This is a genomic window from Xenorhabdus bharatensis (genome assembly GCF_037996705.1).
In the GTDB taxonomy this organism is placed as follows: domain Bacteria; phylum Pseudomonadota; class Gammaproteobacteria; order Enterobacterales; family Enterobacteriaceae; genus Xenorhabdus; species Xenorhabdus bharatensis.
Genome location: NZ_JBBMXG010000010.1, coordinates 115,343 through 172,708 on the forward strand (window position 1 = coordinate 115,343; position 57,366 = coordinate 172,708).

General features: G+C 48.8%; 53 protein-coding genes, 1 tRNA gene and 5 pseudogenes (2 of these 59 only partly in view). 39 read left to right on the forward strand and 20 right to left on the reverse strand.

The features are described from left to right. Window positions 1–175, forward strand: the final stretch of a protein-coding gene (rpoD, locus tag AAC855_RS11375) for an RNA polymerase sigma factor RpoD (RefSeq protein ID WP_099109706.1). It extends 1,673 nt beyond the left edge of the window; 175 of the gene's 1,848 nt are visible here — the last part of the coding sequence; its start codon lies off the left edge, out of view; the stop codon is at window positions 173–175. 69 nt (window positions 176–244) lie between these two features. Here rpoD and AAC855_RS11380 read toward each other — a convergent pair whose 3' ends face one another. Continuing rightward, window positions 245–1,027, reverse strand: a complete 783-nt coding sequence (locus AAC855_RS11380) for a GNAT family N-acetyltransferase (protein WP_340609700.1) — start codon at window positions 1,025–1,027, stop codon at window positions 245–247. A gap of 291 nt (window positions 1,028–1,318) precedes the next feature. On the opposite strand from AAC855_RS11380, the gene AAC855_RS11385 reads away from it, so the two are divergent. Further along, a tRNA-Ile gene (locus AAC855_RS11385) sits at window positions 1,319–1,394 on the forward strand. Window positions 1,395–1,656: 262 nt separating this feature from the next. On the opposite strand, the gene AAC855_RS11390 is transcribed toward AAC855_RS11385, so the two are convergent. The 3 genes from AAC855_RS11390 to AAC855_RS11400 form a co-directional block, all read right to left on the reverse strand. Continuing rightward, window positions 1,657–1,920 (reverse strand): helix-turn-helix domain-containing protein, encoded by a 264-nt coding sequence (locus AAC855_RS11390; RefSeq protein WP_340609701.1) that lies wholly within the window; start codon window positions 1,918–1,920, stop codon window positions 1,657–1,659. A gap of 505 nt (window positions 1,921–2,425) precedes the next feature. Then, complete coding sequence (locus tag AAC855_RS11395) at window positions 2,426–2,911, reverse strand: hypothetical protein (protein ID WP_340609703.1); 486 nt, start codon at window positions 2,909–2,911, stop codon at window positions 2,426–2,428. A gap of 429 nt (window positions 2,912–3,340) precedes the next feature. Then, window positions 3,341–4,282, reverse strand: coding sequence for an IS110 family RNA-guided transposase (locus AAC855_RS11400; protein ID WP_340609705.1), 942 nt, complete (start codon window positions 4,280–4,282; stop codon window positions 3,341–3,343). Between the two features lie 174 nt (window positions 4,283–4,456). Here AAC855_RS11400 and AAC855_RS21620 point away from each other — a divergent pair. The 6 genes and pseudogenes from AAC855_RS21620 to AAC855_RS11430 form a co-directional block, all read left to right on the forward strand. Then, window positions 4,457–4,876 (forward strand): annotated as a pseudogene (locus tag AAC855_RS21620) (transposase); the annotation flags it as partial. Window positions 4,877–5,994: 1,118 nt separating this feature from the next. Next, a complete protein-coding gene (locus AAC855_RS11410) occupies window positions 5,995–7,752 on the forward strand; it encodes a type VI secretion system baseplate subunit TssF (RefSeq protein ID WP_340609708.1) in 1,758 nt (585 codons plus the stop codon). A 44-nt stretch (window positions 7,753–7,796) separates the two neighbouring features. Continuing rightward, on the forward strand, window positions 7,797–9,833 hold the full coding sequence (locus AAC855_RS11415; RefSeq protein WP_340609709.1) for a type VI secretion system Vgr family protein: 2,037 nt from the start codon (window positions 7,797–7,799) through the stop codon (window positions 9,831–9,833). Then, window positions 9,830–10,612 (forward strand): DUF4123 domain-containing protein, encoded by a 783-nt coding sequence (locus tag AAC855_RS11420; protein WP_340609710.1) that lies wholly within the window; start codon window positions 9,830–9,832, stop codon window positions 10,610–10,612. Before AAC855_RS11415 ends, AAC855_RS11420 begins: the two co-directional genes overlap by 4 nt. A 21-nt stretch (window positions 10,613–10,633) precedes the next feature. Beyond that, window positions 10,634–12,583, forward strand: coding sequence for a phospholipase effector Tle1 domain-containing protein (locus tag AAC855_RS11425; RefSeq protein ID WP_340609711.1), 1,950 nt, complete (start codon window positions 10,634–10,636; stop codon window positions 12,581–12,583). Continuing rightward, the gene (locus tag AAC855_RS11430) at window positions 12,583–13,287 is read left to right on the forward strand and encodes a DUF2931 family protein (RefSeq protein ID WP_340609712.1); all 705 of its coding nucleotides are present in this window, start codon (window positions 12,583–12,585) and stop codon (window positions 13,285–13,287) included. Before AAC855_RS11425 ends, AAC855_RS11430 begins: the two co-directional genes overlap by 1 nt. 421 nt (window positions 13,288–13,708) lie before the next feature. Here AAC855_RS11430 and AAC855_RS11435 read toward each other — a convergent pair whose 3' ends face one another. The 4 genes and pseudogenes from AAC855_RS11435 to AAC855_RS11445 form a co-directional block, all read right to left on the reverse strand. Continuing rightward, complete coding sequence (locus AAC855_RS11435; RefSeq protein ID WP_422824376.1) at window positions 13,709–15,388, reverse strand: AAA family ATPase; 1,680 nt, start codon at window positions 15,386–15,388, stop codon at window positions 13,709–13,711. 159 nt (window positions 15,389–15,547) lie between these two features. Continuing rightward, window positions 15,548–15,817, reverse strand: a pseudogene (locus AAC855_RS21625) (primase-helicase zinc-binding domain-containing protein); the annotation flags it as partial. Window positions 15,818–15,922: 105 nt separating this feature from the next. Further along, window positions 15,923–16,126: pseudogene (locus tag AAC855_RS11440) on the reverse strand (helix-turn-helix transcriptional regulator). A gap of 139 nt (window positions 16,127–16,265) precedes the next feature. Further along, window positions 16,266–17,539: pseudogene (locus AAC855_RS11445) on the reverse strand (tyrosine-type recombinase/integrase). A 286-nt stretch (window positions 17,540–17,825) separates the two neighbouring features. Between AAC855_RS11445 and AAC855_RS11450 the strand changes: the two are divergent. From AAC855_RS11450 to AAC855_RS11480, 7 genes and pseudogenes are all read left to right on the forward strand, one after another. Beyond that, window positions 17,826–18,713 carry a ParA family protein gene (locus AAC855_RS11450; protein WP_340609713.1) on the forward strand — a complete coding sequence of 296 codons (888 nt, stop codon included), beginning with the start codon at window positions 17,826–17,828 and terminating at the stop codon, window positions 18,711–18,713. Beyond that, window positions 18,710–19,102: a hypothetical protein gene (locus AAC855_RS11455; protein WP_099123359.1), complete on the forward strand. Its 393-nt coding sequence runs from the start codon at window positions 18,710–18,712 to the stop codon at window positions 19,100–19,102. The genes AAC855_RS11450 and AAC855_RS11455 overlap by 4 nt, the downstream gene beginning before the upstream one ends. Beyond that, window positions 19,089–20,450, forward strand: coding sequence for an SPI-7-type island replicative DNA helicase (gene dnaB-PI / locus AAC855_RS11460; RefSeq protein WP_422824374.1), 1,362 nt, complete (start codon window positions 19,089–19,091; stop codon window positions 20,448–20,450). Before AAC855_RS11455 ends, dnaB-PI begins: the two co-directional genes overlap by 14 nt. Before the next feature lie 3 nt (window positions 20,451–20,453). After that, window positions 20,454–22,048: pseudogene (locus AAC855_RS11465) on the forward strand (ParB family protein). A 75-nt stretch (window positions 22,049–22,123) separates the two neighbouring features. Further along, window positions 22,124–22,714 carry a DUF2857 domain-containing protein gene (locus AAC855_RS11470; protein WP_340609715.1) on the forward strand — a complete coding sequence of 197 codons (591 nt, stop codon included), beginning with the start codon at window positions 22,124–22,126 and terminating at the stop codon, window positions 22,712–22,714. A 21-nt stretch (window positions 22,715–22,735) separates the two neighbouring features. Further along, the gene (locus AAC855_RS11475) at window positions 22,736–22,990 is read left to right on the forward strand and encodes a ParE family toxin-like protein (RefSeq protein WP_099136949.1); all 255 of its coding nucleotides are present in this window, start codon (window positions 22,736–22,738) and stop codon (window positions 22,988–22,990) included. A 108-nt stretch (window positions 22,991–23,098) separates the two neighbouring features. After that, window positions 23,099–24,307, forward strand: a complete 1,209-nt coding sequence (locus AAC855_RS11480; RefSeq protein WP_340609717.1) for an STY4528 family pathogenicity island replication protein — start codon at window positions 23,099–23,101, stop codon at window positions 24,305–24,307. 122 nt (window positions 24,308–24,429) lie between these two features. Here the strand turns inward: AAC855_RS11480 and AAC855_RS11485 are convergent, their stop codons facing one another. Further along, complete coding sequence (locus AAC855_RS11485; protein ID WP_340609719.1) at window positions 24,430–25,032, reverse strand: cysteine hydrolase family protein; 603 nt, start codon at window positions 25,030–25,032, stop codon at window positions 24,430–24,432. 191 nt (window positions 25,033–25,223) lie between these two features. Here AAC855_RS11485 and AAC855_RS11490 point away from each other — a divergent pair, with 191 nt between their 5' ends. The 7 genes from AAC855_RS11490 (at window position 25,224) to ssb (ending at window position 32,150) form a co-directional block, all read left to right on the forward strand. Continuing rightward, a complete protein-coding gene (locus AAC855_RS11490; protein WP_340609721.1) occupies window positions 25,224–26,078 on the forward strand; it encodes a LysR family transcriptional regulator in 855 nt (284 codons plus the stop codon). A gap of 348 nt (window positions 26,079–26,426) precedes the next feature. Continuing rightward, complete coding sequence (locus AAC855_RS11495) at window positions 26,427–27,575, forward strand: DUF1266 domain-containing protein (RefSeq protein WP_340609722.1); 1,149 nt, start codon at window positions 26,427–26,429, stop codon at window positions 27,573–27,575. A 256-nt stretch (window positions 27,576–27,831) separates the two neighbouring features. Then, window positions 27,832–28,545 carry a PFL_4669 family integrating conjugative element protein gene (locus tag AAC855_RS11500; RefSeq protein ID WP_340609724.1) on the forward strand — a complete coding sequence of 238 codons (714 nt, stop codon included), beginning with the start codon at window positions 27,832–27,834 and terminating at the stop codon, window positions 28,543–28,545. A 13-nt stretch (window positions 28,546–28,558) separates the two neighbouring features. After that, window positions 28,559–30,559, forward strand: coding sequence for a DNA topoisomerase III (locus tag AAC855_RS11505; protein WP_340609725.1), 2,001 nt, complete (start codon window positions 28,559–28,561; stop codon window positions 30,557–30,559). Between the two features lie 311 nt (window positions 30,560–30,870). Continuing rightward, complete coding sequence (locus AAC855_RS11510) at window positions 30,871–31,335, forward strand: STY4534 family ICE replication protein (RefSeq protein ID WP_340609806.1); 465 nt, start codon at window positions 30,871–30,873, stop codon at window positions 31,333–31,335. Further along, a complete protein-coding gene (locus AAC855_RS11515; protein ID WP_422824375.1) occupies window positions 31,316–31,621 on the forward strand; it encodes a hypothetical protein in 306 nt (101 codons plus the stop codon). Before AAC855_RS11510 ends, AAC855_RS11515 begins: the two co-directional genes overlap by 20 nt. A 16-nt stretch (window positions 31,622–31,637) precedes the next feature. Beyond that, a complete protein-coding gene (gene ssb / locus AAC855_RS11520) occupies window positions 31,638–32,150 on the forward strand; it encodes a single-stranded DNA-binding protein (protein WP_340609726.1) in 513 nt (170 codons plus the stop codon). A gap of 68 nt (window positions 32,151–32,218) precedes the next feature. On the opposite strand, the gene AAC855_RS11525 is transcribed toward ssb, so the two are convergent. Together AAC855_RS11525 and AAC855_RS11530 are read right to left on the reverse strand one after the other, a co-directional pair. Then, the gene (locus AAC855_RS11525; protein ID WP_340609728.1) at window positions 32,219–32,908 is read right to left on the reverse strand and encodes a DUF4276 family protein; all 690 of its coding nucleotides are present in this window, start codon (window positions 32,906–32,908) and stop codon (window positions 32,219–32,221) included. After that, the gene (locus AAC855_RS11530; RefSeq protein ID WP_340609729.1) at window positions 32,869–33,960 is read right to left on the reverse strand and encodes an AAA family ATPase; all 1,092 of its coding nucleotides are present in this window, start codon (window positions 33,958–33,960) and stop codon (window positions 32,869–32,871) included. Before AAC855_RS11530 ends, AAC855_RS11525 begins: the two co-directional genes overlap by 40 nt. A 450-nt stretch (window positions 33,961–34,410) precedes the next feature. Here AAC855_RS11530 and AAC855_RS11535 point away from each other — a divergent pair, with 450 nt between their 5' ends. From AAC855_RS11535 to AAC855_RS11565, 7 genes are all read left to right on the forward strand, one after another. Continuing rightward, window positions 34,411–34,692 (forward strand): helix-turn-helix domain-containing protein, encoded by a 282-nt coding sequence (locus AAC855_RS11535; RefSeq protein WP_340609731.1) that lies wholly within the window; start codon window positions 34,411–34,413, stop codon window positions 34,690–34,692. Window positions 34,693–34,842: 150 nt separating this feature from the next. Further along, a complete protein-coding gene (gene pilL2 / locus AAC855_RS11540; protein WP_340609733.1) occupies window positions 34,843–35,388 on the forward strand; it encodes a PFGI-1 class ICE element type IV pilus protein PilL2 in 546 nt (181 codons plus the stop codon). After that, window positions 35,388–36,086: a TIGR03759 family integrating conjugative element protein gene (locus AAC855_RS11545; RefSeq protein WP_340609735.1), complete on the forward strand. Its 699-nt coding sequence runs from the start codon at window positions 35,388–35,390 to the stop codon at window positions 36,084–36,086. The genes pilL2 and AAC855_RS11545 overlap by 1 nt, the downstream gene beginning before the upstream one ends. Next, complete coding sequence (locus tag AAC855_RS11550) at window positions 36,062–36,601, forward strand: integrating conjugative element protein (protein WP_340609737.1); 540 nt, start codon at window positions 36,062–36,064, stop codon at window positions 36,599–36,601. Before AAC855_RS11545 ends, AAC855_RS11550 begins: the two co-directional genes overlap by 25 nt. Next, window positions 36,598–38,661 carry a type IV conjugative transfer system coupling protein TraD gene (gene traD, locus AAC855_RS11555; protein WP_340609739.1) on the forward strand — a complete coding sequence of 688 codons (2,064 nt, stop codon included), beginning with the start codon at window positions 36,598–36,600 and terminating at the stop codon, window positions 38,659–38,661. Before AAC855_RS11550 ends, traD begins: the two co-directional genes overlap by 4 nt. Before the next feature lie 9 nt (window positions 38,662–38,670). Beyond that, a complete protein-coding gene (locus tag AAC855_RS11560; protein ID WP_340609741.1) occupies window positions 38,671–39,429 on the forward strand; it encodes a TIGR03747 family integrating conjugative element membrane protein in 759 nt (252 codons plus the stop codon). A gap of 127 nt (window positions 39,430–39,556) precedes the next feature. Continuing rightward, entirely contained in the window at window positions 39,557–40,375 is an 819-nt protein-coding gene (locus tag AAC855_RS11565; RefSeq protein ID WP_228860274.1) for a S1 family peptidase, read from the forward strand. A 108-nt stretch (window positions 40,376–40,483) separates the two neighbouring features. Here the strand turns inward: AAC855_RS11565 and AAC855_RS11570 are convergent, their stop codons facing one another. After that, window positions 40,484–41,176, reverse strand: a complete 693-nt coding sequence (locus AAC855_RS11570) for a DUF5710 domain-containing protein (protein ID WP_340609743.1) — start codon at window positions 41,174–41,176, stop codon at window positions 40,484–40,486. 146 nt (window positions 41,177–41,322) lie between these two features. Here AAC855_RS11570 and AAC855_RS11575 point away from each other — a divergent pair, with 146 nt between their 5' ends. From AAC855_RS11575 to AAC855_RS11620, 10 genes are all read left to right on the forward strand, one after another. After that, the gene (locus tag AAC855_RS11575) at window positions 41,323–41,652 is read left to right on the forward strand and encodes an integrative conjugative element protein, RAQPRD family (RefSeq protein ID WP_228860276.1); all 330 of its coding nucleotides are present in this window, start codon (window positions 41,323–41,325) and stop codon (window positions 41,650–41,652) included. Then, entirely contained in the window at window positions 41,649–41,885 is a 237-nt protein-coding gene (locus tag AAC855_RS11580) for a TIGR03758 family integrating conjugative element protein (protein WP_340609745.1), read from the forward strand. The genes AAC855_RS11575 and AAC855_RS11580 overlap by 4 nt, the downstream gene beginning before the upstream one ends. 79 nt (window positions 41,886–41,964) lie before the next feature. Continuing rightward, window positions 41,965–42,297, forward strand: coding sequence for a TIGR03745 family integrating conjugative element membrane protein (locus AAC855_RS11585; RefSeq protein ID WP_340609810.1), 333 nt, complete (start codon window positions 41,965–41,967; stop codon window positions 42,295–42,297). 10 nt (window positions 42,298–42,307) lie between these two features. Then, window positions 42,308–42,682, forward strand: a complete 375-nt coding sequence (locus tag AAC855_RS11590; RefSeq protein ID WP_340609747.1) for a TIGR03750 family conjugal transfer protein — start codon at window positions 42,308–42,310, stop codon at window positions 42,680–42,682. Beyond that, window positions 42,682–43,338, forward strand: coding sequence for a PFL_4703 family integrating conjugative element protein (locus tag AAC855_RS11595; RefSeq protein WP_340609749.1), 657 nt, complete (start codon window positions 42,682–42,684; stop codon window positions 43,336–43,338). The genes AAC855_RS11590 and AAC855_RS11595 overlap by 1 nt, the downstream gene beginning before the upstream one ends. After that, window positions 43,335–44,168 carry a TIGR03749 family integrating conjugative element protein gene (locus tag AAC855_RS11600; RefSeq protein WP_340609750.1) on the forward strand — a complete coding sequence of 278 codons (834 nt, stop codon included), beginning with the start codon at window positions 43,335–43,337 and terminating at the stop codon, window positions 44,166–44,168. Before AAC855_RS11595 ends, AAC855_RS11600 begins: the two co-directional genes overlap by 4 nt. After that, the gene (locus tag AAC855_RS11605; RefSeq protein WP_340609752.1) at window positions 44,158–45,570 is read left to right on the forward strand and encodes a TIGR03752 family integrating conjugative element protein; all 1,413 of its coding nucleotides are present in this window, start codon (window positions 44,158–44,160) and stop codon (window positions 45,568–45,570) included. Before AAC855_RS11600 ends, AAC855_RS11605 begins: the two co-directional genes overlap by 11 nt. Then, window positions 45,570–45,920, forward strand: coding sequence for a hypothetical protein (locus tag AAC855_RS11610; RefSeq protein WP_340609754.1), 351 nt, complete (start codon window positions 45,570–45,572; stop codon window positions 45,918–45,920). The genes AAC855_RS11605 and AAC855_RS11610 overlap by 1 nt, the downstream gene beginning before the upstream one ends. Further along, on the forward strand, window positions 45,908–46,309 hold the full coding sequence (locus tag AAC855_RS11615) for a TIGR03751 family conjugal transfer lipoprotein (RefSeq protein ID WP_340609755.1): 402 nt from the start codon (window positions 45,908–45,910) through the stop codon (window positions 46,307–46,309). Before AAC855_RS11610 ends, AAC855_RS11615 begins: the two co-directional genes overlap by 13 nt. Beyond that, entirely contained in the window at window positions 46,309–49,071 is a 2,763-nt protein-coding gene (locus tag AAC855_RS11620; protein WP_340609757.1) for a conjugative transfer ATPase, read from the forward strand. The genes AAC855_RS11615 and AAC855_RS11620 overlap by 1 nt, the downstream gene beginning before the upstream one ends. 62 nt (window positions 49,072–49,133) lie before the next feature. Here AAC855_RS11620 and AAC855_RS11625 read toward each other — a convergent pair whose 3' ends face one another. From AAC855_RS11625 to AAC855_RS11660, 8 genes are all read right to left on the reverse strand, one after another. Continuing rightward, window positions 49,134–49,922, reverse strand: a complete 789-nt coding sequence (locus AAC855_RS11625) for a hypothetical protein (RefSeq protein ID WP_340609759.1) — start codon at window positions 49,920–49,922, stop codon at window positions 49,134–49,136. 152 nt (window positions 49,923–50,074) lie between these two features. After that, window positions 50,075–50,428 (reverse strand): hypothetical protein, encoded by a 354-nt coding sequence (locus AAC855_RS11630; protein ID WP_340609761.1) that lies wholly within the window; start codon window positions 50,426–50,428, stop codon window positions 50,075–50,077. 106 nt (window positions 50,429–50,534) lie between these two features. After that, window positions 50,535–51,161, reverse strand: a complete 627-nt coding sequence (locus AAC855_RS11635) for an RHS repeat domain-containing protein (RefSeq protein WP_340609762.1) — start codon at window positions 51,159–51,161, stop codon at window positions 50,535–50,537. Between the two features lie 193 nt (window positions 51,162–51,354). Beyond that, entirely contained in the window at window positions 51,355–51,705 is a 351-nt protein-coding gene (locus AAC855_RS11640; protein WP_340609764.1) for an RHS repeat domain-containing protein, read from the reverse strand. A gap of 6 nt (window positions 51,706–51,711) precedes the next feature. After that, window positions 51,712–52,044, reverse strand: coding sequence for a hypothetical protein (locus tag AAC855_RS11645; protein WP_340609766.1), 333 nt, complete (start codon window positions 52,042–52,044; stop codon window positions 51,712–51,714). Window positions 52,045–52,218: 174 nt separating this feature from the next. Beyond that, window positions 52,219–52,599 (reverse strand): SMI1/KNR4 family protein, encoded by a 381-nt coding sequence (locus tag AAC855_RS11650; RefSeq protein ID WP_340609768.1) that lies wholly within the window; start codon window positions 52,597–52,599, stop codon window positions 52,219–52,221. Window positions 52,600–52,620: 21 nt separating this feature from the next. Further along, window positions 52,621–57,021, reverse strand: coding sequence for an RHS repeat-associated core domain-containing protein (locus AAC855_RS11655; protein ID WP_340609770.1), 4,401 nt, complete (start codon window positions 57,019–57,021; stop codon window positions 52,621–52,623). Between the two features lie 12 nt (window positions 57,022–57,033). Then, on the reverse strand, window positions 57,034–57,366 hold the 3' portion of the coding sequence (locus AAC855_RS11660) for a DUF1795 domain-containing protein (protein WP_340609772.1). Its footprint extends 87 nt past the window's final position; the window shows 333 of its 420 coding nt (coding positions 88–420); the start codon falls outside the window, past its right edge — the gene reads right to left on this strand; the stop codon is at window positions 57,034–57,036.

A 57,366-nucleotide genomic window follows, 5' to 3' on the forward strand; every position in this document is an offset into this window, starting at 1 on the left:
GAAAGTCCTGCGTATGCGTTTTGGTATCGATATGAACACCGACCATACACTGGAAGAAGTGGGTAAACAGTTTGACGTAACCCGCGAGCGTATCCGTCAGATCGAGGCGAAGGCTCTGCGCAAACTGCGTCATCCAAGCCGTTCGGAAGTATTACGTAGCTTCCTTGATGACTAATCAAGATATTGACTGATAAGTCTGAAAAGCGCCTGTTTCGACAGGCGTTTTTTATTTGTCACGAGCTTTTTAGCTTTCACGGACAAAAGCCTGACATTCAAATAATGGTTCAAACCCAATACGACGATACACGCCATTACCCTCGTGGGAAGCTTCCAGATAGCATGCTGTTGCGCCTTTTTTCCTAGCGTCATTCAATACATAGATAATTAATGCTGAAGCATACCCTTGTCCCATTTTTTCCCTTACTGTGCTGATATCATCAAGACGGATAATATTATCAAGCCTTGATAGGGTTAAAGCACAAACTGGTTTTTCATCAATATAGAGGACGTAATGTTGCAAGCATTTTCCGGCAATTAATGCAGCCTGATGACATTTCATATACTGCCCGGAGATCGAATCACCAGTCTCAAATGCACTTTTAACCGGGATCATCCAATCAGACAAACGATGATCAACACTCCTGATTTCATATTCAGCGTAACACTCAACCTTCATCTGCCAATTGATTAAATCAAGCTCCATAACCGTTGTGATACTATCAGGATCAAATACAAACCCGGCCTGCTCAATAACCGCTAAAACCTGACGACTGGGCTGCATAGCAACAATCAGAAAAGGCACATTAGATTGCTCTCCAATTAACTGAATCCCTGTTTTCAGCTCCTCTGCTATCTGATCATTTTCATCAACCACCTGTAAAAAATTTAATGCATCAGTTTCAACACCGGTTACATAAACCCGAATACCCGTACCAATATGCCGATATATTTTGCTGATTGATGAAAAAAAGTAATCTTCCAGTTTACGATGGGACAAAACTGAAGTTGATAAGTTATATAGGCTCATATTGTTGAGTCACAAAAATATTTTTATAGGAAAATACAGATATGTTCTCAGATTACAGAAAGAGCAGAACATGCCCGACAAAATTTCAATGTTCAAACATTAATCAAAAACCAGTAAATAACCAGAGAAATTAATCAAAAAGACAATCGACATCACTAAAAAATAGTTGATAGCACTTGAAAATAGTTTAAATCAGTTAAAAGATACTTGTTTTTGTATATAAAATGCGCATATGAATTTTCGGGGCTAGACCTAATGCCACACAGTACCGTATAATCCCCCCACTTCACTGGCCCCTTAGCTCAGTGGTTAGAGCAGGCGACTCATAATCGCTTGGTCGCTGGTTCAAGTCCAGCAGGGGCCACCAGAATTATCAAGGGGTTGCATCAAAAGTGCGACCCCTTAGTTTTTTCTAGGATACCCATAGGATACCTTCTGGCAGTAGCGCGAGGTATAACCAACTAACACCGCTACGGTAATAAGCCGTTGTCGTATTTCTCTCTGTGACATTTATCACATCACTTGAAAATACGATGTTTGCCTTTCTTCTTCCCTAATCGCTACTTGAAATGCAAAACGCCATGATTTCTAAAAATGGCTAAGTTTGAATCTCAATAACTGATGAGTAATTATTCCAGTGGTTTACTGCGAGCATGACGCTCAATTAACTGACCATAAGAATCAAAATAGCGACTCGGCCAGATTTCTGAGGGATGTATTTCGAGATAGTTAGCAATGATCCATTCGCCTTTCGGCCAGGGTCTGCTAAGAGTATTTGCTAGTGTAGATGAACTGAGGCCAGCTTCACGAGAAACAGCCGCTAAGGTTGTACCGCGCTTACGTAATGCAGCAATAATATCGGCTTGATGCCAGTCTTTTGTAACATTGAACATTCCTGCTACCCCTTCCATTAATTGAGAAAATTGATGGTGGCGATTCAGACAGGGTTTGCAATACCGGGAGCTATCGTCCGGCGAGGCCGAAGCCTCCCCCCACCTGAACCGCCATAGAAAATGCGAGCGCAGGCACACTGGTAGAAACATCCTACCAGTGGATAGCTCTTTGCAAGGGTGCTAATCCTTGACCACTAGATTTTGCTAATGGCGGGGCTACTTTAACTGATTGGTTTATCGGACTCAATAAGCGAATCAGTATAAATACTTAACTTTTTGCGTTATATGCTATTAAACAACCTATGCAAGCTGGCACTCTGCTACTCTGGATTCAAGCAAATATAACAGCTAGTTTAGTGCCAGAAGCGGACATAACACACGTCAAGATGTATTTTTAAATAGTGAGCAGATCAACTGTAACTGTTATGCAGTGGAACAAACGTGATACGCAATCACTCCAAGAAAGTGGTTGTACTTTATTTACTACTTTTTAACAATTAGCTATTTAATCTTGCTCAAATATTTTTTCAAGAACGCTTGGGTCATAACCTTTACATGTTGTACAGGGGTTACAGTTAATATAAGATTCGCCGTACAAAAATCGTTCACGATTGGGGGCGTTAGCCAGCATATCAAGGATTTGTTTTTTTGAATATTGTATTTCAAGTATGCGAGCAAATACAAACTCCGGATCTTTGACTAAATCAAATGTGATCAGTTTTAGCTCTGAAACGACCTTGATAGTTTTAACATTATCATATGGTTCACCTATAGAATGATCGCATTTTTCTATATCTCCACAACAAATGTTACATCTTCCATCAAAACTTTCACACTTAATATCATTATATTGCTGTCCGGTTCTGTGGTCGCAGTCGACGGGATCTTCGTTACATATGGAACAACTATATTTTTCAAATCCTCTCAAGCTGAAACCAAAATCCTTATGTAACAGCATATTGGGGCAATCGGTATAATAGTATCCATTCATGAATTTCAGTTCGCACTGATAGTTTTGCTCTAAATACCTGCCTAACCTGAGCTTTGTATATGGTCTTCCCCTGTATTGCAAGAGAGCTTTTCAGACAAAAGAACAAGGTAGCTTACGTATATCCGGCCTACTGGTGAAGTGGCATGACTTCTGGCCTTGATGAGGCATTCGCACGCTCCGTCCTTAACGCTTAAACGGCTTTTATCGCCTAAAAGCTCAACAGGTTTTCGGGGCGTCGGTTTGACCTGTTTTTTATCATCTTCGCTTTCTTAACAATGCATGACTTTTGGGAATATCTTCAATTTCTATAACACTAATCGTATGTAACTTTGCATTAACCGTTTTCCAGACTAACCCCCTTAGGGATATAGGTTTCTTGCCGGGAAATAATGGCCCAAGCAATCCGTGTCAACTTATTGGCCAGTGCAACTACAGTACGGTTAAACCCTCTTTTTTTCGCAGTCGATTAATCCAAAGACTCAGCGTATCTGTTTTATTGGCAGCCCGGCTAACCACGGACCGTGCTCCCTGAATTAGCATGGCTCTGATATAACCGTTACCACATTTTGTAATACCCAGCAATATCTGTCGGCCTCCCGTGCTAAATTGCCGGGGAACCAGTCCCAGGGCCGCTGATGCATCGCGTCCCCGTCTAAATTGTTGTCCATCCCCCATCCAAACTTTGAATAACTGACTCACTAGGGGACCAAATCCGGGAATAGTTTGGAGCCGTTGACAAACCGCATTTTTCTTTACCTGTATTCTCAATTCACTGTCATACCAGGTTATCTCTTGTTCTAAGGTCACTAAACGTGCATATTGACGCTGCATCAGTATTTTTAACTTTAGCGTCATAGCAGGATCACCGTCTTCCAACAAGCTCGGTAAAAGATGATGCAGAGCAGAGGCACCTTGTTTCAAAATAATGCCATATTCAGCCAGCAATCCGCGGATGTGATTGATCAGCTGCGTCTTCTCTTCTACCACCCCTCGCCGCATTTTCAGAAAAGTTTGCTCATCTTGCTGTTCAAGGCTTTTTACTCTCACCGGACGGATCGTACCATGCTGGAAGGCTTCAGCAATTGCCTGAGCATCATTATAGTCATTCTTTTGCTTACGCTGATAAGCTTTAACATGCTGAGCAGGGAGAATTAGCACCTGGTGTCCGAGTACCTGGATTTCCCTTGCCCAATGGTGAGCCGAGCCACAGGCTTCCAACGCGACGATGGCCACGGTTTGCTGAGCCAACCATCTCAGCAGTTCCCCACGGGATAATCGTTTCTTCCCTGCCGGGTGGCCTTCCTTATCAAGAGTAAAAAGATAAAAATGTGTTTTTGCCAGATCGATTCCAATGATTTTTCCTTTGTTCATGATCTTGCCCTCTTTAATGAAGTTAAGCAGGAAAATAGGCGCTCTTATTCTGGCTCAGAGCGCTATTGTTGAGGAGGGGAAGACCATCTCATCGCTTAAGAGAAGGGAACTAAAGTGCCTGAGGCACGATCAAAGTTTTTGCTAAAGAAAACAAAATCGTGGAGATCCTCAGGCATGTCTAATTTAGAAGAACTTTACTGCTGCGTCGATGACTTTTGCCAAAAATTTATCCCTTTCTGGCATCAACAATTTACCGAGAATGGATTACGCCAACGTAAGCGCTCCTCTTCCCTTTCTCTCAGCGAGGTCATAACGATTCTCATTTTATTTCATATGAGCCATTACCGGAATTTTAAATGCTTTTATATTGAGCATGTTACCCTTTATCCGCACAAGGAATTCCCGAGGTTAGTCAGTTATACCTGAAGGCTTACGTTGAAAAAAAGAGCACTGATTCCCCTGTACACATTCCTGTCATTACGTAAAAGCCAAACCGCAGGCATTGAGTTTATTGACTCAAGCAAAATAGAGGTCTGCCATAACCTGCGTATTCCCCTAAACTGGGTCTTTGACGGTGTAGCCCGCCGGGAAAAACCAGTACCGCATACAAAATAATTCAAATTTGTTTTATTTGGGTATTAATTGAGAGCAAAAAATACTCATGTATTAGCTCTGGGAGAATACGGACGGCTAAATCAATCTTTGTTGTTTATTCTCGTTCGTGATTGCTTCGCTATCCGTATTTCCCCTGTGATTTTCAGACTCATTTTACTCATTTAGAAACATTTTTCCTGCGTGTCGGTTAGGTTCACCGTTCCGTGGTGCGTCAGATAATGTGTAGCAGAGAGAGCATTGTGTTTAGTTTTTGCAGGAGTTCGCTGCGTGCTCAGCACGGCGATGGTTTACTCCCCGTTCAGCGCCTGATTCAATCAGGATGAACGCCGCATTATTCGTGACGTGTGATATCTCCTTTCTTTACTGCATCGGCCTGTTACAAGGCATGGGTGAAAAACAAACGAAATAAGTGAATTAAGGCAGAAAATGCCAATGAAAAGTTAGTGACACTGAGTAAAACGGGGTTCAAATAGGTCGTAAAGCCAGACCGAACGTGCTCTGGACGTTGACGCTTGGCGGCGTCACTTGGTAATCGCTTCGCTTTAACGCAAGTGACGCCGCGAAGTTTTCGGAACGTTTTTCGTGCGTAAATCAAAGCGTGGGTAAAGATCGTGCAAGGTAAAATGGTTAAGGTGAACGTGGCAAGGTTACTGCCCTATGTGTGTGATAAGCCGGTGCATAAAGAAACCGGGAAACTTTCATCGTCGATACTTTGGTTATTTATTCGACGATATCTACTTCCAAAAGTGCGCAGATGTACCGCAATGCTTGCTCTCCCTTTCAGGCTACAGGAGTTTTGTTTCGCCACCCGAAGGCGATCCTGACAGGCGATGGATCTTCTTTGGAAGCAAAGATATTAACGGTTAGCCAGAAGGGAGTCAAACGACCGTTTTTCCTGTCATCCTGACTTTTGTCTGAATTCCCGTACAAATTCCGCCAATCTCCCCATATTCGGCCAAAATCATACAAAAATTGGATTTAATTGGTTAATTAATTTTATTGGTGAATGTGTACAATAAATCACCTTTACAGACTGGATGCCTATTTAAATTCAGCACAGAACCGCTCCCTGACAGATAAAACATAAGTGAAATTCAATGAACAACAACAAGGAATCACTGTACCTGAGAGAACGTGCCTATCTGCGGGAACTGGCGCAACGTGTGGCGAAAGACTCACCGCATTTGGCCGATTTTCTGATTGCCTCCCATGATCCCGATATTACGCGTCTTTTTGAAGCCTTTTCTCTGTTGATTGCCAGTGTACGGGCTAAACTGGAGGATGAACTCCCCGAAATCACGCACGGTATTCTGTCCCGTATCTGGCCGTTAGCGTTATGTCCCATCCCACCCACTACGATACTTCAGTTTTATCCCGCCGATGGCGAACATCAGGGCAGCACAGATATTCCAGTGAACACCGCTGTTTCCGCTCACCACAACGGGCAGTTAATGACGTTTAAAACCGGCCGTCCGTTGCATATTGAACCCCTGATCGTGCAACAACGCGCGGTGAAAAAGACCGGCACCCACAGTGAAATTATGCTGACTCTGTGCCAGACCGGCACGGTATCTCCGGTCTGGCAAAGTGGTGCATTAACTTTTTTCCTCGGCACTGACACCGAAAAGTCCGCCCAGCTCAGTCTGTGGCTGGATCAACATATTTGTGAGGTCAGCCTGAACACGCAGGGCAAGCAGCGAAAACTGCGAGGTTTTCCTTATGGCTGGCACAATGTATTTGATAATCCGGTGCTGCCTCTGCCCAAAAATACGTATTCCGGTCTGCAACCTCTTGTGGAGTATTATGCGCTGTCCCCACTGTATAACTTTGTCACGCTGGATATCAGCAACAGTTGTACCACCGTGCCATTGAATGCGGACGGCACGTTTGAGCTGATTTTTCGTTTCGAGGGTGAATTGCCGCTGACGGATATCGACGAGGCATTCTTATTGGGCTGTGTACCGGCTATTCATCTGGAAAATCGGGTAAGCCTGCCCATTGAGCTGGAAGCCGGTAATCACCGTTATCCTCTGCCGTTGGGAGAATCGGTGCGGTTGTTCCGGCTGGGTGATATTGAGGTTGTGGAACAGCCCGGTGACAGTGAGCAACGCGGGACACCGTATCATTGGCTGCCGATTGAACAGTTTACCCCGGCCGGGCACTTTCGGGATGACGACCAGCAACCCGACACGTTTTACTACCAGCTTCAGACTGAGCAAGATTTTCTGGGCCAAATTCAGCACCGGCTGCACTTTTTTGATTTGACGGGCAAACCGGCCAACGACTTACCTGCCATTGCGATTTTGTGTTATTTCACCGGCTACCATGAACAGGCACCGGCATTAACGCAGGGCACGATTACCGTGACGCAGGAAGGCGCACCGTCTCATCTCAGCGTCCACAATATCACGCCGGTCATGACCGATTACCCGCCTCTGTTGCAGGAAAAGAGCGGTTGGCCGCTGCTGTCCTGCCTTTCCAGCCCGCCAATGATGCTGTTTGCCACCGACAGCCTGAAACAGTTTCTCCGGTTGTTTGACCCGTATGCCGACACGCATCGTCCCCTGAGCCGCCAGTTCCACCAACACATTGACGGTATTGTGCAGGTCGAAGAGCGCCTGACCGACCGGATGCGGCTGGGGCGTTCTGTGCGTGGGCATTTACTCGCGCTGACGCTAAATCCCGACTGCTACCGTAATCCGGGGGAAATGTACCGTTTCTGCCGGTTAATCAATCAGGCGCTGGCCTGTTTTATCACCCAATCTGCGTTTGTCATGCTGGAGATTTTTACGCCTGACAGTCACAAGGCACTGTGGCAGTTCTGGCATGTCGATGGACTACGTCCGGAAATGTAATGGATTAAGGAACACATGACAGAAACCATAAGGAAAAAATCAATATGAAAAGTGGATTACGCTTTGTCTGCCACATTGCCGGTGTGCCGGCAGAAACCTTTGCTGTGGGAGAATTTTCTCTACAAGAGGGATTATCCGAACTTTTTACCCTGAACCTGACGCTGGTCAGAGCCGGTAACGCAAACCCATTCAGGCCACAGGCTGACATTGATTTGGCCTCATTGTTGATGCAGGAAGCGGTGTTGCAGGTGTTTAACGGGGACAGGCTGCAACGTAAAGTCACCGGTATCATCTCCCATGCTGACTGGGTCGGCACCGATGGCAACAAGACACTCTATACTCTGACGGTGCGCCCGGCCTGCTGGCGGCTGACGCTCAATCAGGACAGCCGGATTTATCATCAGCAAAATGTCCCGGCGATTTTAAACAGCCTGCTGAAAAAACACCGGGTACAGGCCGACTCAAAACTCTACGATGCGCATCAGGACAGGGAATACGTGACCCAGAAACGTGAATCCGATTATGCGTTTTTCAGCCGTCTGGCAGCGGAAGAAGGCATCAGCTTCTGGTTTGAGGATGAAACGGCGTTTTTCAGCGACAGCCATCTGGGGATGACCGCCGGGCTGCCGCTGCAATACCAGCCGCAGCCGGAAACCGCCTACGGAACCGATACGATTTATCAGGTGCGGCTGGGTGTCGGTATGAGTCCGCAGCGCAGCCTGCATAAAGATTTCAACCCGGCAGAGCCGCGTTATCACCTCTCCCATATGCACAGCAGCGAAGGCTTCCGCGATTTCGGCAGCCAGACCCCCTATGCCGTGTTTGAAAGTTACGGGCGTTTTCAGAAAGATGCGGCGGCTATCCCGTTTTTAAAATACCGGCAGGAAGCGCTGGACAACCAGAAACAAACCGGTAGCGGCAGCAGTAACTGCATCAAACTGATGCCGGGTAAAATCTTTGAGATAAAAAATCACCCCCATAAGCCACTGAATGTGCGCTGGCAGGTGGTCGGCATCAGCCACCACGGGCGTTGCCCACAGGCACTGGGCGATAGTGGTGGTGAAGGCACCACACTCAGTAATCATTTCAGTTTTATCGACGGCCTTGCCGACTGGCGTCCGCCTTTCCACTATAAACCGCTGGCCGATGGGGATGAAACTGCCCTCGTGGTCGGCCCGAAAGGGGAAGAAATCTTCGTCAATAAAGACGGGGCGATTAAAGTCCATTTTCACTGGAACCGCTATGACCCGCCGGATGATGGCGCTTCGTGCTGGGTTCGTGTAGCACAGGGCTGGAACGGTAACGGCTTTGGTTTTATGGCGATACCCCGTATCGGTCAGGAAGTGATTATCTCCTATCTTAATGGTGATATTGACCGACCAATTGTTACCGGTTGTGTCTATAACGGCCTGAACCGCCCACCACTGGATTTACCGGCCCAAAAAACCCGCACCACCTTTAAGACCAAAACCCACAAAGGCAAAGGATTTAACGAACTGCGTTTTGAGGATGCGAAAGACAGCGAAGAAATCTATCTCCACGGTCAGAAGGATTTGACCGCGCACATTGAAAACGATGCTTACTGGCATATCAAACATGATCAGAAGAGCCGCATTGATAACAACCGTTACCACGATATCCGCGCCGATGACCATCATCAGGTCGCCGGTTCGCGCAAAATCACCACTGAAGGCGATGTATCGCACCGGATTGCCGGCAGCCAGCATATTCAGACCGGGGATGCCACCGTGATTGACAGCGGGCAGGAAATCCACCTGAAAAGCGGCGGTAAAGTAGTGCTGGAAGCGGCTGCCGAAATCACCCTGAAAGTCGGCGGCAGTTTTCTGAAAGTCACGCCGGGCGGCATTCTCTGCTCACCGATTAATGTTGGGCAGGGTTCAGGCGGCAGTGGTCGCGGGGTTTCACTGCAATTACCGGAAGGCGTGGCACCACTGGCACAAGTGGGGCAGCTCCCGATGGCGGAAGCACTCCCGATAACCGAGTTTCCGGCTAAGCCTCCCTGCGCCATTCTCGCGCAGCAAGAGGAAAACTGGGTTATTACCGGAGCAGAGGAAGCATGATGGAATCGACTAATTGGAAAAGCTGGTTATCACAGCAGGACAGCGGCGAGTGTTATTTTCTGGTCAACAGTCTGGCGAAACCGAATCCCGTCCAGCTCTTTTACCTCAACGACTGGACAGAGCAGGCATTTCCGCTCTACAGCGGTACACCGATGAATGCCATGCTGGAGCAAAGTCCGTGGCTGATCCAACCCAAAGCCAAGTGCCTGCCGGAACTGGCGCAATTGCTGGATAAACACGCATTCAGTGATGCCAGTTGGGGCTGGGGCTATCGCAGTACCTTACCGTGGTCATTTCAGTTAGAACACTGGCGCTTACATCAGCAGGTATTACTACATGGTCAGGTTGTGGTGTTGCGACTGATGGATAACCGCATTTTCACACCGTTACTGCCCGCGTTGAAACCGGGGGATTGGCGTGAACTGTTAACACCGGTGAATGAGCTGATGATCGATACGCCCGCTCCGGTTTGCTATTCCCGCCCAGAAAATTGCCCTCAGGAACTGAATAAGAATTTATTTGTGCTGGGCGATCATCTGATTGAAGCCCGTTACTCAACCGATACGACGCTCAAGAATCTGGCTTACGCGTTAAGTTGTCAGCTTTGGGAAGAAAACTCCGAATTAGCACTGAAACTGGATGAACCTGAAGGGCAATTGCAAACAAGCCTTGTGGTGTGGTTAAAACAGGTGAGAGGTGAAAAACAGAACCTGAATAAACTCACCGTTGAACACTTTATTACCGATAACCCACAGGTTGTGGTTAGAAAAGAAATTTAAGATTAATTAAGGAAAAAAAGAATGAGTCAGTTAGAACAAACGGATTGCATTAACTGCCAAGATATACTGAAACACTGGATTGAATTTCAACTCGTCGATGAACAGGGTGAACCATTAACGGGTATACCTTATAAACTGACAAGTCGTGGAAACAAAAGCATTGTGAGAACGGGCACCACAGATGGTAATGGTTTATTGCGTGAAGCAGATCTTCCCCCTATGCCTGTGACATTATCTGTTACAGCACAGCCTCTTGCCGATGAAATAGTGAAACGAACACCCCGCCAGCAAACTGGAGAGGCTAATTCTCTTGTTAAGCCAACGGCTATATTGGACGGACATGAATACCAATATATTACATTGGGTAGGCTCAGTAATGCATACCCTAAGATTAAAGGCTGGCAGGAAGACGAATTGAAGTCATCTGAACACTTTAAAAATTCGACATTAAAAGGTTTCAGCACATCTCAACTTAAACGAAGGCATGTGTTGGAAATGCAGGTGATTGAAAGTGGTATTAACTTGACTATTGGCGTCTTTTTTGATGGAACGGGGAACAATGTAGATAATACGGATGAACGTTTATGCGCTAAAGAAAACAGTGATCCAACCCCAGAACAGTTTAATAATTTTGTGTGTTCCTTTAATAAATATGGAGCGCCTGGTGATGTCTGGCGACTAAGTTACGACAATTATTACACCAATGTGGTTTTCTTACATAACATATATAGTAATAATGAAATTAGTGAAGGAAATCATCAGATTAAAGTATACATTGACGGTGTTGGCACTAAGTCAGGGGAATCCGATAGTGTCGTTGGGTATGGAACAGGACGAGGAGATACCGGCGTTGTTACTAAAACAGATATTGGTATCGAGAAAATAAAAAATGAACTTACGAAATTTTTAGAAACAACAGAAGATAATGTCAGATCACTTCAGTTCGATATTATTGGTTTTAGTCGAGGAGCTGCATCAGCCCGTCATTTCGCTAACCGTGTTTTGAAACAAGATAAAGATTTGTTAAAGGCACTTAATGAGAGCCTTGCTGATCATCGTTATCTGGAGAATTCCCGTTATCCTACCGGTAAGACCCGCTTTCTGGGTATCTATGATACGGTTACAGCAATTGCTGAAATGAACAATCTGCTCAATCCCCATAATTCTTCTGTGACAGGACCTGCTAATATATTTTTATCTTCTGATATTGCAAAAAGTGTTTTCCATATTACAGCGCAGAATGAATGCCGTTATAATTTTTCCTTAAACAGTGTAAAACCTCACTGGCCTGAACTTGAACTACCCGGCGCACATGCTGATGTTGGCGGCGGATATGATCCTGTGGGTGATGAAAATTTATGTATTACTCGACCGAAGATGATGGAAGTTTCAGGGTTTGGAGTACCTTCAGATAATAATCTTCATGTTTATAAAAATACGCAAAAAGAGTTGGAGCAGTTAAAAAAATCCCCGACCATTGGCTCATTAGTCACAGATGAAAATGTTAAGCTGATCACATGGCATGATGATAGTTCAGAATATGCTAAACGATCGGGTTCGACCAAGGTGATGGCAGCAGCAGTTCTTACTCGTACCATCCAAAATGATTGGTCTAAAGTGGGTATGCTGGTCATGCAGGATGCCGCCCAAGAAGCAGGACTGGTTTTTGATAAACCAAACGATAATGATAGTAATTATCAACTTCCAGCGGAGCTTCAGGCGATAACAAAAAAAGCTATTGCTCAGGGGCTGGCTATCAGGCAGGGGCAGAAACCAGAGCCTTTTACTCAGGAAGAACTGACTCTGATAGGGTCTAAATACACTCACTTTTCAGCAAATTGGAACAATACAAAAACAAAAGATAATAACATGCAAGGGGATATTTTCCCGGCGGAAATTGCTTATGCGAATCGTCCTAATAGTAATTGGCGTAGAACTATTTTTGATAATAATGGCAAGGATATTTCATAATGAGAAACAAAAAAACATTAGCTTTGTTATTCAGCTTGGGCATGATATTCGGATTAGCGGCCTGTCAGTCATATCCGTCAGGAAAGCGAGTAGTAACCTATAAACCCATTGTGCGCAACAGTGAACGGCTACCTTATGATAAATGGAGATTTCAATTTATTACTCCAGAATATTTCCCCGCCAGTATTAGTTTTGTTCAATTTTTGGATGAAGATAATTATCTTGTGCAAAAATTTATGCCTGATGGAGCAAATTCAGATTTTAGAAGTGTGAATTCATGGAGTAAGAAATTAGGAGGGGGGACTAGCGGGATTAAAAATCATGGTGAAGCCTTACCCCAGGCATTATTAGTTTGCTGGGATTCTGTGATTGATAAAAAAACCTACCAGACACAGTTTGTTTTTACACCAGATATCCGAAAGTTGATGAGAGAGCCTTCTGTTGGCCAACGAGTTAAAAATCATATTTTCTATCGAGATACCTTATTTATTGGTTTGGCTCCCGGTGGAACCGGCAAGGCTTGGTTACGGGGTTATGATAAAAACAATGGCGATAATATCTTAGTGGCCACGGGTGAATCAGTTTCCGGTGAAGATATGACGATATGTCAGGGAAAAACAAAAGTTCTGAATGGTTATAGTGAGTATTCAGAACATATTAAAAACTTTATCAAAGGGAAAGAATACCCCTACGGTGAGTGGTAAAACGGTTATTTGGAAATCGCCTCAATATCAGAAGTTGGCATGACTTATTTATGATGTTGATGGGAGCCAATATTGATAACTGGCCGGAAAGCATTTCTTGCTTATTTTTCTAAGTGTCACTGACGCGCTGCGCTTGTCATCTCCGTGCTACCGGGCTAATACATTAACCCGATAGTACGGAGAGCTGAAAAACACTTGCCAGAAAAAATAGTTCCTCACCTGCTCCTCATTTTTCTCCTCACTTTTTATTTTCCTCACTGCGAAAACAGGTGAGGAATTGATAATTTTTTATCCTTAAAAATCAATGCGTTTTATGCTCCTCACTTTTTCTGTATATAGGCGAGAAAAGTGAGGAATTTGGAGAGGTACAAATTTCCTTTCCTCACCATTCCTCACCATTCCTCACTTTCTGACTCACTTTTTAATCTTCAATATTCTGGTTAATAATCGCGAGTTCCAGCCCGTGGCGGGTAATCAGTCCGTCCTGTTCTAACTTGGTCAACCAGCGGCTGAAATTCTTCACATTCACGCCCATCGCCTTTAAATCATCACGCACAAGGGCAATGCTGCAAGGTTCTTTCAGAGCAGTACGCGACCGGATGCACTGCCACAATGCCGTGTGGTTGTCGGTTTTATTGGCGACATGCTCGATTTCTTCCTCTTCAGCCGGATCGCGTGGTTTGTCAATCAAGGTTAGTGACGTAATATCTTCACCGTCCTTGTCGGTAAAAAGCTCCACCACGCGCATATCATAGGCTTTGGTGTCCGGCTCCTCGGCATCTTTCATTTTGGTGCAGGTGATAACCAGTGAGCCGCCTTTCTTCCCTTCCCGGCTGATCTTGTATTCAACATCTAATGCGGCGCGAAGGGCGCTGGAACCTCTTGCGCCTTTGCTTTCATCTTTGCCGGAGTGGTGAACTACGAGAATACTTGCCCCTGTTTTGGCTTTCAGTTCATCACAGCCCCGGACAAATGCGCCCATATCTTTGGAATCATTTTCATCCGCACCGCCAAAGCAACGGGCTAATGTATCCAGAATAATCAGGCGGACAGGCTGGCCTGTTTCAGTTTCAACCTGCCGGGCGGCAATCACCAGTTCATGCACTTCGGCAGGTGAGGCCGGAAAGACTGGAGTATTAATCAGATACATATTTTCAACCGTCTGACCGTTGACGATTTCCCATGCTTTGATGCGCCGGGGCACACCAATCCCGCCTTCACCAACCACGTACAGTACAGCCCCCTGAGCAACCTGTTTTCCTGCCCATGCCTTACCCGTGGCAATATGACAGCCCCATGCGCCCGCCAGAAAACTTTTATATGAACCGCTCGCCCCGTAAATGCTGCACAAGGAATGCGCCGGAATGATGCCTTTAACCACGTAGTCTAATTGGGCATCAAAGCCCTCAGAGCCAACTGACAGGGGTAATTTTGTTTTACGATTTGGATAAATACTCTCGACGTTGTCATAACGACGGGTTTCTATTGCGTCATTGCTCATCGGTTCTCTCACCTGATATAACGCCTTATTAAATGCCTGTTGTGCTGCCTCAATGCCGTATTGCTGGCGATAATCATCCCAGTCGGCTTTATATTCTGTCGGTGGTAACGTGACCCAACCCTTAACCGCAAGAGCTGCTTTTTCTGCTGAAATCTTGCCGATATTTACTTTGAGTTTGCCGTGCTTATCCAGTTCGTCGGAGTGATGCCAGTCATTATCTGCTGCAATAATGATTTTCGTATCAGGCCAATGTTCCCAGACAGCTTTGGCAACAGAAAGCAAATTACCTGCATCTAGTGCGACCAGAACCACACCTTGATGTAACTGGTTAACTGTGAGTGCCGTGGCGTAACCTTCGGTAATGATTACCGTGTCGGGATAATCTTCCAGCTCTGAAACCGAAATAAATGCGCCTTTTTTCTGGCTGCCAGAGAGTAATTTTTTCTCACCATTGGGTTTGATGATCTGCGCACCTGTAACTTTTTTATCCAATGTTGTCAGTGCCAACACTGCCGAATTATCGGGCAACAGCCGTTGATTAGGGTAATGCAGCCCTTTTGCCGTCAGATAGGGAGATTGCCCGGCGACAGTCTGTGCCATCAGTGCCGCCACTCTGCCGGCAATGGGTTGTGTTGGATAGGTAATTTCTCTGGCGGGCTTGAGTTCTGGTAAAGGCAATGCTTGCACGTTAGCAATAACTTTTGCTGCTTCAAGAATCGAGATCCCATTGGTTTTTGCGACTAAATCCAGTCCATCGCCATAGTTCGGGGCATCACACTGGCGGCAGTGCCCGTTGCCGTGATGATGGTCGTCGATAAAGTGAAAGCGGTCAGTGCCGCCACAAACCGGACAGGCACCATGTTTACCCTTTGCCGGAACAGTAATGCCGCAGGCAGGTAGCAGGTTTTGCCACGAATACATAGCCGAAGTTTTCACGGTCTGGATCAAGTCAAGCGGTTTTTGATTGCTTGATTTTTTTGGGGCTGTAAATTTAGGGCGAGTTTGGGTATGCTGTGTATCAGCCATCATTTTTACCTTGCTTAATGGTTGTTGGTGAAACGCCCTGTCAGTGTTTGCGGCACTTCGGGGCGTTGTGTTTTTATGTTACTTTCTTATGTCATAGTCTTTTTTGTGTTATGCTGCCCGCGATTCTGCGATACGTTGTGCGATCCAGTTATCAATCTCAGCTTCAATAAAGGCCACAGAACGTGGGCCGATTTTGACCTGTTTCGGGAATTATCCGTCACTAATCAGTTTGTAGATCCACGCTTTGCTGTAACCCGTTCTGCGCTGCACTTCCGGCAAACGAATAAAGTTTGTCTTTGCTGTCATTGTCATATTTATTCTCCTGTTACCGAGTCCCTGAGCGCTCATCGTGGACGTTGTTTGATGACAGGTGGATTATTTAAAATGCAAGATTAAATGAACAGCGTTAATTGTTTTTCTCCCGATGAAAATTAACGGGTTGCAAATTGTACTAACGGTTCTTTTTGTCGCGCAGCGGTTTGGCGAAGTCATACGGTGTAACGGGCTTTTCCCGGTTGGCATCCAGATAATCCGCCCACCACTGCACCATCAGCCGCCGTTCATCCAGATGTTTGGAGGTGTGAATATACGCAGCTCTCACGTTGTTACGTTCAATATGGCTTAATTGGCGTTCGATGGCGTCATCACTCCATAGGCCGGATTCCCCCATTGCACCACGCGCCATTGTTCGGAAGCCATGTCCGCAGACTTCGGTTTGGGTGTCGTAGCCCATCGCCCGTAATGCCTTGTTAACGGTGTTTTCGCTCATGACTTTCGCGGAATTATGATCGCTGGGGAACATGACTTCGCAGTTGCCACTCAGTGCCTGTAACGCGTTGATAAGCCGGACAGCCTGACGACTCAACGGGACAATGTGATCGGTTTTCATTTTCATGCCACGCTCAGAAAAGCGAACGCCTTTAATGGGTTGCCTTGTGGCGGGAATTTTCCACACCGCGTTTTCAAGGTCGATTTCCTGCCAGCGGGCGAATCTCAGCTCACTGGAGCGGACAAACGTCAGCAACGCCAGTTCGACGGCGATTTTGGTCAGCAGGCGCCCGCGATAAACAGACAATCGGTTCAGGAAATCTGGTAAATCTTCATGAGGCAGGGCAGGGTGATGGCGTGATTTTACGGTGGAAAGTGCGCCAGCCATATCACTGGCAGGGCTGGATTCGAGGACATCATTCTGGACGGCATAGCGCATGATAGCTGTAACACGTTGTTGCAATCGCTGGGCAATGTTGTGTTTACCCGCCTCATCAATGGCTTTGATGGGGGCTAAAAGCTGGCTGGTTCTTAACGTGGTAATATCGAACCTGCCAATCTGCGGGAAAATAGACTGTTCAAGGCTGCGCAGCACTGTTTGGCTATGTCTGTCACTCCAGCGTTTGTTGCTGGCATGCCATGCACGGGCGATGTGTTCAAAGGTATGTGTGATTTTCGATGGCGAGGCAGTGCTTTTTTCTCGGCTTTGGGATCGACGCCCTGTGCCATCAGCTTTTTGGCTTCATCCCGTCTGGCACGGGCACCGGCTAACGATACTGCCGGATAAACACCAAATGCCAGACGATCTTCTTTCTTATCGGTCGGACGGTAATACTTCATCCGCCAGTATTTTGAACCGCGTGACGAGACTTCTAAATAAAGGCCCCCGCCATCGGCGAGTTTGTAGGTTTTTTCTTTGGGCTTTGCAGTTTCGATTTGCCGGGCGTTTAGTTTCATTATTAAGGGCATTCCTTTAATCGAACAGTAAGTGCCCCGAATTATGCCCTTCGCTGCCTCTTGATTGCAACAGACGAAACTAGACCTAAAAATAAGAATGGGTGTTGATTTTGCTGGATTTAGCAGGAATTGTTTTGCTGGGCTGGACTTCACTGGAAGTTGAAGTGGTGCCCGGAGGCGGAATCGAACCACCGACACGGGGATTTTCAATCCCATCGTAAGTTAATTCAATGTAAAATTTCCTAACAAATCCGATTTGTACGCTTAACTTTAATGAGTGTACAAAATGATAGTTCTTCCGATAATTTCCCCCAAAGGTGGCGAAGGTAAATCCACCCATGCCGCCAATCTGGCAGGATTTTTTGCCGATGCCGGTTTTCGTGTTCTCCTGATTGATGCGGATTATTCGCAACCCACTGCCAGCAGTATTTTTCCTTTGTACTATGAAGCGCCCGCCGGGCTGTATGAATTACTGATGCAGACGGTGGATCTGAACCAGCCTGAGAAGATCATTTCCCGTTCGATAATCAAAAATCTGGATATTCTGATTTCCAACGATCCCGATGAACTCCTGCCAACGGCGATGCTGCATGCTCCCGACGGGCGTTTACGCTTGCGCAACATTCTGCAACATCCTCTCTTCAGTCAGTACGATATCATTTTCATTGATTCCAAAGGTGCGACAGGTGTGATGAGCGAGCTGGTTGTACTGGCGGCCACACAGGACGTTCTGGGGATAATCAAACCGATTCTGCCCGATGTCCGCGAGTTCCTGCGTGGTACCCTGCGAATGCTGACCCGGCTCCGGCTCTTTGAAAACTACGGTATCCGGTTGCTTGCTATCCAGATACTGGTCAATGGGATTGAAGGGACGAATCTTGACCGGGACACACTGAGTGAACTGACTGACATTATCAATAACAGACGGTATGACGCCTCGGCACTGGGTGGTAGGCAGATTTATCAGCTGCTGAAAACCCGGATAGATCTGCTGGATATCTACAAACTGGGACATGTCCGTGCCCAGCCCGTGCATCGCCTTGAATATAAAACCACCCGGAAAAGTCCGGCGGCCGCACACACCATACACAGTCTCGCCTGTGAGTTAGTGCCCCTATGGGCGGAGAAATTCGATGCGGTACTGACTGAACAACCGACGGGAGATACACAATGAATGTTATCTGGCGAGCTGTCTGTTTTTGTTATGACAATGCCGAACTGCCGTTCACGGATACGCAGGATGAGTGGTTTGTGTTTATCGATGCACCGGATCGTCAAGCGGCGCAGGCAAAGTTTCAGGCATTATTACCGGCTATCTGGGGTGTTTCATCTGACCTCGTTGAGCATTTCAGTCCCCGTAGTGAAGAAGAATTATGTGCGCAGTCACTGATGCCGGGGACACCGGATGATGTGGCTTTGCTGGAATGCGGTTGGGCACAGGATAAACCGCAGTATTTAACCGCCAGCGAAGTGCTGTTCTGGGTGGCTTCCCCTCAACTGCAACAGCGGTTAATCGCGGCGCTGAATACTGTCAGCAGGGAGGCTGGTGATGCACAGGCATGATTTTTTACAAGCCGCGAATGAAGTACAACCCAGCAATGGTTACGCTGAAATGGCCGTGATTGGCGGGTTGATACTGGATAATGATCGCTGGGATGACCTTGTCCAGCTACTCACCCCGGACGATTTTTTCTTTCCGGCACACCGGATACTGTTTCAGGCGATAGTTGAACTGACAGAAAAAAATACGCCGTATGATTTGCTCACCCTGGCGGATTTACTGACCCATCAGGGGCATCTGGACAGCGTGGGGGGCTTTGCCTATGTGGCCGAACTGTGCAAAAACACGCCCAGTGCCGCCAATATTGTGGAATACGCCCGCATGGTGGCCGAAAAAAGTCAGTTACGTCAGTTACTGGCGCTGGGCAATACCCTCAGCACGGAGGTTTTTCAGCCCCATGTGCAAGCCGCTACGCTGGCCGAACAGGCCGAAAGTCAATTGTTCCGTCTGGCTGAAAAAGGGGCTGCCCGGCAACAGCAGGCAGTCACCCTGTTGCAGGGCGCCGAGGCGCTGATTTCCCATCTGGAACGCATTCAGGGCAGTAACGGGATCACCGGGACACCGACCGGGTTTCAGGTGCTGGATGACATGACCTGTGGCTTACAGCCGGGGGATCTGATCCTGCTGGCTGCCCGTCCTTCAATGGGCAAAACCGCACTGGCGCTGGCGTGTTGTCTCGGTGCATTACGAAGCCGTGAGGATGCGGTGGTGCAGATTTTCAGTCTGGAAATGCCGATCGCCCAACTGATGCTCCGTCTGTCGGCGATGGAAGGCGGCGTGGCGTTAACAGCATTGCGCAGTGGCCTGCTGGATGATGAACAGTGGGGGCGCATCAGCCAGAGTCTGGAGCAGTTTTCTCGCTGGGATCAGCGGCTGATTATTGATGATTGCAGCCTCCAGACTCCCGCTTTATTACGCGCCCGTGCCCGCCGTTATACCCGCAAATACGGTCAACCGGCCCTGATTATGGTGGATTACCTCCAGCTGATGTGCGCACCCGGACAGGAAAACCGCACACAGGAAATTGCCGACATCTCCCGCAGCCTGAAAGCGTTAGGCAAAGAGCTGGATTGCCCGGTGCTGGCACTGTCTCAGCTTAACCGACAAGTCGAAGCCCGCCCCGAGAAACGTCCCAATAATGGGGATCTGCGTGATTCCGGCTCACTGGAGCAGGATGCCGATTTGATATTACACCTTTACCGCGACGAGGTCTATCACGAGGGCACGCCGGATGCGGGTATTGCCGAAATCATTATTGGCAAGCAGCGACAGGGACCGACAGGCACGGTGCGTGTGCGGTTTGAGGCGCAATATACCCGTTTTTCAGATTTCGATGACAGCGGGAGGTAACGGATGGGACGTAATACGCAGAATTTAGGTCATGCCTTGTTACAGCAGGGGCGGCAGGCCGTGGCCACGCTCAATGACAGCCCGCCAATGGCAGAAATGCCGATGGTCCTGACACTGGATCAGCTACGCCCCAATCCGGATAACCCCCGGACCAGCCGCAATCCGCGTTATGACGATATCAAAGCGTCAATCAAAGCCCGTGGGCTGGATACGGTGCCGAAAGTTACCCGTGATCCTGACGGTGACGAGGTTTATATCTTCAGTGATGGCGGTAATACGCGCTATCAAATTTTGTCCGAGTTGTGGCAGGAAACCGGTGATGAGCGATTTTACCGGGTGCATTGCCTGTTTAAACCGTGGCCGGGACGGTTGCAGTGTGTGATCGGACATCTGGCGGAAAATGAACTGCGGGGTGACCTCAGCTTTATTGAAAAAGCGCTGGGTATCTGCAAAGCCAGAACGATTTATGAAACGCAGAAACAGAAAAAAATCAGCCTGCGTGAGTTGTCCGGACTGCTCAGTGAAACCGGTTTTCCTGTCAGTGCCAGCCATATCAGCCGGATGGAAGATACGTCCAGTACCTGTACCCGTGGATGCCTAATCTGCTGGCATCTGGGCTGGGAACACCGCAGATACGTCTTTTACTGGTATTACGCCAGAATGCGGAGACGGTCTGGCAACAGCATGTTTTCAGTATAAACCCGGAACCCACATGGACCTTTGATGAGGTTTTTGGGAGCTGTTGTCGCAAGTTTGATGCATTGGAAGACTGGTCGCCGGAGATGTTCCGGGATGAGCTGATCGGCGATTTATTGCAGGCACTGCCACATCCGTTTTTGAATTATGACCGTTGGATATTGGAATTAGATCCGAAAGAAAGTAATCGCAGACAACTCTTTGGCGAACAGGCCTCCGCGTTTGAATATGTGCCGGCGGTTTCTGCTGCAGCCAATAATGTGGCGCCGATTCGGGTGCCTAAACAGGAATCGAACCCACGGCGCGTTTCCCAACCCGTCAGCGTCAGCGAGACGGCACAAAACCCGGAGATGGAATATTCCCCGGTGGAAGAAACGGGCTCATCCGTTGCGTTTTCCAGCAAAAATCCGGTGATCCCGCCTTATCATCCGGAGAACGGGGATAACTCACCTGAATCTCCCCAGAATGCTCCTGAGGCCGAATGCCTGCACTTTGCCCAAACCGGTCTGGAGCCGGTGAGTTCGGTCTGGGACATTTCCCCGATGCAGGACGATATCGAGCATCTGCAAAGTATGGTGTTCCGGTTGGCATTTGAACTGGCCGAAATGATGGGCTGTGATCGCGATTTGCTTCCCGTGTCGGATGAAGGTTCAGCCGGCTTTTGTCTGGTCAATGCGCCGGAAGCTCATGCCTTTTCGCGTTTATTGCTGTCGCTGACCGGAGAAAACACAGTTGACGCCCCGGTATTGACGCTGACTGCCGTTCTGTTTGGCACACCCCATCGTGAGGAGATGCCTTTATTGGATGATACCCAGACGGTGAAATTCCTGCGTTTGCTCCGGGTTATTCGCCGTTTGCGTGAACTTCAGCGCGCAATAGCGCCGGAGACGATAGCAGTGTAGCTATACCGGTACGGTGCGCCTGTTTCCAATGTGTTGTTCAATTTGTTTTGACTGGCCTGATATTGGAGGAAGTGTATGCATCATTTATCTCAAGCAACCAACAACCTGCTGTTGCAGCTGGTGATGGATTTGAAGAACGGCTATATCCGCCGTTGTGAGGCACTGGGGCTGGCACCCGATGAAATGCTGATATTGCAGAATCTGACGATTGAAGATCTGCATTATCTGGGCAACAGTCCGGTGTCGGTGCTGACCATCCAGATCCATCACAGTAATCTGGCGCGCATTTTACATCAGGCACGGATTGAGCAGCAGCGGTTACAGCGCATTGACCGGGCACTGGAGTTAGGCGGCTCCATTGAACTGATGCGGTATTTTTTTGGCTTGTCCAGTCTGGAAATCGCCGCCCGCCGACGTATTGCGGGGATGACTGTAAAACCGGGACGCAACTCACCCCTGACGGAAGAAGAAAATCAGGCGTTATGGCAACGCTGGCAGGCGGCAAAGATTGCCGATACGGACAGCGCCGAAGGGCTGGATATGATGCTGGAGATGGCCGCGCACCACCAGATTTCGCTGACGGCCGTCTGGCATGCGGTGAAGGACTGGCAGCACGGCGAGGCACCGGAACCGGTCAAAAAAACAAGCCTGAAAGCCATTAATTAACCTTCAACAGAACAGGAAACGATGTCAGCAAAATTAACAGAAATGATGCCCGGTCTGCATGTGCCCTCGACGACACCCTTGTCACTGCGCCGTAAGGCGCAACATCAGGTGAGCAGTTACCAGCGGGGCGAGCGCAATTACGTCCGGTTGAAAGAAAAAGGCACCGGGTATCTGAAAATCAACGTAGGGTTGTTCTGGCGTCTGTTAAGTCGCGATGACGGACAATCGTGGGAGCTGATGCTCCATGAACGTTACAACAATGAAATTCGTAAATAGTCCGTATTGAAGTCGTGTCATTCTGCATCCTGTTCAACGTAACAGGGTGCAGTCCTGACATTATTTTTACCGACTCAATTTAAAAGCCAAGGCCGGAGATCAAGGATCATGATAAACCTGTCAGCAGACAGCATAATTGCACACACGGTTGCCAAAATGAAAATACGTCTGGAACACCGCGCAGACGATGACGTTTCACAACTTCGCAGTGGTCTGTTGTTTATGGGCAATATTCAGGATGCCTATCCCCGCCGTCTGTTGCTGGATGATCGCCTGTCGCCGCTGGATAAAACGGGCTGGATGATGATCCGATTGTATGCGTTGAATAATGAAGGTGCCGTATTTCCCAGCTATGACGAATTGCAGGTCCTGTTGGCGTCCCCCTATAAAGGCAAGGCCTCACGTGAAACCGTCAGTCGGGTGTTACTGATGCTGCGAATAACCGGCTGGCTGAGTTTATGCAAGCGTATCCGCGATGATCATGGGCGGGTACGGGGCAATATCTATGCGCAACACGATGAGCCGCTGACCTGCCGTGATGCTGAAATGCTCGATCCTCACTGGCTGGATACGGTGGCGGAAGCCTGTCGCAGCAAAAACCGCACTATCAGCCAGACGGCTCTGGACGTGCTGACTGACATCAAAGAAGACCCGTTGATGCGCCATCGCCACAGTCATATTCGCTTGCTGGAAGAAAGACTGAATGCGGTGCAAACACCGCAGCAAAGGGTGATGCGCCAGTCTCTTCAACAAGGCAAACAGCAAACCGAACTCAGGGAAATCAGGCCGGGTTCGGAAACCGGACTGAGTCAGAAAGAGGCGCAGGCTGAACTGAATTCGGATACCGAACTCAGCCTGAAATCAAGGTCTTATAGTGGTTCAGCTAAACCGAACTGTTATGTACGTTCTTTCACACAGAGTGTGAATAAAAAAACATACGTAGAACCTCAATCTGCAGTTTTTCTGCCGGAAGGGTTGTGCCGACAACTGGAACCGGAAGATGTGACGATGCTGACCAGCCAGTTGCAGGCGCTGCCCACTGAACAGGCGCAGACCGTGCTGAGTTGTCTGGACAAAGCACTACGGGCAGGAAAAATCGGCAACCCGGTCGGCTGGCTGCTGACGATGATGAAACGGGCACGGGACGGACAATTATACGGGCAGGCTGAAACGGTGGTTACCCCGTCTGCTCCGGCTAAGGCTTCTGTTGCATCCACTCAACGTATTGAACGGCCTGTTTCACCCTCCTCACAAGCCCATGTTCGCAGTATGGTGAAAGATATCCGTCAGCGACTGACGCTGGCGAAGTATCAATAAAATCAGACGTGATTAAAAAACGAACTTTGTTGGCAGTGCCAACAGAGAACAAAAAACAGACAGTGTTGGCAGTGCCAACACTACGTAAAAAATAATCTTTTTTGGGGGTAAACATGAGGTAATTATCTTATCACATTGGCGCAATCGATCAGCGTCGTGTATCGATCATTCAAAGCCGCCATCGCCGTTCTATGTACTGAATCTGCATCAATTATTGAACCATCAATATATTTCAGATCTCGACTGGCGCAGGCATCAGTGCAGACAAAATTTTCATAGCCTAACTCTAATGCTTTAATGGTTGTTGCAGTGACACACATATGACTCATAAAACCCGCCAGTATTAACTGGTTACGGTGAGTCAATGATAACAATTCATTCAATGGTGTATTGTAAAATGAATCAGGTAATGATTTGGTGATAATATATTCCTCACTACTAGCCTCAACACCCTGAATAAAATGTACATTATCTGTCGCAGGATCAAATAGGGCAGACCCCGCTTTAGCGTGATGTACGACATGGAATACTGGAATATGTTTTTTTCTGGCATGATCTAATAGTTTAGCTGCATTAACAATTGCATTTTCCCCTGCTTTCCCTAATGGTAGTGCTCCATCAGAATATTCTTTTTGAAGATCAATCAATACAAGAGCCGCTTTATTCCAGTCAAGTGTCTTTTCTGGTGCGCCAACGAGTTCCAGTAACGTTTTTGTCGAATTCATTATCTTAGCCTTTATAGGGAAATTAAACTCATTCAAGGTTACGGGATGCCATATCAAAAGTAATTGAGAAATATTGCATACGGCATGTGCAAAAAAGTGTGTATTCAACGCGTCATCCGTTAAATACAACGTTATTAAATTCAGTTTGTAAGTGTTAGGATTTCTGTTTTGGTTGTTAACAGGATACATATATGGATAGTGTAAACTGGGATGATCTGAGGTTTTTTACCGCACTTGTAGAATGTCGTACTGTCTCTGCTGCGTCAAAAAGATTAAATGTGAATTATGCAACAGTATCCAGACGAACAGAGCGTCTGGAACACACATTAAGACAGCGCCTTTTTGATCGCACTCAGGATGGGTATATTCCAACGATTGAAGGCTTGCTCTTATATAAGAAGACTGTTCAGGTGAGAGAGAATATCGAAAGCTTAGAAGACTATTTTACTCAGGAGGGTAAATTTAAAAAAAGTGTTGTTATCTCAATGGTATCTTTAATGGCGGAATATTTACTCATTCCAAAACTCAGTCATTTTGTAAAAAAATATCCGGAAATCAGACTGGAGATTGATGCCTCAAATCGCAATGTCAGCATTCCGAGGAAAGAAGCGGATATCGCATTCCGCTTAGATTTACCGGAAAAGGGAGAATATTTAAGTCAAAAAGTCGGGGGACTTAATTATAAACTCTGTGCCACCCCTGAAGTTATAAAAAAGATAAACGGTAAAGAAAACGTCAACATTATTACATTCAACAGTGATTTTAGTGAGTTGCCTGAATCTCAGTATCTGATAAGGCGGTTTGGAAACAAATCTATTCGCTTCCAGTCAAATTCTGTTACGACTCAGCGAATTGCAGCTGAAAATGGATATGGTGTAGCTCTGCTTCCTTCACTGGTTATTAAAAATAGTCCGTTAGTGTCTATAGAGTTGGATGAGCCTGTAATACGTCCCATTTGGATGTTGACATCCAAACAGACAATGCACATGGCAGCTAGCAGATTAGTCGCGGATGAACTGCGAAGCATTTTTGATGAAATGAGATAATTATTTATCAATAACGTTTAATACCTAATCCGGTGTGACTGATAATTAGTCACCATTGACATTGCCAACAGGGTTTGAAAAATATACTTATTGAGATGGAAATAAAAAGTCAGGAAGTTATCTGATGTATTGGAATAGCAATCGGTAATTCAACGTACCCCAGCAAGCATATTTTAATGGATTGTCCAGCATAATATTCGGTTATAACATCCTTTTACTTTTGTTTCACAAAACTGGATGTATTAGTGATGTACGTCTGATTCAATGCTGGAGTAGACCATCACGGTTATTCCTATTGTGATTCAAATGTGATATGAAATATATCAAAAACAAATTAATGGATTAAAAATGAAAGAGTTGCTACAAAATCACCCTAATAATAGAGAATTTCCCGTCAATAGTTTTCGGATAGTCAAAGCGTCGATAGAAAGAAATAAAAACATGGATTTTCTTAACCCGCTCAAAACTGTCGGTTTAAGAATACTTTGGATTACAACGATTTTAGTAATTGCATTATCTACTGGTATAACTGATATAAGCATTGATGTTGATAATATACCGTCAGCAGGTTTTATATTGTCAGTGTTGTTAGTCTGTTTTACCTTATTTGGTATATTTCTCTCTATTTATACTTTTTTTCATGTGAAAAATCTGCCGATTGCTGAACAAAAGGATTATTATCAGCAGGCGGGATTATCAATATTACCGGAAGAAAAGCGTCAAGCGCTACGTCTGGATATTGTGGGAAGTTATAACAGTGGGTTCTGGGTTGAGACACTGGAGCATTACCCGCTTAAAAGCCGAATTTTACAACATAATGACAAATATCGTTTTTTCCCCTTATCAGAATCTACACCACATCAATCGCAACTATATACCGATTGGGGAATAGTAGATAAAGAAGGATATTTAAAAATGTTGTATGAATTATGGGCCGGAATGCACTCTAAACATTTTGCGGTTGACTCTGTTTTGGCAGATGGGAAGATGTTTAAGGAGCTTAGCGTTCTCATAGAAGAATCAACTGAATACGTACAACAGTGTTCACGGTCTATTAATGGAAGACCTCCAGCCTTACTTTGGGGATTTGACCTCTGGCGAGCGATTGTCTTAAGCCGGAACAGTTTTGCTGCGGGTTATATTAGTGAGGAAATGGCCTGGGATAATATATTGAAAACTGCAGATTATGTGTATCAACTTTTTGATAGCTTTGATGAATTTTACACTAACTATCGATTAGGTAATGCTTATTGGAGCCGGGATTTTGATAGGGCAAAAAAACGTCTGGAAAATTTCCGTTTTTATAAATCACATTGTGATTGGCCTATTGCTCAGTTGCCTTGGCCAAAAAGGAAGGACATATTTATGGAGGAATATATGAGCAATGGTTTCGCTGACTGGGTTAATTCAGTGCTGCAGGAACAAATGGAAAATTCGATCAACGACGAAGTCGCGGATGAAGAGCAAGAGCATATTGTCCCACATATTTTGCATTAACTCTCTTATGACGTTAGATATCCGTACCCTATGATGACATAAATTGAATGAAAATTAATCTTTGTTGGCAGAGCCAACAAAGTTCAAAAAACAGTCACTGTTGGCAGTACCAACAGTAGTTAAAAAAACATCTTTTCTGACAGTGAATAAAACTCATCATTTTCTCTTTTTCCATAACTGGTTATCCATTGAATCACCGCCTCCTTTGCCTTGATAGTTTGACTGACTTATCAAGGCAAAACAGGAGTTTTTGTGCATGTCAGATTGGGAAGAAAAACCCGCATCTCAGCCGCGTTTACGCGCCGGTGTCTTAACCTCGTCATTAACGATTGAATTACATACCCACTATGCCATCCGGCTCTGGGCAGGGCGCCGGCGGGAAGATATCAGCAAAACACATCAGGTGACGGCGATCCTCGGAATGCCGCAGGTGATCAAACGGGCCGGTCATATCAGTGTGGATGCCGCTGCCGATAATCCGTATGCCGATGTCTGGCTGGTGAAGCTGGAACAGGCGTTGGAAGCCGCATCGGCCAATCTCAGGCAGAATCTGGCTATTTTGCAGGATACCCTGAATGCGGTGCCAAAGCAGATTACCCTATCCGCCGTTTCCTCTGTCGAACCGCTGAATATCGGCGTCTACAGTCATTCCCCGTTAGGTTACCGCTGTGTCTGGCTGCTGGTTGGTTATGACCAGCTGGCGATGAAAACATTTCAGGCTTTTCATTACGGACTGATTTCACGGGCCGAGCGGGATGCTTTTCTGCATAACGGCAGCCGGGCCATTCGCCAAATTTATGGTTTTGTGCGTTCTTATCGTTCACTGGCGGTCACCCGGCAGGATATTGCCCAGAAAACCCCCGCCGGGCTGGATGCCATTAAACTGTTGGGTGAACCGCATCCCGATATTCTGTCGGGCAGGCAGCGTTCCGCGTTCGCCTCCCCGTTACGTTCCATCGAACACGATTAACAGAGGGGAAAAGATGCAGCTTTATTTATGTGAAAAGCCCTCTCAGGCCAGAGACATTGCCAACGTTCTGGGCGTGAAACAGCGCGGACAGGGATTTCTCTTCAGTACCCGTATCATTGTCACCTGGGCCATCGGGCATTTGCTGGAGGTGGCTGCACCCGAACAGTATGGTGAACAATTCGGTCCGCCGTGGCGGATGGAGGTGCTGCCGGTGCTGCCCGTGCAATGGCAATGGACGGTAAAAAAAGAGGCCGCTGACCAATTTGCCGTGATCCGGCAGTTATTGAAACAGGTTGATGAAGTCATTATTGCCACCGATGCCGACCGTGAAGGGGAAGTCATTGCTCGCGAGTTGCTGGAATATTGTCGTTTCAGCGGTGCGGTCAGGCGGTTGTGGTTGTCGGCACTGGATGACACCAGTATCCGGCAGGCTCTGGCGGCCATTTTACCGGGAGAACAGACGGAAGCACTCTATCAGGCCGGGCTGGGGCGGGCGAGAGCCGACTGGCTGACAGGTATCAATCTGACCCGTTTGTATACCCTGAAAGCGCAGGCACTGGGTTTTGGCGAGGTCTTATCCATTGGCCGGGTACAGACCCCGACACTGGCACTGGTGGTGAGCCGGGATAAGGACATTGCGAATTTTGTGCCGAAACCCTACTGGCAGGTGATGGCTAATCTGGAAAAAGACACTGTCCGCTTTCAGGCTAAATGGCTGCCCGCTACGGAGGAGGGCGATGAAGAAAACCGCTGTACCCGGGAGGCTGTGGCACAGGCTGTGCAACAATGTTGCCAGCAGGCCACACAGGCTACAGTGATGGCCGTCAGCAAAAAACGGGAGAAGACCCCGCCGCCGCTCTGTTTTGATTTGGGCACGTTGCAGCAGACGGCATCCCGTCTCTGGGGGATGGGCGCCAGTCAGGTACTGACGATTGCCCAGTCCCTGTATGAAACCCATAAAGCCACGACCTACCCACGCACGGATTGCGGGTATCTGCCTGTGTCCATGCAGGCGGATATTCCGGTGGTATTAACGGCACTGACGCGAACCGACCCGGCCATGATTGATACTATCAGTCAGCTGGACGAACAACAGGTTTCCTGGGTCTGGAATGACAAAAAAATCACGGCCCACCATGCCATTATCCCCACCCGTCACGCTTTTGATCTCACCCGGTTAACGACCGACGAGCTACAGGTTTATCAGCTTATTCGTCAGCATTATCTGGCGCAGTTTCTGCCCCCGCAGGAAACGGATGTGACGGAAGTGACACTGGATATCGGCGGGCAATGCTTCCGGGCGAAAGGGCGGGTCAATGTGACCACGGGCTGGAAAGCACTGTTTATGGAAAACTTCGCGGAAGATCAGGAAAAATCAGAAGCGGATTCATCCCTCCCGCGCTTTCATCAGGGCGAGCGCTGCCGGATTATTGCAGCCCGCATTCAGCCGCTGCACACCAAACCGCCGGCCCCGTTTACCGAAGGCACGTTGATTGCCGCGATGAAAAATGCCGCCAGTCTGGTCAGTGATCCGCAATTAAAGCAGGTCCTGCGTGAGAATGCCGGACTGGGCACGGAGGCGACCCGTGCCGGCATTCTGGACACCTTGTTTAAACGCCGGCTGATTGAGCGGAAAAAGAAAGCGATTCAGTCAACACCACTGGCACGGGAACTGATTGCCGGGTTGCCGGAGGTCCTGACCAGTCCGGGCATGACCGCGTTATGGGAGCAGTCGCTGGAAGATATTGCGCAGGGTAAAACGTCGCTGGCGGTGTTTATGCAGAAACAGGCGCAATGGCTGTTGCATTTAGTCGAACGCGGCAAGGCCCAACCGTTACACCTGACGTTACCGAAAACCCCTGACTGCCCGAACTGTGGCAGCCGGATGCGTCAGCGGCAGGGAAAAACCTCGCCATTCTGGGGCTGTGTGAACTACCCGGGCTGTAAAGGGATGCTGAATGACAAAGCGGTTACCCAATCGCGCAAAGCTCGGCGGGCAAATCAAAAAGTCTGACGATCTGGTTGTTGATTGACGTGCTGACAGGATGCTTTAAGAATCACCCTGTTTCTTAAATGATCGGTGAGCCTGCAACGATCGCCTTCGGGTGGCTGGAAAACTCCCGTAGCCTGAAAGGGAGTGCCTCAACGCGGTACATCTGCCCCCCTTTGAAAGCAGATATTGCCGGTCCAACGGCAATGAAGGTTCATTATTCTTTATCAGCACGTCAGCAACGTAACTGTCTGACACCCAGCGGGAAAATCTTTCCCGTCAGGGAGGGGATTTTCTCCGTCATTACTTATTGTTACCTCCATGGAGAACATCGTATGTCTGAGAACACCACAGCGTTAACCAAAAATGACTATTTCAACCTGAATATCAAAGGATTGGGTTATCTGAATAATATCCGCCATGTCAGCACCGCCAGCGGCACCTTCCTGAGTTGCGTGATCAATGCATTAAATGGCCCGAGTGATAATCCGGCCTATGTGCGTTTTGATATTACTGTGGTGGGCAAGGAAGCGACCAGTCTGATCGGTCGTTGCCAGAAAGCGGTGGATGAGGATAAAAAAGTGTTGCTGGGATTTACGTTAAGCAACCCCTCCACCGACATTTTTACCCTGAAACGCGGTGACCATGCCGGTGAACAGCGCGTCAGCCTGAAAGCCCGTCTGATTAAAGTGGACTGGATCAAAATCGGTCAGGAGAAAGTCTATCAGGCCGAACAATCCGATTCGACACCGCCACAGAACGGTGTTACGCAAACCGAATATGCAGAAAACTCATTCTGATATTCCTTTTACCCCACTGACTTGCCCTGATGTTTCAGGGCAGTCTTTTAATTATCAAAGACAACAGGAAGCAGAGATGAATATTGCCCCTATTGGTGTTCTGGCACTGCAATACTGCCATAAACAGTTACCGTTAGCTGTGTTACAAAGCCGTGCGGGATTTTATATCGGCACCATGGAGGCGGGCGTTCCGTGCTCCCGTGAATCAACCGAATATTTTGCCAGCCGTGAGCAGGCAGAACTGGCGCTGCAACAAGGGCGCTGGGCACAACGCCAGTCAGCATAACAGGGAGGAAATCAGCATGTCTTCGCGCGGCATTAACAAAGTGATTTTAGTGGGTTATCTGGGACAGGATCCGGAAATCCGTTACCTGCCAACAGGCGGCACGGTAACAACGCTGTCACTGGCGACTTCAGACAGTTGGCGGGATAAACAAACCGGTGAGACTCGGGAAAAAACCGAATGGCATCGGGTAGTGATCTTTGGCAAATTAGCGGAAATCGCGGCAGAGTATCTGCAAAAAGGGGCTCAGGTCTACATTGAAGGCCAGTTGCAGACACGCAAGTGGCAGGATAATCAGGGACAGGATCGCTATTCAACGGAAGTGGTGGTCAATGTGAACGGCACGATGCAGATGTTGGGCAGTCGTGGCGATGCAAAGTCAGTGGCTAAGCAGCAGAGTGCACCAAAACCTGTTCAGAAGCCCCAGCCCTCTCAGCCAACAAAAAAAGACAGTGCACCAACACAAATGGCACAGCTTTCAACGTTGTCGGAAAAAACGGAGGAAATGGAGTGGGATGAGATCCCGTTCTGAGTGGTTTAACCTATTGCCCTGTTATCACAGGGCCTATTCTTATTTTTGAGTAACACTATGTGGTTTATTTACATACGAGCGATCAGTGTGGTCAGCTTATTTAGCCACTGACTGAAATGTGGGCATTGGGAACGAATGGTATCTAAGCCAATATCACCGACGATCAATGGGCCATGTAAGGTTTTATGATAATTGGGAATGATGGCCAAAATGCGTTTAGATGGCGCTGTTTGTGGGCTGTTGTTGATATCTTCAGGCGTATCAAATGCTTCTTTGATGGTCTGTAGTGCGGCAATCGGCGCATTGTCATCAAGCCAGTCAGCAAATTTTTCGGGTTGGCAGAACAGTAAAGCTTCAAATTCATGTAATAACAGATTAGGAATAAAATTAGCCTGTCCGATATCATTTGCAAAAGCCTGCTCTAGTTGTACGATCCGTTCGTTAGCCGCATTATCCCGTTGGATGTTATAGTCAGGGAAATCGGTAGGCAAACCGTAGTAGTCGATAAGTGTGGTGACGAATGCCTTGGGATCTTGTCGGCATAAGCGGGTAATTTGGTGTTTTACTTTGCCATAACTCGTGATACCGCCTTTCTGGCGGGAACTTGTCTGAGCTAATATGGGGGTCAGATAGATCTGTTGTGCAAAAAAATAAGGTGCCAGTACGTCCCGCACGAACGTTTCTTCCGTCTGTCCTTCTACAAAAACATTAATACGGATCATCGCTGTGGTCTCCCGCCGAGTAAGTTTTTCTTCCATAATTCACCCAGGCTATAGTCTTCAAGCCATTCGGACAGAGTTTCATTATCCAGTCGCTTAAAAGTGGAAGCGCCTTGTTGTTTGTCGACCACAATCAGGTCATCAGCATCAAACTGATTAACCAGCTCAACCGACTGAGTAGAAATAATCAGTTGGTGTTGATTACTGGCATTTTTAATCAGACCAGCCAGTACGTTGATTGCATAAGGATGGAGTCCGAGCTCAGGTTCATCAATAATAATGGAGTCGGGCATGTACGCTTCAGGTTGTAGCAGCACTGTTGTTAATAAAATAAAGCGCAGCGTGCCATCCGATAATTCACTGGCTTTAAAAGGAATATCCTGCTCTTTTTCTGTCCATTCAAGTTGAATATAGTCGGCATTATCCGGCGTAGGCCGCAGGTAAAAATCACCAAAAAAAGGGGCAACCATCTGGATGGTTTTGATAATGCGGGTGTAATGCTGCTGATGGTGTTTTTGCAGGCGATACAAAAACGCCGCTAAATTAGCCCCATCTTCCCGCAGATAATCATTGTCATTAATACGGTGGGTTTGTTTGACTTTGGCACTGTCACTCGTGTCATGAAAATGGTATACCCGCCAACGAAGTGTGATCGGCAAGGTGTCATTTTCGAGATTCGCATGATGCTGATTGACCTGAGATTCAAAATGTCCGGCTCCAATATCATACTCTCTCTTGCTGTCGCCAAGGAGTGATTCATGGCGGAACATCATACGGTTATCATTAGTGGGTTCCAGCTCAAATTGATAACCATTATGGCCAAAAGAAAGCGCGGCACTCATACACTCGGTTTTTTTACGACCAAAGTGCAATAACGTGTCGGGTCCCCCCATTTTTCCAACAAGGGATTGTAAGCGCTGATCGAGTAGTACGGAGGATAAACGAAAGAAACTGATGAAATTGGATTTTCCGGCGCCATTGGCCCCAATAAGGACATTCAGGCTTCCCATTGGTAAATCACATTTTGCGATAGATTTGTAGCCTGTTATCTTAATTCTGCTTAAGTGGTCATTATTCGTTATTGGTTTCATAATCTTGCCTTTTCAGCATCATGTGACTCAATTGTGCCTTATTATACACTTTTCTGACGGTGGTCTGATGGATATCATCTTGGGTAAGTACACCTGCCACGCGGAGTCTCTTATTTTAGAGAATGCGCAAATAGGCAGTTTTTGTTCTTTAAATCTGAGCAGAAGGTATAACCCTGCCATTTTATTTACTTGTTAAACTTACACGTTCGATTATTGAATTAGATAACGTAATTCGTTAAAGTAAAAACGCTATCGGCAAAATCCGATAGTCAAGGAATCTCACCCTTGCTAAGAGTAACCCACTGGTAGGAATTTTCTGCCAGTGCGCCTGTTATCGCCCTTTCAATGGCGGTTCAGGCAGGGGAGGCTTCGGCCTCGCCGGAAGGTTACTCCCGGTAGTGAGATCCCTGTCTGAACCACCACCAATAATCAACAGAAGGGGAAGCAGGTATGATTAACACTCAACAAGACTGGCACCCAGCCGAAATTATTTGTGCATTACGCAAACGTGGTACGACACTCGCCGCTTTATCCCGCGAATCGGGACTCAGTTCTTCCACACTGGCAAATACTCTATCCCGCTCGTGGCCGAAAGGGGAACTCATCATCGCCACCCGTTTGGGAATGGAACCCGCTGAAATCTGGCCCAGCCGTTATTTCGATGACTACGGCAATTTTATTGAACGAAAAATCCGTCAGTCGGTTGATGAAAATCAGGCAGCGGCTGAATAACGCACGGATAAAAGCCCTAAAATTGACACACAATAACGTTTTTTCGGCATATTAATTTTCAGCAAACACAGTTGAGTTGTTCATTGAATACATTACCGGGTTCCTTGCATAGTCAGGATTATTTTACGACTGAGCAGGAACCTATTTGGCATGAAAATAACGGTGTTAAGCGGCTTAATCGCGGTCATACTGACGGGATGTACGACTCCCGTGAAACAACCGCTCCCTCAGCCTTCCCAAAATAGCTTTTCTTCCGTGACGCTGACACGAAATATTCAATCAGTTTCACCGGATATTTATCAGCAAACACCCGAAGTCGTCCGTTATGGCCGCTATGTGCTGGTCAGTACAGCCCCGACAGCAGCGCAGCGTGATCCACTTTCCCAGTTGATTGATATTCAGCTCCCCGCATCCCAGAACCCCAGGGTGGCTGATGCCATGCGTTATGCATTGCGTCAATCCGGTTACGCACTCTGTGTGCCTGACAAGAGGAATGACATTTTATATCGCCAACCACTGCCGTCCGTGCACGCGCAGTTGGGTCCGATTCGGTTACGCACAGCATTGCAGGTGATGGCTGGTCCGGCCTGGCAACTGGAGGTAGATGAGGTGCAGCGCAAAGTTTGCCATCATTTACGCCAGGGCTATCAGTTACCGGTTCCGGCTAAACAACCGGAGCAGGGAGGCGGACGTTGATGAAATTACACCAGCTCGGTGTGTTGGTATGGCTGCTGAGTAGTCCGGTCTGGGCAGTCACGCCGACACCGTTAGCTTCGCAGCAGACACGAACGACTGAAAGCCAGCCGCAATCCCTGAATAATCAGGCTGAACAGTGGCAGTTAAGTACCGATGAATATCAGCGTTATCAGCAACTGATGAACGGGCCAAGGGGTATTCAGTCGCCGGGACTTGATCCGTTGACCGCATTAGGGATTGAAGCCGAAAGCGATGTCGAACGCCGCCGTTATGCTGAACAGTGGGTTAAGGCAGAGTTTGCCCGAACGGAAAAAGAGCTGCGTTTCCAGCGGGAAGTGAATACTGCCTGGCAGCGGCTGTTTCCGGATGTTTTGCCGGTCAATATGGAAAAATCGCGTGAGAACAATGGTCGGCTGGCATTGTTTGTCAGAGCCAAAGATTGTCCGCAATGTGACACCCGTTTGATCGAAGTGCTGGCTGCAAAGCAGCCGGTGGATATCTATTTGGTCGACAGCCAACGTAATGATGACACCTTACGGCAGTGGGCTAAAACGCATCATATTCCGGTTGAACAGGTCCGTAACCGACAAATCACGCTGAATCATGATGCGGGATACTGGTTCCGGTTTGGTAAAGGATTGATGCCGGCATTATTACGACAGGGGAAACAAGGATGGCAGGTCACGTCATTACCATGAAGCGGGTGAATGTATTCCCCATTATCGGCCTGTTATGGGTGACTACCGGCCATGCCAAACTGAACGTGATTGCCGATTTAGGCGGCAAAGATGCCTCGCCCTTTTATGAAAGCATTAATGCCCAGCCGAATTATCGTGCTACACAATCACACTCTTTCTCGCCAGAAGTGGAGGGGGAAGCAGCCATGCTGCCGGTTAACACACCGGAACTGACACCGGGAAAAATAGTAAACCGCTCACTGCAATTGCCGGGGATTGGCGCGTTATTTTTGATTGGCGATGATCCTGACTCTCGTCAGTGGCTAAGTCAGCATGCAGCCCGTCTGGCACAATTGCACGCGGTGGGACTGGTCGTTAATGTCAGTACAATGACTGGATTACAGTCACTGCGCGCTTTAGCACCGGATATCCTGTTATCACCGGCTTCCGGCACAGATCTGGCGCGTCGTTTGCAGTTACAGCATTATCCGGTGTTGATCACCGAAACTCAACTTTCTCAGCAGCTATCACCATGAGCCGCCGTTATGTGGTTGAAGCCTTGCTACGTCCGGCTGTCGAGCTGAATACCGCTGTGGTTTCAGCTGTGGCGGCATTTATCTGCATTCGGGCACCCTGGGCGATTGCACTGGCCCCCTCCGTCAGCTATATGATGGCCGGGGGTTTTACTGTATTAGCGATAATACGCACCTGGCAGGGTATTCAGGTTATCCGCTATCGCCGAAATCTGAGCCGTTTACCGCGTTACCAGATGAGCACAAAACACATTCCCGTCAGTCATCAGCGCTTGTTTCTGGGCCGGGGTTTTCGCTGGCAGCAGAAGCATACCCAGCGTTTGCAGGATACGCGGCGACCGGAAGTCGAACGATTTGTGCAACCCTCTCAGGTTTATCAGCTTGCCCGTTTACTGGAGCATCGAACCGAATACCGTTGGCCGGCATTGTCAAATCTGTTGCGCAAAGATTCCCCGTTAAATCCGGTGCGACCACTGCCTCCGGTTGGGGGCAATCCGATGATCCACGGTATTGAGCCGCAGGAAGCGGAAGTGTTTATGGATCTGCGCGAACGGGTCGGACATACCTTAGTTATGGGCACGACTCGCGTGGGAAAAACCCGGCTGGCTGAACTGCTGATAACCCAGGATATCCGGCGCGGTGAAGTGGTGATTGTCTTTGATCCCAAAGGGGATGCCGACCTGTTAAGGCGCATCTGGGCAGAAGCGCACCGGGCCGGCCGTGGCAGTGAACTGTCTCTCTTTCATCTGGGCTGGCCAGAAATCTCGGCACGTTATAATGCGGTCGGGCGGTTTGGCCGGGTCTCGGAAGTCGCTTCTCGTCTGGCGGGGCAACTCAGTGGTGAAGGCAACAGTGCGGCATTCCGGGAATTTGCCTGGCGGTTTGTCAATATTGTCGCCCGTGCGTTGGTGGCGCTGGAGCATCGGCCGGATTACACGCTTATCACGCGTTACGTCAATAATATCAGCGAACTGTATCAGCTCTATGCTACTAAAGTGATGGCAGACAGGCAGCCTGTGTTGCTGGAGCACATCAATCAAATCCTCGGCAAGCTGAAAGAAAAAGATATTCCGCGCAATATGCAGGGGCAGCCGGATGCGCTCCGGCTCTGGGCAATGGAAATGACGCTCAGTTCTGAGGCAGGTAAACAGCTCTATGACCCTATTCTGGACGGGTTACGTTCAGCCGTGCGTTATGACCGCACCTATTTTGATAAAATTGTCGCCTCGCTACTGCCTCTGCTGGAAAAACTGACCACAGGAAAAATCGCAGAGTTGTTATCACCGGATTATCTCAATATGGCGGACTTGCGCCCCATTTTCGACTGGGAACAGGTGATCCGCAAAAACGGCATTGTTTATATCGGACTGGATGCATTGTCTGACAGTGATGTGGCTTCGGCAGTGGGCAACAGCATGTTTGCGGATTTGGTCAGTGTGGCCGGGCAGATTTATAAATATGGCATGAATACAGGGTTGCCGGTGCGCCAGGACGGCAAGCTCGCAATTAACCTGCATTGTGACGAATTCAATGAACTGATGGGGGATGAATTTATCCCGCTGATCAATAAAGGCGGGGGTGCCGGTATGCAGGTCACAGCCTATACCCAGACCTCCTCGGATATTGAAGCCCGTATCGGCAGTCCGGCCAAAACGGCGCAGGTGATAGGCAACTTCAATACCCTGATTATGCTGCGGGTACGGGATAACCGGACAGCCGAGTTACTCACCAGCCAGCTGCCGGAAGTGGAAATCTACAGTAAGACATTGGTCTCAGGGCATTCGGATATTGCCGATGTCGAGCAGGGGCAGGATTTTACCTCGTCTACACAGGACAGGGTCGGCACGGTCAAAACGCCACTGGTGACGCCGGCTGAGATGATTAACCTGCCGAAAGGGCAGGCATTCGCCTTATTGGAGGGCGGACAGTTGTGGAAAATTCGCATACCTCTGCCCACCGGTGATGACGATGATGCCCTGATGCCGGCGAGTTTGCAGAACATCGCTGAGCATATGCGGCGGCACTACCGCACCAGTGAAAACTGGTGGGAAGAGAAGGGGTAATTTCGCGTCATGGCACAATCAGAAAACCCGTCCCGCACCACTTCCCAACCGCCCCGCAAGCATGGCCTGCTGTATCGTGTGCTGTGGGAATGGCCGTGGCAGCTCATTGGCTTTATTGTGATGTCGTGGCTGTTCAGCCTGTTACTGGAATATTTGGGTATGGCTTTTTTCTGGCCGGATGAGGGCGCGGCTCACAGCCAGACGATGATGAAAACCGAGCTGCAATTTTTATCCACGGAATTTACCCGGAGTCTGTTATTGTCAGAACCGTCACAGACGGTCTCTGACTGGCTGGCACAGACCTATCAATGGCTGTTTGTTGACAGTGGTTTTCTGCACTGGATACAGGGGAAATCACACTCTCAGCTTAATAGCCGCAATGATTTTATGCGTGAATTCAATACGGTATTACATAGCATATCGGGTTATTTGCGGGAATATGCGCTGGCGACGGTGTTTATCACGATGGTGACGCTGATCCGGCTGGCGATTCTGGTGCTGTCCGTTCCGTTGTTTGTGATGGTGGTGTTGGTCGCGCTGGTTGACGGGCTGGGGCGACGGGACTTACGCCGGTATGGCGCAGGCTATGAATCGAGTTTTGTGTATCATCATGCTAAGCGGGGCATTAAACCGGCTTGCACGATCCCCTGTGTGCTGTATTTATCGTGGCCGGATGTGGTGTATCCCACGGTGATATTGTTGCCTGCTGCGCTCTTGCTGGGAATGGCGGTGGTGATCACGACTTCGATGTTTAAGAAATACATTTAATACTCAGGGTAATGGAATACAAATATTGTAGTAGCGATTTAATCATAATGTTTTACTAATATTTATTTATTGCCTAGTATTTTGTTATGTGGAAATACTTGGTTATCTTTGATGAGGTTTTTATTCTATGTTGGTTTCTTCTTATGATTTTTACCCATGTTTATCAGTTATTAAAATCCTGCCTTCTTGGATAAAGCAAAATGGTAGTACTAAACTATTTGAAAAATGGCAGAAATCTTTTGTTTCTTTCTTTGCTAAAGACGAATTTAGCATGAAGAGTGCATCACTTATTGGCAGCGGTTTTTTATATATGCTTAATGGGAAACATCCTTGTATTGTTACAGCTGCACATGTAGTACATGACTTGCAAAAAAGCTCAGTACCTTTTTTTTCCATTGAGGGGGATAAATATATTTTTCATAAATTAAACGTTCTTTATAATGATAAGAAAGATTATGCGATAATCCCTTTTTCTGAAGAAATGCTCGCCCTTGAAAAGAGTTGGCTTTTTTTTAGTTCTGATGAAAGACCATTAATGAATAAAACTTCGTCTTTTGTCATAATGGGGTATCCATCATCAAAAAATGCTCTTCATATTGATAGGGCTAATAAAGGATTATATCCTTACAATATTACATTTCATAGTTTTCAATATAATAAAGAAAATGAAGATGTATATTTTTGGCTTGATGAAAAGGCTAAAAACAAAAATATAATATTTGAAGAGAGAAGTATTTCAAAATCTTTACCATTACCCTCTTGGCGAGGAATGAGTGGCTGTGTAATTGCTCAAATTATGGAACATCAGATTACAGGAGATTTTACACTTAGGGCTGTGGGTATACTTAAAGAGCATAAGAAAAGACTCAAAGATAAATATTTAGTTGGCTGCACATTTGTTCCTTTTGCTGACGAAGTTAACACTTACATTAGAAAGTACATATAAAGAATCTAATATAATAGAGATGCTACACTATGGCATGCAAAACGGTTTTCTGTTTTGTATGCCATAGTGTAGCAGACAAGCCGCTTGGCGGCGCGTCAGTTTTTCCGGTTAATGCTGATATTTTGAAGGCACATTTACGACTTGCGTCATGCATTCAAACCAGTCACAGGCCTGACAGGCCCGGTTGCTTCCCTTTGGATCGAAACAGTAATGTTCGTGCGAAGTATCTTCACAATACACTACGAATGGCTTATCGATTCGGTGCAGCTGAATAGCCGCCGCCTGTTCTTTGGAGGCCGGAAAAAACGCGCCACCGATGTCGGCAAACAGTTCGGTATCGTCCTGCTGTGCATCACAGTGTTCGCAGTGGTTTATCCAGTGCTGTTGGTGTAACTGTTGGCTGATGGCTTTGCGCAGGGTGTGGTGAAAACCGGGTAGCACATTACGCACGATAGACGGGATATCGACGAGATAAAACACAAATGCCGGTCTGTCCTGTTCGGTGTAGTCCACTTCCGTGTCGGGTTCCTCATCCTTCTCTGCTTCCAGTAATTGGTGTCCGGCAGGCAACATAAAGGCAGTGACGGTGGTGGGTTCATGACAGTGCGGACAGGGTATCCGGGTTTGGGCGAGATACCAGTATTCCGCATGCACATTGTAAAATGGCAGCCACTGCATAAACGGCTCAGGGTCAAAACTGCCATCGATATACCAGATTTGGGCGGCCGCATCCCAGTGTGCGCCCAGCTTTCGCACTGTCTCATACTCATCATCAGGGACATGTAAATCAATCCGCAGCATATTATTCCTTCATTGTGAAATCATTAATCAAATAAATTAGTCAGACTATTTAGCTAATTTTCATCAAAGCATAAAGAGTTTATTACTGATCTGATTTAGAAAACACCGCATCCTCGCACTCGGAGTCTATGATGAGGGGAGTCTTTATGCGTTGTTGCTTTTCGATATCCGGTTCTGTCTGTTTGCTGGGATTGACTGTATTGTGTATGCCACTGGCTTATGCGGCTGAGAAAGATGAGCTGGCCAGTGCCAAACGTCTGATTGATCAGGTTCAGATGGCACTGGAACGCGCAAACATCGCCGAAAAGCAGTCTGACACGTCAGAACATCCTCGTTATGAGTTTGATTATTCCCGTATCAGGGCGGATCTCAATACCCTCAAAGCCGGTATCGATCACTACCTGAGTCCTTCCCGCGAGCAACCCCGCGATCCGACGTCAATCATCGGTGATTACCGTCAGGAACATCCGCAATGACCCCTGTCCAACGCCATGCCTTTGAAGCGGCTTCAGGACACTTTGATGTCACTTTTTTATATCTGGTGTGTGTCGGCTTTTTTCTGGCCACGTTGTTTCTGTGGGCGGCTTGGGCGGCGGTGGAGGTCTGGAACGGCTGGGCGAATGAAAAAGTGCGTAATCAGACCCTCAGCCAGTTTGCTCTTCGAACCACAGTATTGCTGGTCGTGGCTGTCTGGATGTTTGCCAGTTGAATCAATGAACATAACAAAAAGGAACTGAATCACTATGAAACACATTTTTACCACCTGCCGTCAGTTCAGCACAAACCTGATGACCCGGATCAGCACTTTTCTGTTGCTGCTCGGTGTTTCCTGTGAGTCTGCCTGGGCCGATTTGCCTTCGATTGAACCGCCCTCAAGTGGGGGCCGTGGCGGATTAATGGGGCAGGTAAAAGGGTATGCGCAGGATGGCATTGTGATTGGCGGGCTTATCCTCTCGGCGGTCGCATTCTTTAAAGTGGCCTCGGCGGCGGTGGAAACCTTCTCCGAAGTGCGTGACGGCAAAGCCACATGGACCCAGTTCGGCTCGATTATTGTGGTCGGTATTGTGTTGCTGGTTGCAGTGATCTGGCTGTTGGCGAAATCGGCCAATATTATTTTTTAAGGTGCCGCGGATGCAGACGATCCCCTTTTTACCCGATCGCTTAAACGCTGAACCTGTCGTATTCCGCGGCTTCACCACGCCGGAGATGGGGCTGGCCGCCATCGTGGGGCTGGCCCTTGGTCTGGTGGTCAGCCTTCCCTTCATTCCGTTTGCCGGTTGGGTGATGCTGCCGACCGGCATGCTGATGATGCCGTTGTTACTGCTGAGTGTTGGCGGGCGCTGGCTTGCCACCTTAAAACGGGGCAAACCGGAAAATTATCTCTGGCAGAAACTGGCCGAGAAAAAACGCCGGTTAGGGCTGGGTGACCCGACCTTGATTATCGCGGCACAGGGCTGGTCACTACGCCGCAGCAGGCCAGCGCACCGCAACAGGAGAGGCGTGTGATGAGTCGTTTTCGTCATGCGGTCAGAAACCGGGACCAGCATATTCTGACCCTGCGGGTGGCGTGCGGTATTCTGGTGGGGGTGCTGCTGATAAGTCTGCTGGGTTGGATGGCATCCCCACGCAATCTGACTATTCATAATCCGCCGGATTTACGCAGTGGAAGCACCCGGGCGTGGTGGGAAGTACCCGCTCCCAGTGTCTACAGCTTTGCCTTTTATATTTTCCAGCAACTGCATGCCTGGCCGAAAAACGGGGCACAGGATTATCCGGCGAAAATTGAAGCCTTATCGCCGTATCTGACGCCGGCCTGTCAGGATTTTCTGCGCGAGGATGCCCGAACCCGGGCTGACAGCGGTGAACTGCTCGACCGGGTGCGCGTGGTGTATGAAGTGCCCGGCCGGGGCTATGAGACGCGCAGTGTGACGGTACGTGACCGCGATAACTGGGTGGTGCGGCTGGATTTGGTGGCGGATGAATATTATCACGCCGAACCGGTCAAACGGGCACTGGTGCGCTATCCGCTGAAGGTGGTGCGCTGGGAAGGCGATGCGGAGCGTAATCCTTTTGGTCTGGCACTGGATTGCTACGACGGAATGCCACAGAGGCTGGAAGCGCTGCCACCGCCAGCGGAAGAGAAAAAAGGCGTATTTCAATGAGAAGAGATGTATTTGACTGGCGCGGTGTCGGGCTGGGGCTGGTCAGCTTCCTGCTGTTCTGCGTTGGCGCAAAAGCTGATGAGCTGCTGACATGGGAGCGTATTCCGTTACCGGTTACGCTTCAGGTTGGTCAGGAGCGGATTATTTTTGCGGACCGGAATGTCCGTGTCGGTTTTCCGCCCTCACTGAATGATAAATTACGGGTGCAGAGCACCGGCGGGGCAGTTTACCTGAAAGCCAGCAGCGCGTTCCCGTCAACCCGGCTGCAATTGCAGGACAGTGAGAATGGCGAAATTATCTTACTGGATGTGACCGCCGGCAAAACCGATGCCAGCGAACCCGTGCGTATTATTTACCCGGCTGAAAAATCAATCGGTTCAAAAGATAAACCGCACTCACAGAGCAAACCATCATTGTCTACGCCCATTCCCGTGCTGTTAACCCGCTATGCGGCGCAGCAACTGTATGCGCCCCTGCGTACGGTTGAGCCGGTCAGCGGCATTCAGCCGGTGAACCTGCATCTGCCCGCCTCCATCACCACACTCTACCCGTCAGAGCCGGTTGAAGTGACCCCGCTGGCCGGCTGGCGACTGCATCATCACACCGTGATGGCCCTGAAACTGCGCAATACCGCCAAACGTATTATCTCGCTTGACCCACGCGCCTTACAGGGACAGTTCGTCACCGCCACCTTCCAGCATCGCTGGCTGGGAAAAGCCGGAACACCCGAAGATACCACGGTACTCTATCTTATTACCAAAGGGCAGCCGGATAACGCCTTAATCCCTGAGCCGGTCTCGGTAAAACCGGGAGGCCGTGATGCAGATTAAATCCAACAGTCTGGTGAAAATACTGGTGCCAACCGTATTGGTGATTGGTGGGTTTATTGGTATCAGGAGTTGCAGCTCAACAGAGAATAGCGTGCCGGATAAACCGCAGAATCATGCGCTGGCGACCCTCTCTCCGGAAGAGTTACAGGCACTGGGGGTCGGCGGGGATACGCCGGAAGATACCCTGCGCACGTTGGTCGGGACGCTCAATGCCGTGCGGGCAGAGCAGAAACGCTTAGACCAGCAGAATGCCGCGATGCGAAAAGAAAATGACCAGTTAAAAGGACAAAATCAGGATGTTGCCGGTCAGATAGAGGCTGCGGTTGCTACTATCCGGCAGGACGATGAACAGCGCCAGCGCACGTTACAGGACGAACAGCAGGGATTGCTGGCCCAGATTGATTTGCTCACCGAGCGCTTAAATTCAACGCCGTTGCCGATACCGGATAATCAGATACCACTGGGTAGCGGGCTGGCAGGGAGTTCATATTCTGCCGGCACTATCAGAGGACAGGATGAACTTATCTGGGTTACTCCGGCCGATGAAAAAGTTCCCGACAGGCAAGCGATGGGCAATGGAAAAACGGCGACTCAGTTTCCCACCTCTTTTTTAAGCGAACAACCGACCACTGTAAAAAATCATCCACAAGTTCCATCGGCTCAGGCCGACAACGAAAAACCGGTCTACACCCTGCCGGAGAATGCCACTCTGGTGGGCAGTCAGGCCATGACCGCGTTGTTAGGCCGGGTACCGGTCAATGGTACGGTCACTGACCCTTATCCGTTTAAAATTCTTATCGGCAAAGACAACCTGACCGCTAACGGTATCGAACTGCCGGAGGTGGAAGGCGCGGTGGTGTCCGGTTCCGCCAGTGGTGACTGGACACTGTCCTGCGTACGCGGTCAGGTCAATTCCATCACCTTTGTGTTTCAGGATGGCACCGTGCGTACTTTGCCGGGCAGCGGACAGAATCAACAGGGTATCGGCTGGTTGTCTGATGAAAACGGCATTCCCTGCATCAGCGGTGAGCGTAAATCCAACGCCAGTACCTATCTGCCGACCCTATTTGCCCTGTCCGCCATGAATTCCGCCGGCAATGCCCTGAACGAGAGCCAGCAAACCGCGCAAACCAACGGTGCCGGCGGCATCACGTCCGCGTTAACCGGGAATGCGGGACAGGCGGCACTTGGCAAAGCGGTGGCCGGGGGCATGAATGAGATGAGCGAATGGCTCAGGCAGCGTTACAGCCAGACCTTCGATGCGGTTTATGTGCCGCCCGGTGCAAAGTTAGTGGTGCATATCACACAAAGTCTGGCGATTGATTATGAAACAACAGGCCGTAAGGTGCGTTACGGTTTTAGTGGATCAGCTCAACGTCATCATCAGGAAGCCTTAGATTAATGGAAACGACATCTTCTCCATGGCTGTTTAGTGCCAGCCCGCCTTATTGTCTGCAAACTCATATAACGCCACAGGCTGAATCCACTCCGGTTCAGCTTGACTGGCAACCCGCCCGTACCCAAGGCAGTCAATTGACTCTCGCCAGCGGCCATGAATGCCGACGGCTGAATGACGGGGATTTTACCGTTTTTCGGCTGACCGAATTTCAGTGGCAATCAATGCTTGCAGGCAACAGCGAGGCTGAACACTGGGAGCGCTTGCCGTTTACTTTATCGGAACTGGCGGTACACCCGGAATTTGCCACGTTTACCCTGATTAGTAGCCCGGAGGCTCAGGGATGCGAAAAATAACCTACGCTATCGTGTTCGGTCTGACAGGGTTGCTGGCCGGCTGTTCAACCTCGAAAGACGTGTTGCTTCCGGCCGGCGAACAGACGGTACTGGCCATGTGGCAGGGAAACAAAGCGGGGCAGAGCGTAGCACAGGCCAGACAAACCCTGCACCGGGCATTAACCCCGGCTGAACGTCACAGGGCGTCAGAAGAACCCAACCATTACAGCCGTTCGGCAGAGCATGAAATCAGCCAGCAGTTTCCCCGCCTGCCCAATCCCGATATGGTGATGTATGTCTACCCGCATCTGGTGGCGGGCAAGACGCCGGTACCGGGCTACAGCACGGTATTCCCGTTTTATCAGCAGGTGCAGTATGCCCTGCCGGGTGAGCGCACGGAGGCTCGGTAATGGATAATCCCAAGGCATTGCACCGTCCCGGCAAACTGAGTGAAACGGATGAAGTGGCGATTTACCGGGCGAATCCCTCGATTATTGACTACCTGCCCTGGGTGGAATATCTGGAAGACGGGCAGTGTTTATTGCTGGATGATGGTGTGTCTGTGGGGGCCGTCTATCAGATTGAACCTATCGCTACAGAAGGACGCCCTGCCGAGCGGCTGCTTGAAATTCGCGACCAACTGGAAGATGCCATTCAGGACAGTCTGGACGAGGACGATATATCCCCGTGGGTAGTGCAGTTTTTTTGTCAGGATGACGATGATCCTGACAATTATCTCAATACCCTGCGGGACTATGTGAAACCGTGGGCGCAGGGGACCGCCTTTACTGACGCTTTTCTGGCAGAATCAGCACGTCACCTGAACAGCATTGCCCAGCCTGACGGAATATTTCAGGATAGCTTAATCACCGGGCAACCGTGGCGAGGACAGCAGCGCCAGACGCGTATGGTGGTTTACCGCTGGTTGCCTGCGCATAAATCGAAGGCACACCACCAAACGGTATCGTCGGTGGCGGCACTCAATCAGGTCTGCGAACGACTGGTTTCCTCACTGGCATCAGCAGGTATTGTGGCAACCCGGCAGGATGGCGGGCAGATCCACAGCTGGTTGCTGCGTCATTTTAATCCGGCGCCGGACTGGGGCATGGCCAAAGCCGATTTTTACCGGGCAGTGCGTTATGAATCTCCCACACAACCGGATCTCCCGGTGAATAATGACTTTGCCGAAAGCCTGTGGTTTACCCCGCCAGTATCGGATCCTGAGAACGGCGTCTGGTGGTTTGATGGTTTGCCGCATAAAGCCGTGCCGGTTGAGCGCCTGCGGCGCCCACCCGAGCCGGGCACCCTGACAGGGGAAGTGAAACGGGGAGACCATATCAATGCGCTGATGGATATGATGCCGGAAGGCACGGTGGTCACGCTGACCATTGTGGCGCAGGCACAGGATACCCTGGAAGAAAGCTTCACCCGACTGGCAAAAAATGCCGTAGGGGAAAATACCGAATCGCTGCGCGTCCGGCAGGATGTACAGGCCGTGAAGGAATTACTGGGACGACGGCATAAACTGTACCGCAGTGCACTGACTTTTCTGGTGCGCGGTCAGGGTTTGGATAATCTGAACCAGCGGGTGCATCAGCTTTCCTCAACCTTGTTGATGGCTGGCTTACAGCCTGTGCGACCCGAATTCAGTGTGTCACCGCTGAATGCTTATTTACGGGCGTTGCCGATGGGCTTTAATCCGCAGAAAGATAAAAAACACGGATACAGTCGCCTGACGTGGGTTCAGCATCTGGCAGGACTCCTGCCGGTGACCGGACGCTCAACCGGCACCGGGCATCCGGGCTTCAGCTTCTTTAATCGCGGTGGGGCACCGCTGACTTTTGATCCGATGAACAAGCTGGATCGCACCCAGAATGCTCACTTGCTCTTGTTCGGCCCGACCGGCGCAGGTAAATCGGCTACCTTATGTGCTTCCTTAGTGCAACTGATGGCGATCCACCGTCCGCGTCTGTTTATTGTCGAAGCGGGCAACAGTTTTGGCTTGCTGGCTGATTACTATGAAAGTCTGGGGCTGACGGTGAATAAAATTGGTATCAAACCGGGTTGTGGCGTCAGTCTGGCCCTGTTTGCTGATGCGCATCAGTTACTGAAACTCAGTCCCAAACAATTACGGATTAATGAAGCCGATATTCCGGAGACGGATGAAACACAGGAAGACGGCGATGAACAGCGTGATATTCTGGGGGAAATGGAAATTGCCGCTCGGCTGATGATCACCGGCGGTGAGAAAAAAGAAGAAGAACGTCTGACCCGTTCAGATCGCGGATTAATTCGTGAAGCGATTATGTTAGCCGCACAGACCAGCTATGAGGCAGGGCATCAGATGGTGGCCTCGGATTTACAGAATGCACTGTATGCCATTGCCCGCAACCATCAGCAGGATGAACACGGCCAGCCGTTAATTACGGCACACCGCCGGGCACGGGCCGATGAAATGGCCGGGGCCATGTCAATGTTTACGCAGGGCTTTGAAGGCGAACTATTCAACCAACCCGGCACCCCGTGGCCGGAAGTGGATGTGACGTTAATTGATTTGGGGACACTGGCCCGTGAAAATTACTCGGCCCAGATGGCACTGGCGATGGTGTCACTGATTAACACCGTCAATAACCTCGCCGAACGCGACCAGTATCAGGACAGGGAACTGCAACTGGTGATAGACGAAGGGCATATCACCACCACCAACCCGCTGTTGTCTCCCTATATGACCAAAGTCGTCAAGATGTGGCGTAAACTGGGCGCCTGGTTGTGGCTGGCCACGCAAAACCTCGCTGACTACCCGGATACCGCTGAAAAGATGCTGAATATGGCCGAATGGTGGTTATGTCTGACCATGCCGCCGGATGAAGTGGAGCAAATCGCCCGGTTCAAGAAACTCAATGAAGAACAAAAAGCCGTACTGCTTTCTGCCAGTAAACTCCCGCGTTGTTATACCGAAGGCGTGGTGCTGGCGAAAAAAATAGAAGCGTTATTCCGGGTTGTGCCACCGAGCCTGTATCTGGCACTGGGGATGACGGAAAAAGAAGAAAAAGCCGAACGGCGGGCGTTAATGCGGGCACACCAGTGCAGTGAACTGGAGGCGGCGGTGTTGGTCGCAAGGAGGATGGATGTGGCGCGGGGGTTACAGGTTGATCCCGACCATCCTGTATAAACGTGGGTAACATGGCCTGCTATTTCTATGGAGACAGGCCACACTGGAAGGTAGATGCTTTATCACATGATTTTTTCATCCTGAAGATAGCTCATATTCATAAACACATCACATAAGCTCACATTTTTAGGCACAATGATACTGATATCATATTTTTTTGAACTGAAAAGAAAGGAAAAAAGATCCCGGCCATTTTCCAGTTTTCTTGTCTTATCGAGCGAGTCAAAATAGCGGTAGATCTCTGAGACGACTTTTTTATGTATTTCATTTTTAACTAAATCATCTCTCTGATAGGGACTTTCATAGCTCCCACAGTACAGTTTACGAAGAGAAAGAATATCTTCTTCTTCTTCATCCCCGGGGGACCTGATTAAGGCCATGATTTCATCCGTGCGATCTTTCTTGACGCCGGTAAAAAAATCCTGAATACATTGCTGTAACTGAGGTGTACATTCTCCCTGTGGTTTCGGCCGTTTGACTTCTTCAAACGTAGATTGTTCCGCCGACATTTTTAACATATCCGTCATGATATTTTTAAACTCGTCCGGACATTGGGTTTGCTTGACTTCGGCATAAACACAGCGGCCATAATAACCGGAATTGTAGGTGTAATTGTATTTTCTGATGGTCAGAACATAGGTTCCCGGCGGAGGTTCATACCCGCTGATTTCAGAGGATTCATAGGCGAATTTGAAGTAGATCCCGTTTTTTTTGTTATAACCGATCAAATTTCCTGCCGTCTCAAAATCGGTGACAGTGCATCCATGATCGCAATAAAAGGGGATCTCACCATTAATAAAAAGAAACCAGCCTTCCGGGAAAGTTATTGTGTTTTGCATTGGGTTTATCATGTATTGTCGTCCTTTTCAAAATGTATGATTGTGGTTATAAGAGTATGTCATGAACTTTATATGATAGGGACTACCATAGAGCTAACATAACTTGGACGTTTTTCAGGATAATAAAACAGGAAGATCACGCAGATCTTTCCGGCTTTATTACTTTAATTATAAATATCTCTATCTTCAGCTTTTTCTATAAATAAATCTTGTAAGCCACCTTGTATTTCTTCATTTTCATATAATAATGTAAAGTCGCCATCAATATTTGGAGGAAAATGAGAACCATCAATAGTTCCAAAGATAGTTGATGCGGTATCAGACATTATTACCTTAAAGAAATTAAAAATAGCCACTTGATCTTCATTATCTAATTTTGATAATGCTCTCTTAGCTTTTGAATATACTCCTACTCGATTACTGTCTGATGAGTTTGTTAAATTATCCTTGTAATTCTTAAAGTTATCATCAAACAGCTCATTAAAAATCGATTCTACTACTTTTTCATCATTTTTCATTTTATTACCTTATCAACACATTTGAATCTGACCTCTGGAGACATTCTCTGATTCATATCAATAAGATCTTTAAGTACCTTATTCGGTATTTCAGGATAAACCCGCCTCAATTCCGCCTCAATTCTCTTATATCACGAGCAACCAATTCCCTAGCATTAGTAAATTTCTCACCCGTTTTTGAGTTTTTTGTGCTTCTTGATACAACACCTAAATCTCCTCTGGATATTGTATGTCCAGATTTTGGCACTAAAATAGCTGGCCCAGTATTTGGATCATAGTTTTTCACAAGGTTTTTCATTATTGCTTTTTGGCCAGCATGGTGAGCATCAAGGCCTAAATTCTTACCTTTGACTAATCCCCTCAATGTTCCATATTCATCAACGACCCAGTCTTTTATTCCAGAAGCAGAACAAGGTGTTAATCCTAGTGGGTCGATCCAACCCGTTGGATTTGATACGTAAGCATAGGGATTTTTTCCTCCCAGCAATCCCAAGGGGTCTGGCGTCAGATACACACCAGCAACAGACGAGAAATATCTGTATCGATTATAAACCAGACCACTCTCTTCATCCAGCCATTGGCTGGCCAATGGCTGACCGGGATCGTATTGTGCATTTTCACCTGCGGCTTTCAGCCGCATCCCGTACAGGCTCTGTTGTGGCTGCCGCCAGACACGGTAGCCTTGCGGGTCAAACAGTGCCAAGGGTTCTCCTGTCGGCGCACATAACAGCATATTGTGTTTGCACTTCCCCCGCCATCAGTTCACTGCGATTTTCCGGGTCGGGGGTGAAGAACTGGATTTGCTGCTCCAGCAACTGCTAGACGTCAAAGACCAGATGCCGGATACTGTACAGCCTGTGATGCCGGTATACGCGAATTTCGGCCGGCACATCTCCGTCCCACAGATAAGTGGTGCGCATACCGGTTTATTCACAGATTTTTTCGGTGCGTCGCCCGAAGGCATCGTAGCGATAATCCCATTGCTGGCCGCCAGAGGTTTGTAGCCCGGTAAGCTGATTCTGACTGTTCCAGCGGAACTTGGTCAGTTGTGGGCGATGGCCTTCCTGCCACAACTGCATGGCGGTCATGCGACCCGCATCATCGTATTCAAACAGATGCTGCCTGAGCTGGCGTAACCGGTGGTCTTTCTGGTACAGCCATTCCCCGTCAATCTCGTTCAGCCCGTCAAAACGACGGGATGGGTAATTACCCGGGTAATATCCCCCACTGCCCACGGTATAGATACAGCGTCCCTGATCATCATAGCGGTAATCCACGGCCGTCTAGTCACCGTCATGCCAGCGGCTAATCAACCCCTGTTCGTTATATTCATAAAACAAATGCGAGTGCTGACAACTGTCCGCGTCCGCGAGCCAGCCATTATCATGGTAACCATACCGTGCCATCACCTCATTGAGGCCATTATCGCTCCGGCGAATTTCTTGCAGTAGCCCATATTCACGATATAACAGCACCAGCTCAGGCCCATCACTGTGCGTGACCTTGAACAATTGGAGCTGTTCACTGTAATGGAAATCTACGGTATTACCGTGACGGTCACGCAACGCACCCAATTTCCATGTTTGGTGCCCTTCATCGCCGGATACCCGTACCATTCGGCAACAGTATGAACGCCAACAAGAACAGTTCAGTGAGATTAAGCTACGGATGCGGAAACTGATTGGGGATTATCAGGCAGAATATTGAGTTACTTCCTTCACATATTCATTTGATATAACCTATTCAGCCAAGATAGATTTCATTCATTATCTTGGCTGATTTCTAGATATTTATATTCCTAAATTATAAATATTATCAGCTTCCTTATCCCCATCTTCCTCCATATCTACGCTACCTAAAGCCCCCAAGTCTAGGCTGTAAATAACATCACTTTCCTTACCTTTTTCTACATAAATAAAATAACCAAGATCACCATCTTGACCAATTAAAAAATAATTACTCTCAACATCCTGAATAGCATATGTTTTATTCCTTTCAAGGACATAGTCGAAATTATAAACGTAGATATTCTCTTGTTCTTTTCCGGTTATCTCAATATAAGGCTTATCTTGAATTTCCTCGGACAAAAATTTCCTATAGTAATTAGGAAATTTAATATCCATTTCTTTTTCAATAAAATCTAATCTTTCTAAAACATCTTCTTTATTCATAAAATTTTCCTCTTGATAAACCTAAATATTAAAGAATGGATTGTTTTTATTAGCGCCCCTAAGCCCATCAAAATACTTATAAGCATCAACAAGAGATTTCCTTGCTTGAGCTTTAGGTACGCCAGCATCAATCATCTCTCTATAACTTATATTGAATTCTTCTTTTAGCGTTTTGTCCCATCCGCCGGATTCTGCTCGTCTTGTTCTTTGTGCCGCACTGATTTGAGCATGTGGCATTCCCGAAGATGAGTGTAATAATGTGGCAGGCGCTGAATTCCTTTTATAACCTTTGATGCGTTTCTTAGCCCAATGATCCTGTATTGGGTGGTGACTCTGTACAAGATTATCAGCTTTAGTATTACTGTGACCTGGTGCTCTATTTACGCCCGGAGACAAATTGCCATGTAAGTCTACATCCCCAGCTTTATATCCATTAGGGTTGTTACATGCTAATCCTAATGGATCTATCCAGCCAGTTGGATTTTGCACATAGGCATACAAGTTTTCCCCACCCAGAAGCCCAATCGGATCTGGTGTCAGGTACTGTCCTGCAACAGGTGAAAAATACCTGAAGCGATTATAGACAAGTCCACTCTCGTCGTCCAACCACTGGCCGGCGAATTGCATTTCTGGATTTAGTTCAGCATGTTCGCCCACAGCTTTCAGACGCAGGCCGTACAGACTCTGTTGTGGCTGCCGCCAGACACGGTGGCCTTGCGGGTCAAACAATGCCAGCGGTTCTCCCGTCGGAGCACACACGGCATATTGTGTTTGTATTTCCCCCGCCATCAGTTCACTGCGGTTTTCCGGGTCGGGGGTGAAGAACTGGATTTGTTGCGCCAGCAACTGCCAGCCGTCAAAGACCAGATGCCGGATGCTGTACAGCCGGTGATGCCGGTATTCGCGAATTTCGGCCGGCACATCGCCGTCCCACAGATAGGTGGTGCGCATACCGGTTTGTTCACAGATTTTCTCGGTGCGCCGCCCGAAGGCATCGTATCGATAGTCCCACTGCTGGCCGCCCGGAGTCTGTAGCCCGGTAAGCTGATTCTGGCTGTTCCAGCGGAACTTGGTCAGTTGTGGGCGATGACCTTCCTGCCACAACTGCATGGCGGTCATCCGGCCAGCATCATCGTATTCAAACAGATGCTGACCTGCTTGTCGTAGCCGGTGTCCTTTCTGGTAAAGTCGCTCGTTATCAATATCGTGGCGACCATCAAAACGACGGGCGGGGTAACCGCAGGCATCATACTGATAATGCTCCCGCAGCTGGTCGCCGTCACTGACCGAAGTCACCTGACCGTTGCCGTTGACCACATAGCGCAGCCATTGCCGTTCATCATTGGCAGCCACCAGATTCAGTGCCGCATCGTAACGATATTCCCGGTCCAGTCCCGCCAGTGTCGGCTGGGGGATATCCGCCACTTCATGGGCAGCAAAAAACTCGGTATTGCGTCCGGCCCGCTGCGCCGTCAGTTGTCCCATCAATGAGTGTTCCTGACGCAGGATAAAACCCTTGTCTGACTGGCGGTGCCATTCGTGCCCGTCTTCATCCCGTTCAAGCGAAAGTGTCTGTTCACCACTGAGACTGAGCAGGTTAAGCTCACCCACCTTATTGACCTTCGTACCGGCTTTCCAGCGCCGGCCATCGGGCAGGTGAAGGGTTCGTTCTGTTGTGGCACTGTCGGGATACTCACGCCGGATTTCACCATAAAGCTGAACTTCTCTGACCAGGCGGCCTTTGTCATCGTATTCAAAGGTCAGCGGTTCGGCGTCTGGTGCCGTCACCTCAAGCAGACGGCCCAGTATATCGTAAGCGTAAGTGGTACTGCCTTCCGGCGTGTGCATCGCGGTCATCTGCCCGCCTGCATCATAGTCATAGCGGGTGATGTTATTCAGCGCATCCCGTTTTTCGGTACAGTTGCCATTACCGTCATAGGCATAATGCCACTGGGTGCCGGCGTAATCAGTCTCCGTGATCACCCGGCCGTCGGCATCCAGCTGATAACCGTAGCTTTCCCCTTGCGGATTAATCACTTCAACGAGTTGTAGGCTGTCCGGATCATAACGGTACTGCCAGCGGTGACCTTCTCCGTCGACACGTCCGACAGGCAGGTCAAACGGGCCGTATTCAATCTGCCATTCCACGCCACGGGCATCTGTCCACCGGGTCAGGTTACCATGGCGGTCATGGCGGAAGCGCTCCAGACTGTTGTTGGGACGGTCACTTAAGGCAACACGGTGATGGCGGTCATATTGCCACAACCATAAGGCTCCGCCGCCTGATGACAGTCTCTGTAACCGGTCATGGCTGTCGTAACCGAGCCGTAGGCTGCGGTTTTCTTCGTCAAACAGCCGTGTCAGCCGTTGATGGTCATCGTATTCCCAGCTTCGTTGATTGCCTTCGTCATCTTCGGCCTTCGTCACCAGCCCGAACGCATTGCGGATCAGGGTGGTTTTGCTGCCGTCCGGGGCAATAAAACATTCAGCCTGGCCCTTATCATCGTATTGCTGCCACCAGACCCGCCCCAGCGGATCGGTCATACTGATAAGGCGGTCATCCTCATCGTAGTGATACTGCCACACTGCCCCGCCGGTATCGGTAAATGCGGTAACCAGTCCGGTATCCGCCAGATAATCCAGTTGCAGAACCTGCCCTTCCGGCAGGATCTGCCGTTGTAGGTTGCCCCAGTCATCGTATTCATACCGGGTAACGTGACCGCACGGGGTTTCGACCTGAGTGACCTGCTGTTCGGCGTTATAATGCCAGGTAGTGGTATGCCCTTGTGGCGTGGTGGAACGGGTAATACCGGCTTCATAGTCCAGCCGGACGGGGTAATAGCCTCCGCTGCCGACACTGTGGACGCAACGGCCTTGCGTATCATAGGTATAATCGACGGTAGTCTGGTCGCCATCCGACCAGCGGCTAATCAGTCCCTGAGCATTGTATTCATAGAACAGGTGAAATTGCTGGGTACTGTCCGCTTCCGCCAGCCAGCCATTGTCGTGATAGTCATAGCGCACCAACACGTCACTGAGACCACTGTCGCTGCGGCGGATATCAGCCAGCAGGCCATCCTCGCGGTACAGCAATACCAGCGTCGGACCGTCACTGTGAGTGACTTTTTCCAGTTGATGGGTGTCGTTATAGTGAAAACGCACGGCATTATCATTGGGATCACGGTGTTCCGTGAGTAACCAGCGTTGTACCGTATTTTCTTCTGTGAGTGCTAACCGGGTGAAGTATCTGCGAACCGGATGATTGCGCTCGGTCAGGACGAACCCCTGTTTTTGCCGGCTCAGGGTAAACTCCGGGTGCTCCGGGTTGATACTGTGGTCAACGCTGTGGGGCAGGGCGAAATGCAGGGAAGCGCCTTCCAGTGTCAGGATTTCCACCCGGTCGCCGGTCACGATAACGGCCTCGGAGAAGTTGTCCAGCCAGTTTTCGCCAAGTAGTCCCCGCTTTCCCGGTGACCAGCTGCGGGTAAAGGTCAGGGGTATTGTCTGGCCCAGTTCAAATTCGGTGCGCTGGTCAAACAGGCTGCCGGTGGTCACGTCTATCGGGTCACCTGTGAAGAATTTTTTGGTGGCCTGAGTGAAACGCTTGACCCCTTTATTGGCTTTAAACGCGGTTTTGGCACAGCTCAGGGTTTTACCTCTCAGTACGTTACCGGCTTTTTTGGCCCCCAGCTTTGCGCCGGCCAGCAGCGCCTGTCGGCCGGTTTTGGTCAGCAGTTTGCCGACCCCTTTGAGCAGCCCGCGTGTCGGGGGCACCAGAAATTCCACCGCCACCAGTAACGCCCGCTGCCAGCCGGAGAACTCTTCTTCAATCTCCAGGTAAGTCCCCTGCCCGGAGCCGATAAAGACTTTGCTTGCCCCCGCTTTGATGGCCGCCCCACAGACCAGTTTGTCGCCGACCCGCGCCGCCGGCTGACCATTGATAAACACGGATTCACTGCCCTGTGCTATCAGGGGCGGTGCCGGGTGTTTGCTGCACGCTGCCATATCGACGGTGGCCCGTGCTGCGGGTTTGCCTTCAATGAGGACGTTACCGGAGCCACTGTCCAGCACGCCGTCCGGTGAGCCGAAGCTGTCGATAAAGTCCGTGACGGCCGAGCTGGCGGCCGCAATGGCATCGCTGGCCAGGTAGGTTAATCCGCTGCCGGCGGCGGCCACAATCAGCGTCGCCCCCAGCCCGCCGGTGCCGGCAACCAGTAACCCCACGGCCCCGAAAATCGCGGCACCAATCAGGGCACCGGCCACCGCCCCCATCAGGGCACCAAAGAAGCTCTTATGCTGGATGGGGTCGCCCTGACGTGCGGCGGCCGGCCCTCTGGCCCCACCACCGGGTGGCAGGGGCGGCCGGGCATGGGTCGCCCCGACCCGGGCAATCCGGGTAATAATCTCATCACCTAATCCCATATCAGCCTCTCCTTATGCCGCCTGAAAACTGCTCACCACGGCCAGTAAGGCTGTCCGCTGTCCGCTATTAAAGGGGTGTGGCGAGGTCAGGTTAAATGCCAATAACTGGCTGCCCCGGATTTGCAGCACCACCGTCTGGTGCATTTCCCCTTCCGGACTTTGCCACTGGTAATCCAGCCGCCAGGCTGTGTCACCGCTGAGTTCCATTTGCAGTCGCTGATGCTCCTGATACCCCGGCAGGTGGGTGACAAACTGGGCCAGTGTCTGTTCATAATACGCATCGCTGTCCGTGCCTGCCGGCACCGGAGTGCGGTTAATCACCAGATTGACGCCGCTGTCATCCGG

What these genes read in the sequence shown, in the direction of transcription:
- AAC855_RS11380 (WP_340609700.1), bottom strand. Translation starts at nt 1,027, where the DNA reads ATGAGCCTATATAACTTATCAACTTCAGTTTTGTCCCATCGTAAACTG.
- AAC855_RS11390 (WP_340609701.1), bottom strand. Translation starts at nt 1,920, where the DNA reads ATGTTCAATGTTACAAAAGACTGGCATCAAGCCGATATTATTGCTGCA.
- AAC855_RS11395 (WP_340609703.1), bottom strand. Translation starts at nt 2,911, where the DNA reads ATGAATGGATACTATTATACCGATTGCCCCAATATGCTGTTACATAAG.
- AAC855_RS11400 (WP_340609705.1), bottom strand. Translation starts at nt 4,282, where the DNA reads ATGAACAAAGGAAAAATCATTGGAATCGATCTGGCAAAAACACATTTT.
- AAC855_RS11410 (WP_340609708.1), top strand. Translation starts at nt 5,995, where the DNA reads ATGAACAACAACAAGGAATCACTGTACCTGAGAGAACGTGCCTATCTG.
- AAC855_RS11415 (WP_340609709.1), top strand. Translation starts at nt 7,797, where the DNA reads ATGAAAAGTGGATTACGCTTTGTCTGCCACATTGCCGGTGTGCCGGCA.
- AAC855_RS11420 (WP_340609710.1), top strand. Translation starts at nt 9,830, where the DNA reads ATGATGGAATCGACTAATTGGAAAAGCTGGTTATCACAGCAGGACAGC.
- AAC855_RS11425 (WP_340609711.1), top strand. Translation starts at nt 10,634, where the DNA reads ATGAGTCAGTTAGAACAAACGGATTGCATTAACTGCCAAGATATACTG.
- AAC855_RS11430 (WP_340609712.1), top strand. Translation starts at nt 12,583, where the DNA reads ATGAGAAACAAAAAAACATTAGCTTTGTTATTCAGCTTGGGCATGATA.
- AAC855_RS11435 (WP_422824376.1), bottom strand. Translation starts at nt 15,388, where the DNA reads ATGGCACAGACTGTCGCCGGGCAATCTCCCTATCTGACGGCAAAAGGG.
- AAC855_RS11450 (WP_340609713.1), top strand. Translation starts at nt 17,826, where the DNA reads ATGATAGTTCTTCCGATAATTTCCCCCAAAGGTGGCGAAGGTAAATCC.
- AAC855_RS11455 (WP_099123359.1), top strand. Translation starts at nt 18,710, where the DNA reads ATGAATGTTATCTGGCGAGCTGTCTGTTTTTGTTATGACAATGCCGAA.
- dnaB-PI (WP_422824374.1), top strand. Translation starts at nt 19,089, where the DNA reads ATGCACAGGCATGATTTTTTACAAGCCGCGAATGAAGTACAACCCAGC.
- AAC855_RS11470 (WP_340609715.1), top strand. Translation starts at nt 22,124, where the DNA reads ATGCATCATTTATCTCAAGCAACCAACAACCTGCTGTTGCAGCTGGTG.
- AAC855_RS11475 (WP_099136949.1), top strand. Translation starts at nt 22,736, where the DNA reads ATGTCAGCAAAATTAACAGAAATGATGCCCGGTCTGCATGTGCCCTCG.
- AAC855_RS11480 (WP_340609717.1), top strand. Translation starts at nt 23,099, where the DNA reads ATGATAAACCTGTCAGCAGACAGCATAATTGCACACACGGTTGCCAAA.
- AAC855_RS11485 (WP_340609719.1), bottom strand. Translation starts at nt 25,032, where the DNA reads ATGAATTCGACAAAAACGTTACTGGAACTCGTTGGCGCACCAGAAAAG.
- AAC855_RS11490 (WP_340609721.1), top strand. Translation starts at nt 25,224, where the DNA reads ATGGATAGTGTAAACTGGGATGATCTGAGGTTTTTTACCGCACTTGTA.
- AAC855_RS11495 (WP_340609722.1), top strand. Translation starts at nt 26,427, where the DNA reads ATGAAAGAGTTGCTACAAAATCACCCTAATAATAGAGAATTTCCCGTC.
- AAC855_RS11500 (WP_340609724.1), top strand. Translation starts at nt 27,832, where the DNA reads ATGTCAGATTGGGAAGAAAAACCCGCATCTCAGCCGCGTTTACGCGCC.
- AAC855_RS11505 (WP_340609725.1), top strand. Translation starts at nt 28,559, where the DNA reads ATGCAGCTTTATTTATGTGAAAAGCCCTCTCAGGCCAGAGACATTGCC.
- AAC855_RS11510 (WP_340609806.1), top strand. Translation starts at nt 30,871, where the DNA reads ATGTCTGAGAACACCACAGCGTTAACCAAAAATGACTATTTCAACCTG.
- AAC855_RS11515 (WP_422824375.1), top strand. Translation starts at nt 31,316, where the DNA reads ATGCAGAAAACTCATTCTGATATTCCTTTTACCCCACTGACTTGCCCT.
- ssb (WP_340609726.1), top strand. Translation starts at nt 31,638, where the DNA reads ATGTCTTCGCGCGGCATTAACAAAGTGATTTTAGTGGGTTATCTGGGA.
- AAC855_RS11525 (WP_340609728.1), bottom strand. Translation starts at nt 32,908, where the DNA reads ATGGAAGAAAAACTTACTCGGCGGGAGACCACAGCGATGATCCGTATT.
- AAC855_RS11530 (WP_340609729.1), bottom strand. Translation starts at nt 33,960, where the DNA reads ATGAAACCAATAACGAATAATGACCACTTAAGCAGAATTAAGATAACA.
- AAC855_RS11535 (WP_340609731.1), top strand. Translation starts at nt 34,411, where the DNA reads ATGATTAACACTCAACAAGACTGGCACCCAGCCGAAATTATTTGTGCA.
- pilL2 (WP_340609733.1), top strand. Translation starts at nt 34,843, where the DNA reads ATGAAAATAACGGTGTTAAGCGGCTTAATCGCGGTCATACTGACGGGA.
- AAC855_RS11545 (WP_340609735.1), top strand. Translation starts at nt 35,388, where the DNA reads ATGAAATTACACCAGCTCGGTGTGTTGGTATGGCTGCTGAGTAGTCCG.
- AAC855_RS11550 (WP_340609737.1), top strand. Translation starts at nt 36,062, where the DNA reads ATGGCAGGTCACGTCATTACCATGAAGCGGGTGAATGTATTCCCCATT.
- traD (WP_340609739.1), top strand. Translation starts at nt 36,598, where the DNA reads ATGAGCCGCCGTTATGTGGTTGAAGCCTTGCTACGTCCGGCTGTCGAG.
- AAC855_RS11560 (WP_340609741.1), top strand. Translation starts at nt 38,671, where the DNA reads ATGGCACAATCAGAAAACCCGTCCCGCACCACTTCCCAACCGCCCCGC.
- AAC855_RS11565 (WP_228860274.1), top strand. Translation starts at nt 39,557, where the DNA reads ATGTTGGTTTCTTCTTATGATTTTTACCCATGTTTATCAGTTATTAAA.
- AAC855_RS11570 (WP_340609743.1), bottom strand. Translation starts at nt 41,176, where the DNA reads ATGCTGCGGATTGATTTACATGTCCCTGATGATGAGTATGAGACAGTG.
- AAC855_RS11575 (WP_228860276.1), top strand. Translation starts at nt 41,323, where the DNA reads ATGCGTTGTTGCTTTTCGATATCCGGTTCTGTCTGTTTGCTGGGATTG.
- AAC855_RS11580 (WP_340609745.1), top strand. Translation starts at nt 41,649, where the DNA reads ATGACCCCTGTCCAACGCCATGCCTTTGAAGCGGCTTCAGGACACTTT.
- AAC855_RS11585 (WP_340609810.1), top strand. Translation starts at nt 41,965, where the DNA reads ATGACCCGGATCAGCACTTTTCTGTTGCTGCTCGGTGTTTCCTGTGAG.
- AAC855_RS11590 (WP_340609747.1), top strand. Translation starts at nt 42,308, where the DNA reads ATGCAGACGATCCCCTTTTTACCCGATCGCTTAAACGCTGAACCTGTC.
- AAC855_RS11595 (WP_340609749.1), top strand. Translation starts at nt 42,682, where the DNA reads ATGAGTCGTTTTCGTCATGCGGTCAGAAACCGGGACCAGCATATTCTG.
- AAC855_RS11600 (WP_340609750.1), top strand. Translation starts at nt 43,335, where the DNA reads ATGAGAAGAGATGTATTTGACTGGCGCGGTGTCGGGCTGGGGCTGGTC.
- AAC855_RS11605 (WP_340609752.1), top strand. Translation starts at nt 44,158, where the DNA reads ATGCAGATTAAATCCAACAGTCTGGTGAAAATACTGGTGCCAACCGTA.
- AAC855_RS11610 (WP_340609754.1), top strand. Translation starts at nt 45,570, where the DNA reads ATGGAAACGACATCTTCTCCATGGCTGTTTAGTGCCAGCCCGCCTTAT.
- AAC855_RS11615 (WP_340609755.1), top strand. Translation starts at nt 45,908, where the DNA reads ATGCGAAAAATAACCTACGCTATCGTGTTCGGTCTGACAGGGTTGCTG.
- AAC855_RS11620 (WP_340609757.1), top strand. Translation starts at nt 46,309, where the DNA reads ATGGATAATCCCAAGGCATTGCACCGTCCCGGCAAACTGAGTGAAACG.
- AAC855_RS11625 (WP_340609759.1), bottom strand. Translation starts at nt 49,922, where the DNA reads ATGATAAACCCAATGCAAAACACAATAACTTTCCCGGAAGGCTGGTTT.
- AAC855_RS11630 (WP_340609761.1), bottom strand. Translation starts at nt 50,428, where the DNA reads ATGAAAAATGATGAAAAAGTAGTAGAATCGATTTTTAATGAGCTGTTT.
- AAC855_RS11635 (WP_340609762.1), bottom strand. Translation starts at nt 51,161, where the DNA reads ATGCTGTTATGTGCGCCGACAGGAGAACCCTTGGCACTGTTTGACCCG.
- AAC855_RS11645 (WP_340609766.1), bottom strand. Translation starts at nt 52,044, where the DNA reads ATGGTACGGGTATCCGGCGATGAAGGGCACCAAACATGGAAATTGGGT.
- AAC855_RS11650 (WP_340609768.1), bottom strand. Translation starts at nt 52,599, where the DNA reads ATGAATAAAGAAGATGTTTTAGAAAGATTAGATTTTATTGAAAAAGAA.
- AAC855_RS11655 (WP_340609770.1), bottom strand. Translation starts at nt 57,021, where the DNA reads ATGGGATTAGGTGATGAGATTATTACCCGGATTGCCCGGGTCGGGGCG.